57 protein-coding genes and 1 tRNA gene (2 of these 58 cut by a window edge) are annotated in these 55119 nt (G+C 67.8%); 25 read left to right on the forward strand and 33 right to left on the reverse strand.

The features are described from left to right. From GH664_RS12530 to GH664_RS12550, 5 genes are all read left to right on the forward strand, one after another. Window positions 1–49, forward strand: the final stretch of a protein-coding gene (locus GH664_RS12530) for a hypothetical protein (RefSeq protein WP_153168415.1). It extends 644 nt beyond the left edge of the window; only the last 49 of its 693 coding nucleotides appear in the window; its start codon lies beyond the left edge, outside the window; the stop codon is at window positions 47–49. Beyond that, window positions 46–489, forward strand: coding sequence for a hypothetical protein (locus GH664_RS12535; RefSeq protein WP_153168416.1), 444 nt, complete (start codon window positions 46–48; stop codon window positions 487–489). The genes GH664_RS12530 and GH664_RS12535 overlap by 4 nt, the downstream gene beginning before the upstream one ends. Next, window positions 486–1733: a hypothetical protein gene (locus GH664_RS12540; protein ID WP_228111490.1), complete on the forward strand. Its 1248-nt coding sequence runs from the start codon at window positions 486–488 to the stop codon at window positions 1731–1733. The genes GH664_RS12535 and GH664_RS12540 overlap by 4 nt, the downstream gene beginning before the upstream one ends. Next, window positions 1721–2419: a type II secretion system protein gene (locus GH664_RS12545; protein WP_153168417.1), complete on the forward strand. Its 699-nt coding sequence runs from the start codon at window positions 1721–1723 to the stop codon at window positions 2417–2419. Before GH664_RS12540 ends, GH664_RS12545 begins: the two co-directional genes overlap by 13 nt. Window positions 2420–2490: 71 nt before the next feature. After that, the gene (locus GH664_RS12550; RefSeq protein ID WP_153168418.1) at window positions 2491–3141 is read left to right on the forward strand and encodes a prepilin-type N-terminal cleavage/methylation domain-containing protein; all 651 of its coding nucleotides are present in this window, start codon (window positions 2491–2493) and stop codon (window positions 3139–3141) included. 12 nt (window positions 3142–3153) lie between these two features. On the opposite strand, the gene GH664_RS12555 is transcribed toward GH664_RS12550, so the two are convergent. After that, window positions 3154–5124 (reverse strand): cation:proton antiporter, encoded by a 1971-nt coding sequence (locus GH664_RS12555; protein ID WP_153168419.1) that lies wholly within the window; start codon window positions 5122–5124, stop codon window positions 3154–3156. A gap of 138 nt (window positions 5125–5262) precedes the next feature. On the opposite strand from GH664_RS12555, the gene GH664_RS12560 reads away from it, so the two are divergent. The 5 genes from GH664_RS12560 (at window position 5263) to GH664_RS12580 (ending at window position 9157) form a co-directional block, all read left to right on the forward strand. Further along, the gene (locus GH664_RS12560) at window positions 5263–6252 is read left to right on the forward strand and encodes an SIS domain-containing protein (RefSeq protein WP_153168420.1); all 990 of its coding nucleotides are present in this window, start codon (window positions 5263–5265) and stop codon (window positions 6250–6252) included. 62 nt (window positions 6253–6314) lie between these two features. Next, window positions 6315–6899, forward strand: a complete 585-nt coding sequence (gene lptC / locus GH664_RS12565; protein ID WP_153168421.1) for an LPS export ABC transporter periplasmic protein LptC — start codon at window positions 6315–6317, stop codon at window positions 6897–6899. Continuing rightward, window positions 6896–7483, forward strand: a complete 588-nt coding sequence (lptA, locus tag GH664_RS12570) for a lipopolysaccharide transport periplasmic protein LptA (RefSeq protein WP_153168422.1) — start codon at window positions 6896–6898, stop codon at window positions 7481–7483. Before lptC ends, lptA begins: the two co-directional genes overlap by 4 nt. 43 nt (window positions 7484–7526) lie before the next feature. Then, on the forward strand, window positions 7527–8303 hold the full coding sequence (locus tag GH664_RS12575) for an enoyl-CoA hydratase (RefSeq protein ID WP_153168423.1): 777 nt from the start codon (window positions 7527–7529) through the stop codon (window positions 8301–8303). A gap of 290 nt (window positions 8304–8593) precedes the next feature. After that, window positions 8594–9157 carry a phasin family protein gene (locus GH664_RS12580; protein ID WP_153168424.1) on the forward strand — a complete coding sequence of 188 codons (564 nt, stop codon included), beginning with the start codon at window positions 8594–8596 and terminating at the stop codon, window positions 9155–9157. A gap of 72 nt (window positions 9158–9229) precedes the next feature. Here the strand turns inward: GH664_RS12580 and GH664_RS12585 are convergent, their stop codons facing one another. From GH664_RS12585 to GH664_RS12670, 18 genes are all read right to left on the reverse strand, one after another. Continuing rightward, window positions 9230–10006: a 1-acyl-sn-glycerol-3-phosphate acyltransferase gene (locus GH664_RS12585; protein ID WP_153168425.1), complete on the reverse strand. Its 777-nt coding sequence runs from the start codon at window positions 10004–10006 to the stop codon at window positions 9230–9232. Between the two features lie 49 nt (window positions 10007–10055). Then, window positions 10056–10598, reverse strand: a complete 543-nt coding sequence (gene gmhB, locus GH664_RS12590) for a D-glycero-beta-D-manno-heptose 1,7-bisphosphate 7-phosphatase (RefSeq protein WP_153168426.1) — start codon at window positions 10596–10598, stop codon at window positions 10056–10058. A gap of 31 nt (window positions 10599–10629) precedes the next feature. Further along, window positions 10630–12723, reverse strand: a complete 2094-nt coding sequence (gene glyS / locus GH664_RS12595; protein ID WP_153168427.1) for a glycine--tRNA ligase subunit beta — start codon at window positions 12721–12723, stop codon at window positions 10630–10632. Beyond that, on the reverse strand, window positions 12723–13649 hold the full coding sequence (gene glyQ, locus GH664_RS12600; RefSeq protein ID WP_153168428.1) for a glycine--tRNA ligase subunit alpha: 927 nt from the start codon (window positions 13647–13649) through the stop codon (window positions 12723–12725). The genes glyS and glyQ overlap by 1 nt, the downstream gene beginning before the upstream one ends. Window positions 13650–13912: 263 nt before the next feature. Next, window positions 13913–14512 (reverse strand): putative Fe-S cluster assembly protein SufT, encoded by a 600-nt coding sequence (gene sufT / locus GH664_RS12605; protein WP_228111491.1) that lies wholly within the window; start codon window positions 14510–14512, stop codon window positions 13913–13915. An 18-nt stretch (window positions 14513–14530) separates the two neighbouring features. Beyond that, the gene (gene sufU, locus GH664_RS12610) at window positions 14531–14989 is read right to left on the reverse strand and encodes a Fe-S cluster assembly sulfur transfer protein SufU (protein ID WP_153168429.1); all 459 of its coding nucleotides are present in this window, start codon (window positions 14987–14989) and stop codon (window positions 14531–14533) included. Beyond that, entirely contained in the window at window positions 14986–16242 is a 1257-nt protein-coding gene (locus GH664_RS12615) for an aminotransferase class V-fold PLP-dependent enzyme (RefSeq protein ID WP_153168430.1), read from the reverse strand. Before GH664_RS12615 ends, sufU begins: the two co-directional genes overlap by 4 nt. After that, complete coding sequence (gene sufD / locus GH664_RS12620; protein WP_153168431.1) at window positions 16242–17600, reverse strand: Fe-S cluster assembly protein SufD; 1359 nt, start codon at window positions 17598–17600, stop codon at window positions 16242–16244. Before sufD ends, GH664_RS12615 begins: the two co-directional genes overlap by 1 nt. After that, window positions 17597–18373, reverse strand: a complete 777-nt coding sequence (sufC, locus tag GH664_RS12625) for a Fe-S cluster assembly ATPase SufC (RefSeq protein WP_153168432.1) — start codon at window positions 18371–18373, stop codon at window positions 17597–17599. The genes sufD and sufC overlap by 4 nt, the downstream gene beginning before the upstream one ends. A 35-nt stretch (window positions 18374–18408) precedes the next feature. After that, complete coding sequence (gene sufB, locus GH664_RS12630; protein ID WP_153168433.1) at window positions 18409–19857, reverse strand: Fe-S cluster assembly protein SufB; 1449 nt, start codon at window positions 19855–19857, stop codon at window positions 18409–18411. Continuing rightward, on the reverse strand, window positions 19854–20351 hold the full coding sequence (locus GH664_RS12635) for an SUF system Fe-S cluster assembly regulator (RefSeq protein ID WP_228111492.1): 498 nt from the start codon (window positions 20349–20351) through the stop codon (window positions 19854–19856). Before GH664_RS12635 ends, sufB begins: the two co-directional genes overlap by 4 nt. After that, window positions 20351–20548, reverse strand: coding sequence for a hypothetical protein (locus GH664_RS12640; protein ID WP_153168434.1), 198 nt, complete (start codon window positions 20546–20548; stop codon window positions 20351–20353). Before GH664_RS12640 ends, GH664_RS12635 begins: the two co-directional genes overlap by 1 nt. Window positions 20549–20855: 307 nt before the next feature. Then, the gene (gene lnt / locus GH664_RS12645) at window positions 20856–22349 is read right to left on the reverse strand and encodes an apolipoprotein N-acyltransferase (RefSeq protein ID WP_153168435.1); all 1494 of its coding nucleotides are present in this window, start codon (window positions 22347–22349) and stop codon (window positions 20856–20858) included. A 2-nt stretch (window positions 22350–22351) separates the two neighbouring features. Next, a complete protein-coding gene (locus tag GH664_RS12650) occupies window positions 22352–23197 on the reverse strand; it encodes an HlyC/CorC family transporter (protein WP_153168436.1) in 846 nt (281 codons plus the stop codon). A gap of 42 nt (window positions 23198–23239) precedes the next feature. After that, complete coding sequence (gene ybeY, locus GH664_RS12655) at window positions 23240–24046, reverse strand: rRNA maturation RNase YbeY (RefSeq protein WP_153168437.1); 807 nt, start codon at window positions 24044–24046, stop codon at window positions 23240–23242. Then, window positions 24039–25040: a PhoH family protein gene (locus GH664_RS12660; RefSeq protein ID WP_153168438.1), complete on the reverse strand. Its 1002-nt coding sequence runs from the start codon at window positions 25038–25040 to the stop codon at window positions 24039–24041. Before GH664_RS12660 ends, ybeY begins: the two co-directional genes overlap by 8 nt. Then, window positions 25041–26393 (reverse strand): tRNA (N6-isopentenyl adenosine(37)-C2)-methylthiotransferase MiaB, encoded by a 1353-nt coding sequence (gene miaB, locus GH664_RS12665; RefSeq protein ID WP_153168439.1) that lies wholly within the window; start codon window positions 26391–26393, stop codon window positions 25041–25043. It lies immediately after the preceding gene. A gap of 21 nt (window positions 26394–26414) precedes the next feature. Then, on the reverse strand, window positions 26415–26741 hold the full coding sequence (locus GH664_RS12670) for a hypothetical protein (protein ID WP_228111493.1): 327 nt from the start codon (window positions 26739–26741) through the stop codon (window positions 26415–26417). Window positions 26742–26966: 225 nt separating this feature from the next. Here GH664_RS12670 and GH664_RS12675 point away from each other — a divergent pair. From GH664_RS12675 to GH664_RS12690, 4 genes are all read left to right on the forward strand, one after another. Continuing rightward, window positions 26967–27043, forward strand: a tRNA-Met gene (locus tag GH664_RS12675). A 229-nt stretch (window positions 27044–27272) separates the two neighbouring features. Next, window positions 27273–27458 (forward strand): hypothetical protein, encoded by a 186-nt coding sequence (locus tag GH664_RS12680; RefSeq protein ID WP_153168440.1) that lies wholly within the window; start codon window positions 27273–27275, stop codon window positions 27456–27458. Continuing rightward, window positions 27455–27667 (forward strand): hypothetical protein, encoded by a 213-nt coding sequence (locus tag GH664_RS12685; RefSeq protein ID WP_153168441.1) that lies wholly within the window; start codon window positions 27455–27457, stop codon window positions 27665–27667. The genes GH664_RS12680 and GH664_RS12685 overlap by 4 nt, the downstream gene beginning before the upstream one ends. A 3-nt stretch (window positions 27668–27670) precedes the next feature. Continuing rightward, window positions 27671–27961 (forward strand): hypothetical protein, encoded by a 291-nt coding sequence (locus GH664_RS12690; RefSeq protein WP_153168442.1) that lies wholly within the window; start codon window positions 27671–27673, stop codon window positions 27959–27961. 55 nt (window positions 27962–28016) lie between these two features. Here GH664_RS12690 and GH664_RS12695 read toward each other — a convergent pair whose 3' ends face one another. The 9 genes from GH664_RS12695 to GH664_RS12735 all read right to left on the reverse strand — a co-directional run bounded on the left by GH664_RS12695 (window position 28017) and on the right by GH664_RS12735 (window position 42209). After that, on the reverse strand, window positions 28017–28379 hold the full coding sequence (locus GH664_RS12695) for a hypothetical protein (RefSeq protein WP_153168443.1): 363 nt from the start codon (window positions 28377–28379) through the stop codon (window positions 28017–28019). A gap of 385 nt (window positions 28380–28764) precedes the next feature. Further along, window positions 28765–31590 (reverse strand): ATP-binding protein, encoded by a 2826-nt coding sequence (locus GH664_RS12700; RefSeq protein ID WP_153168444.1) that lies wholly within the window; start codon window positions 31588–31590, stop codon window positions 28765–28767. Then, entirely contained in the window at window positions 31587–32654 is a 1068-nt protein-coding gene (locus tag GH664_RS12705; RefSeq protein ID WP_153168445.1) for a YhcG family protein, read from the reverse strand. Before GH664_RS12705 ends, GH664_RS12700 begins: the two co-directional genes overlap by 4 nt. A 24-nt stretch (window positions 32655–32678) precedes the next feature. Continuing rightward, on the reverse strand, window positions 32679–33191 hold the full coding sequence (locus tag GH664_RS12710; RefSeq protein ID WP_153168446.1) for a hypothetical protein: 513 nt from the start codon (window positions 33189–33191) through the stop codon (window positions 32679–32681). Further along, window positions 33188–34228, reverse strand: coding sequence for an ATP/GTP-binding protein (locus tag GH664_RS12715; RefSeq protein WP_153168447.1), 1041 nt, complete (start codon window positions 34226–34228; stop codon window positions 33188–33190). Before GH664_RS12715 ends, GH664_RS12710 begins: the two co-directional genes overlap by 4 nt. Window positions 34229–34239: 11 nt before the next feature. Continuing rightward, the gene (locus tag GH664_RS12720; protein WP_153168448.1) at window positions 34240–37140 is read right to left on the reverse strand and encodes a DUF1156 domain-containing protein; all 2901 of its coding nucleotides are present in this window, start codon (window positions 37138–37140) and stop codon (window positions 34240–34242) included. After that, window positions 37141–38193 carry a hypothetical protein gene (locus GH664_RS12725; RefSeq protein ID WP_153168449.1) on the reverse strand — a complete coding sequence of 351 codons (1053 nt, stop codon included), beginning with the start codon at window positions 38191–38193 and terminating at the stop codon, window positions 37141–37143. It abuts the gene before it with no gap. Continuing rightward, a complete protein-coding gene (locus GH664_RS12730) occupies window positions 38190–41720 on the reverse strand; it encodes a helicase-related protein (protein ID WP_153168450.1) in 3531 nt (1176 codons plus the stop codon). Before GH664_RS12730 ends, GH664_RS12725 begins: the two co-directional genes overlap by 4 nt. 306 nt (window positions 41721–42026) lie before the next feature. Continuing rightward, window positions 42027–42209, reverse strand: a complete 183-nt coding sequence (locus tag GH664_RS12735) for a hypothetical protein (protein ID WP_153168451.1) — start codon at window positions 42207–42209, stop codon at window positions 42027–42029. A gap of 114 nt (window positions 42210–42323) precedes the next feature. Between GH664_RS12735 and GH664_RS12740 the strand changes: the two genes are divergently transcribed. Then, window positions 42324–42674 carry an HNH endonuclease gene (locus tag GH664_RS12740; RefSeq protein ID WP_153168452.1) on the forward strand — a complete coding sequence of 117 codons (351 nt, stop codon included), beginning with the start codon at window positions 42324–42326 and terminating at the stop codon, window positions 42672–42674. Between the two features lie 21 nt (window positions 42675–42695). On the opposite strand, the gene GH664_RS12745 is transcribed toward GH664_RS12740, so the two are convergent. Next, a complete protein-coding gene (locus GH664_RS12745; RefSeq protein WP_153168453.1) occupies window positions 42696–43529 on the reverse strand; it encodes an aldo/keto reductase in 834 nt (277 codons plus the stop codon). Window positions 43530–43755: 226 nt separating this feature from the next. On the opposite strand from GH664_RS12745, the gene GH664_RS12750 reads away from it, so the two are divergent. Together GH664_RS12750 and GH664_RS12755 are read left to right on the forward strand one after the other, a co-directional pair. Beyond that, window positions 43756–44970, forward strand: coding sequence for a cytochrome P450 (locus tag GH664_RS12750; RefSeq protein WP_153168454.1), 1215 nt, complete (start codon window positions 43756–43758; stop codon window positions 44968–44970). Between the two features lie 84 nt (window positions 44971–45054). Next, entirely contained in the window at window positions 45055–46257 is a 1203-nt protein-coding gene (locus tag GH664_RS12755; protein ID WP_194270399.1) for a methyltransferase, read from the forward strand. 24 nt (window positions 46258–46281) lie between these two features. Here GH664_RS12755 and GH664_RS12760 read toward each other — a convergent pair whose 3' ends face one another. The 3 genes from GH664_RS12760 to GH664_RS12770 all read right to left on the reverse strand — a co-directional run bounded on the left by GH664_RS12760 (window position 46282) and on the right by GH664_RS12770 (window position 48382). After that, complete coding sequence (locus tag GH664_RS12760) at window positions 46282–46959, reverse strand: SOS response-associated peptidase (protein WP_153168455.1); 678 nt, start codon at window positions 46957–46959, stop codon at window positions 46282–46284. 47 nt (window positions 46960–47006) lie between these two features. Then, a complete protein-coding gene (locus GH664_RS12765) occupies window positions 47007–47882 on the reverse strand; it encodes a Sir2 family NAD-dependent protein deacetylase (protein WP_153168456.1) in 876 nt (291 codons plus the stop codon). Window positions 47883–47956: 74 nt separating this feature from the next. Beyond that, window positions 47957–48382 carry a VOC family protein gene (locus GH664_RS12770; RefSeq protein ID WP_153168457.1) on the reverse strand — a complete coding sequence of 142 codons (426 nt, stop codon included), beginning with the start codon at window positions 48380–48382 and terminating at the stop codon, window positions 47957–47959. A 330-nt stretch (window positions 48383–48712) separates the two neighbouring features. On the opposite strand from GH664_RS12770, the gene GH664_RS12775 reads away from it, so the two are divergent. Genes GH664_RS12775 through GH664_RS12810 form a run of 8 tightly spaced genes read left to right on the forward strand, consistent with a single transcriptional unit; the run spans window position 48713 to window position 54614 of the window. Continuing rightward, window positions 48713–49252, forward strand: coding sequence for a SoxR reducing system RseC family protein (locus tag GH664_RS12775; protein ID WP_153168458.1), 540 nt, complete (start codon window positions 48713–48715; stop codon window positions 49250–49252). A 3-nt stretch (window positions 49253–49255) separates the two neighbouring features. Further along, the gene (rsxA, locus tag GH664_RS12780) at window positions 49256–49834 is read left to right on the forward strand and encodes an electron transport complex subunit RsxA (RefSeq protein ID WP_153168459.1); all 579 of its coding nucleotides are present in this window, start codon (window positions 49256–49258) and stop codon (window positions 49832–49834) included. A 46-nt stretch (window positions 49835–49880) separates the two neighbouring features. Beyond that, window positions 49881–50420 (forward strand): RnfABCDGE type electron transport complex subunit B, encoded by a 540-nt coding sequence (locus GH664_RS12785; protein ID WP_153168460.1) that lies wholly within the window; start codon window positions 49881–49883, stop codon window positions 50418–50420. Between the two features lie 10 nt (window positions 50421–50430). Next, window positions 50431–51879 carry an electron transport complex subunit RsxC gene (gene rsxC, locus GH664_RS12790; protein ID WP_153168461.1) on the forward strand — a complete coding sequence of 483 codons (1449 nt, stop codon included), beginning with the start codon at window positions 50431–50433 and terminating at the stop codon, window positions 51877–51879. Further along, on the forward strand, window positions 51876–52970 hold the full coding sequence (locus GH664_RS12795; RefSeq protein ID WP_153168462.1) for an RnfABCDGE type electron transport complex subunit D: 1095 nt from the start codon (window positions 51876–51878) through the stop codon (window positions 52968–52970). Before rsxC ends, GH664_RS12795 begins: the two co-directional genes overlap by 4 nt. Further along, a complete protein-coding gene (gene rsxG, locus GH664_RS12800; protein ID WP_153168463.1) occupies window positions 52967–53599 on the forward strand; it encodes an electron transport complex subunit RsxG in 633 nt (210 codons plus the stop codon). Before GH664_RS12795 ends, rsxG begins: the two co-directional genes overlap by 4 nt. Further along, window positions 53596–54315, forward strand: coding sequence for an electron transport complex subunit E (locus GH664_RS12805; RefSeq protein WP_153168464.1), 720 nt, complete (start codon window positions 53596–53598; stop codon window positions 54313–54315). The genes rsxG and GH664_RS12805 overlap by 4 nt, the downstream gene beginning before the upstream one ends. 14 nt (window positions 54316–54329) lie before the next feature. Then, window positions 54330–54614: an RnfH family protein gene (locus GH664_RS12810; RefSeq protein WP_153168465.1), complete on the forward strand. Its 285-nt coding sequence runs from the start codon at window positions 54330–54332 to the stop codon at window positions 54612–54614. Between the two features lie 87 nt (window positions 54615–54701). Here the strand turns inward: GH664_RS12810 and GH664_RS12815 are convergent, their stop codons facing one another. Continuing rightward, a protein-coding gene (locus GH664_RS12815; protein WP_228111494.1) for an AarF/ABC1/UbiB kinase family protein crosses the window boundary here: on the reverse strand, window positions 54702–55119 show its final stretch. 896 nt of this gene lie beyond the right edge of the window; the window shows 418 of its 1314 coding nt (coding positions 897–1314); its start codon lies beyond the right edge, outside the window; it ends in the stop codon at window positions 54702–54704.

The following is a 55119-nucleotide window of genomic DNA, read 5'->3' on the forward strand; positions in this document are numbered from 1 at the left end:
CCAGGTCGATGCCCTGACCATCGTGCGCGCGGCGGAGGCAGCGCAGTGAAGCCCCGCCCGATCGCCGTTCCCGCCTTCGCGGCAGCCGCCTGCGCGGCTGTCAGCCTGCTTGCGCCCCCGGCGCAGGCCGATGCCTTCGGCCGCATGTTCCACACCCCGGCGCAGCGCGAGGCGCTCGAGCGGGAGCTCCCCTCCGAGCCACACGCCACGCCCGCGCCACCACCACCGGCGCCGCCGGCACCTTCGGCGCCGCTGCGCATCGACGGCATCCTGCGCCCGGGCGCGGGCCGCGACACGGTGTGGATCAACGGCGAGATGATGGCGGTACCGCCGGGACTTCACCTCCCACGCGGTGATCAGCGTGCGTTGATCCCGGAGGCCGATCCGCGCCAGCGCCTGAGGGTGGGCGACACCTGGCCCGCAGGCGCGACAGGCATCCATGCGGCCGCGTCCCATCCACAGCCGCCCACCGCGACGAAGGCACCATGATTCTTCGCCGCCACGAGTCGCAGATGCGTCCGCAGCAGGCTCGCCGCCTCCAGCGCGGCAGCGGCGTGATGGCGGTGCTGCTGATCGTCGCCCTGCTCGGCGCCGCCGGCCTCCTGGCGCAGGGCGACCTCGCCGCAATGGCGCGGACCCGCGCCCAGGCGCGGAGCATCCAGGCGCTGGCGCAGGCCCGCGCCGCGCTGATCGGCTACGCGGTCAGCTATGCGGAGAGCCATCCCGGCGAAGCCTACGGCTACCTGCCCTGCCCCGACGCCAGCAACACCGGCTCGACACCGCTCGGCGCCTGCGGCGCGCGCGACCTCGGCAGTCTCGGGCGCCTGCCCTACCGTACGCTGGGCCTCGCCGATCTGCGCGATGGCTGGGGGCAATGCCTGTGGTACGCCGTCGCCGGCAGCGTCAAGCACAACCCCAAGCCACTCGCGCTGAACTGGGACAGCCTGGGCCAGCTTCGCCCACTCACCCAGGAAGGTACTCCGCTGTCCGATGACGACCGAGTGGTGGCGGCAATCTTCGCACCCGGCACGCCGCTGCCGCGCCAGGCGCGGCCCGCGAGCAGCGGCCCGCGCTGCCCCGGCAGCGACAACGCTGCGGCGGACGCCCCTCAATTCCTGGATACCGCCTATGCAACGAGCTTCGCCGGCAAGCTCGATGTCGTCCAGGGCACGGCGGCAAGCACATCCAGCAACGACCTCATCGCCTGGATCACCGTGGACGACCTCTTCGGCGCCCTGCGCCGCCGCGCCGACTTCGCCCCCTATCTCGGCGCCGTGATCGCCACCGCTGCATCAGCGTTGGCGACACGACTGGGCGACACCGGGTTCATCGCGGATCGCACCACGCTCGTCGGCGCACTGCGCGTCGGCCCCTTGCCGCCCGCTGCAGAACTCGGCCTCACGGCAGACCACCGCGACGCGCACGACAACTGGCGCGACCATTTCCGTTTCGCCGCCTGCGCCGACGGCAGCGCCTGCATCGTCGTCGCCCGCAGCGACGCGGCAGGCACGGCTGCGTGCCGCGCAGCATTGCTGTTCGGCGGCGAACGCATCCGCAGCGGCAGCCAGCGCCAGCAGCGCCTCAGCGCTGCCGAGCGCGCGGACGCGGCGCAGTACTTCGAAAACGGCAATGCCGACAACCTGCTGGCGGGCGTGCCGGCCTTCACCGGCGCGCAAGATTTCGTGCCTTCGCCCGCCCTCGCAACCAGGGACATCGTCCGATGCCTGAACTGAAATCCGACTCGACACCGCGTCGGCGCAGCCGCCACGCCGGCTTCACGCTCGCCGAGCTGGCCGTCGTGCTGGTCATCCTCGGCCTTCTGACCGGCAGCATGCTGGTGCCGCTCGGCGCGCGACTGGAAGCGCGCGACCGCCAGCGCACCGCCGACATGCTGCGCGACATCGAGCAAGCGCTCACCGGCTTCGCCATCGTGCATGGCCGACTGCCGTGCCCGAGCACCGAACCCGACCCGGCCAGTCCGCAGTACGGCCTGGAAGATCCCGCCCCGTGCAACCTCTCGATCGAAGGCCGCCTGCCCTGGCGCACGCTCGGCATGCCCGCGCAGGACGCCTGGGGTTCGGCGCGCCAGAGTGCCGGCGACGACTGGGCCGGACACTGGCGCTACCGCGTCGATGCCGCCTTCGTCGCCGGTGCGGTAGGCGCCGGCACCACGCCGGTTTCCAACCTGCAGATCCGCGCCGACGACGGCAGCGCCATCACCACGCTGAGCAACTCGCAGGCGGTCGCGATCGTGCTGTCGACCGGCCCGAACCGCCGCCCCGACGGCCACAACGCCAGCTATTCCGCAAGCGCGCCGCTGTACGAGAGCGGTGAACCGTCGGCTGCGTTCGACGACCTGCTGGTGTGGATCGGCCGCCCGCTGCTGGTCGCGCGCCTGGCCCAGGCCGGGCGCCTGTGAAGCGGCACATCGCCATGGCGCGGCCCGCGTCCGCCCCGAACACCCCTTTTCCAACCAAGAGGAGTCGCTTCATGAATACGCGTCAGAACGGTTTCACCCTGGTCGAAATCGCCGTCGTGCTCGTCATCGTCGGGCTGCTGCTGGGCGGCGTGCTGAAGGGCCAGGAGCTGATCGACAGCGCGAAGGTCAAGAACCTGGCGCAGGATTTCCGTACCACGCCGATGCTGATCCACGCCTATCAGGACAAGTTCCGCGCCCTGCCCGGCGACGACCGTCGCGCTGTGGCGCACCTTTGCCCGTCCGGCGTGAGCGATTGCACGACGGCGGGCAATGGCGACGGCGTGCTCGGCGGCCGCTGGGACGACGACGATGGCAGCGAGGCGGCGCGCTTCTGGCAGCAGGTGCGCCTTGCCAACCTCGCCAGCGGCCCGACCGACACCGGTGATCCCGCCTACATCCCGCGCAATGCGGAAGGCGGCCGCATCGGCATCCAGCGCGGCGGCAGCGGCGCACCGCTCGGTCTCGCCGGCAGCCACGTCATCTGCTCGGCGAGCATCCGGGGCAAGCTCGCACGGCAACTGGACCTCGCGCTCGATGACGGCAACCCGGCAAGCGGCGCGCTGCGTGCTGGCTCCACCGGTGAGGACGGCGCCTTGACACTGATCTCGGACGCCAACCCGCTGGTCGACGGCAACAGCCACACGGTGTGCCTGAGCCTCTGAACGCCGGCGCCTTCAGCCGCCCTGCAGCAGGCGCTGCTCGGCGGCTTCCAGCCCCACCGGCAGCCCCAGCAGCACGAGCACATCGCCCTCCTCGATCGCACTGTCCGGCGCCGGTGTCGGCATGCGCACGCCGTGGCGGCGGATGGTGGTGACGATGACGCCCAACTCGTCGAACTGCAGGTCGCCGAGCACCTTGCCGATCGCACGCGCGCCAGGCGGAACCGTCACCGAATGCAGCCGCTGCTGGGCGGCATCAGGGCCGTCGGCCGCGTCGCTGGCGCCATGGAAGAAGCCGCGCATCAGCGAATAGCGCTGGTTGCGGATGTCGCGGATGCGGCGGATGACGCGGTTCAGCGGCACCCCGATCAGCGCCAGCGCATGCGAGGCGAGCATGATGCTGCCCTCGAAGGCTTCCGGCACCACCTCCGCGGCGCCGGCGTCGAGCAGCTTCTCCATGTCGCGCTCGTCGCCCGCACGCACGACGATGGGCACGCCCGGTCGCAGGGACTGCGCATGATGGATGACGCGCAGCGCCGCCTCCACCTCGGCGAAGGACACCACCAGCGCGCTGGCGCGCAGGATGCCGGCAGCGATCAGCGTCTCGCGCCGCGCCGCGTCGCCGAACACCACGGTGTCGCCCGCCGCGCCGGCCTCGCGCACGCGCTCCGGGTCGAGGTCCAGCGCCACGTAGCTGACGTTCTCCTGCTCCAGGAAGCGCGCCATGTACTGGCCACTACGCCCGTAACCGCAGATGATGATGTGCTTCTCGGTGCCAAGCGACGTGGCCGCCACCCGGGTCAGCTCCATCGAGCGCATCAGCCATTCCGACGCCACGAAGCGCAGCACCAGCTTGTCGCTGAACTGCACGATGAGTGGCGCCAGCAGCATCGACAGCACCAGCGCCGCCACCGCCACCTGCGCCAGGCCGTGCGGCATCAGGTTCTGGCCCATCACTTCGGACAGCAGCACAAAGCCGAACTCGCCGCCCGCGCACAGCCACAGGCCGGAGCGCATCGCGGTGCTGGGCGGCGAACCGAAGGCGCGCGACGCGCCGAACACCACTGCGAACTTGAACGCGAGCATCGCGATCACCAGGCCGATCACCGCCGGCAGGTTGAGCAGGATCTCGGCGGCGTCGAGCAGCATGCCGACGGTGACGAAGAACAGGCCCAGCAGCACGTCACGGAAAGGCTTGATGTCCTCCTCCACCTGGTAGCGGTACTCGGTCTCCGAGATCAGCATGCCGGCGAGGAAGGCGCCCAGCGCGAGCGACAGCCCGAAGAACTCCGACATCCACGCCAGACCCAGCGTCATCAGCAGCACGTTGAGCATGAATAGCTCGCTCGACTTGCGCCTGGCAACCAGCGTGAACCACCAGCGCATCCAGCGCTGGCCCAAGCCCAGCACCAGGGTCAGCAGCACGATCGCCTTGAGCGACGCCAGCCCGAGCGTGAACAGCAGATCCCCGGCGGGCTGAGACAGCGCGGGCAGCAGGATCAGCAGCGGCACCACCGCGAGGTCCTGGAACAGCAGCACGCCGATGATCTCGCGGCCGTGCTTGCTGTCGAGCTCCATGCGGTCGGCCAGCAGCTTGGAAAGGATGGCGGTGGACGACATCGCCAGCGTGCCGCCGAGGGCGAAGCCGGCGGCCAGACCCAGCCCCATCAGGCGGCCGAGCAGCATCACCAGCAGGACGGTGCCGAGCACCTGCATCGCGCCCAGGCCGAACACGATGCGCTTCATCGCCACCAGGCGCGCAAGCGAGAACTCCAGACCGATGGAGAACATCAGGAACACCACGCCGAACTCGCCCAGATGGCTGGCGCCGTGTGAGGTCTGCATCAGATTCAGCGCGTGCGGCCCGCCGATCGCGCCGACCAGCAGGTAACCCAGCACCGCGGGCAGGTTCATGCTGCGGAACAGGGTCACCAGCACAACCGCGGCCGCCAGCAGGAGGAGCACGAATTCGAGCGTGTTGAGCATCGGAGGGTCGGTGGGGCAGCGCCCGGGCGCCCCGGCCGGGGCCCCGTCTGATATACAATCGCAGCCTCACGTCGGCGCCTGCTGCAGAGTGGCGCCCTTATGTCTGCGTCCTTGCACAAGTGTAACCGCTTCGAGTCGATGACCCCAATGCAACCCGCCCAGGACAACCGCGCAATCGCGCTCGCACGCCGCGTCTTGCAGATCGAGGCCGCGGCGGTGTCGGCGCTGGCCGATCGCCTGGGCAGCGAGTTCGTCGAGGCCGTCGACATGATCCACAAGCGCAGCGGCCGCGTCATCGTCACCGGCATCGGCAAGTCCGGTCACATCGCGCGCAAGCTCGCGGCGACGCTGGCCAGCACCGGTACGCCGGCCTACTTCGTGCATGCCGCCGAAGCGGCCCATGGCGACCTCGGCATGATCACGCCGGCCGATGTCGTGATCGCGCTGTCGAATTCCGGCACCAGCGAGGAAGTGCTCACCATCGTGCCGCTGGTCAAGCGCCAGGGCGCGCGCCTGATCTCGATGACCGGCAACCCGGAGTCGCCGCTGGCGCGCGAGGCCGACGTGCATCTCGATGCAGCGGTCAGCGAGGAGGCCTGCCCACTCAACCTGGCGCCCACCGCGAGCACCACCGCCGCACTGGCGCTGGGCGACGCGCTGGCCGTGGCCCTGCTCGATGCGCGCGGCTTCGGCGCCGAGGATTTCGCCCGCTCGCACCCGGGCGGCGCACTGGGCCGGCGCCTGCTGACCCACGTCAGCGACATCATGCGCGACAAGGCGCGCGTGCCCGCCATTGCGCCCGACGCGCCGCTGACCCAGGCGCTGCTCGCGATGACGGGCGGCGGCATGGGCATGACGGCGATCGTCGACGCCACCGGCCGCCCGGTCGGCATCTTCACCGACGGCGACCTGCGCCGCGCCCTGGAAAAGGGCTGCGACGTGCGCAGCGCAAGGCTGGCATCGGTGATGAGCGCCAACCCGCGCACCATCGGTCCCGACGCGCTGGCCGCAGAGGCCGCCGAGATGATGGAGCGGCTGCGCATCAGCCAGTTGCTGGTGGTCGATGAGGCCGGCGCCCTGGTCGGCGCGCTGACCACCCACGACCTGATGCTCGCCAAGGTGATCTGATGCGCCGTTCCTTGCACATCCGCGCAGGCCGCCTTGCGGCCGGCCGCTGACGGAGCCACGGCATGCAGGGCGCCTATCGGCTGTACCCGCTCATCGCGCTGACGGTCATCGCCGGTGCTTCGGTGTGGCTCGACCGCGTCACCCGCGACGAGGAAGTGCACGTCAGCACCGAGCCGCAGACAGGGCCTGATTTTGCCGCGATCCACACCCGCATCATCGGCTACGCGAGTGATGGCAGCCAGCGCTACGAGTTGCTCGCCGAGCGCCTCGAGCACATCCCGGCGGACGACACCACCCGCCTCGAACAGCCGCAACTCACCGTGTATCAACCGCAGTCGGGCACCGAATTCCATGTCAGCTCCGACCGCGCCAAGGTGTCGCCGGGCGGCGAACAGGTCGACATGGCGGGCAACGTGAGCGCCCGCCGCAGCCGCGCGCCCGACATGCCCGAGCTGACGCTCAAGTCCGAGGCGCTCACCGTGTGGCCCGACCCGCAGCGCGCCCGCACCGACCAGCCGGTGGTGCTCACCCAGGGCCAGACCGTCGCCAACGCGCTCGGCATGGAATCCGACAATCTCTTCGGCACGCTGAACCTGACGGGCCAGGTCAAGGTGCACATGCCCCGTCGCCAGGATCGATCCTCATGAAATCCGCCATCGCCCCGACCCTGCTCGCATGCTGTCTTCTGCTCCTCGCGCTCGCGGCCGGTCCGGCTGCCGCAGAGCGCGCCGACCGCAGCAAACCCGTCGACATCGAGGCCGACCGCATGTCGGTGGACGACCGCAACAAGGTCCATGTATTCGAAGGTTCGGTGGTGCTGACCCAGGGTACGCTCGTCATCAAGGGCGACAAGCTCGTCGTCACGCAGGGGCCGGACGGCTTCCAGAAAGGTGTCGCCACGGTCTCGGGCAACAAGCTCGCCACCTTCCGCCAGAAGCGCGACGGCAGCAACGAGTACATCGACGGCGAGGCCGAGCGCATCGAGTACGACAGCCGCACCGAGCAGGCCAGGCTGTTCCGCCGCGCGCGCGTCACCAGCGGCGGCGACGAGGTGCGCGGCAACTACATCGAATATGATTCCATGAGCGAAAACTATTTCGCCACCAACGCACCGGGCGCTGGTTCCGCGCCCAGCGCAGCGCCCGCCGCGGGCGGCGACGCGCGCGTGCGCGCCGTCATCCAGCCCAAGGGCGAAAACAAGCTCGAGACCAAGCCCGAAGCCAGCCGCTAGGCCCGGCCTTCCGGGCACCCACCACGCAGAACGAGGAGAACGCATGACCTACGAACTCATCATCGCCGAGACGCGCGGCCGCGTCGGTCTCATCACGTTGAACCGTCCCAAGGCGCTGAATGCGCTCAACGACCAGGTGGTCAACGAGATCACCGATGCGCTGAACGGCTTCGAGGCCGACGACGGCATCGGCGCGATCGTCATCACCGGATCGGAGAAGGCCTTCGCCGCCGGCGCCGACATCGGCGCAATGGCGTCGTTCTCGTACATGGACGCCTACAAGAACGAGTACATCACCCGCAACTGGGAGCGCGTGAAGACCTGCCGCAAGCCGGTCATCGCCGCCGTCGCCGGCTTTGCGCTGGGCGGCGGCAGCGAGCTGGCGATGATGTGCGACATCATCATCGCCGCCGACACCGCGAAGTTCGGCCAGCCGGAAGTCAAGCTCGGCACCCTGCCCGGCGCCGGCGGCACGCAGCGCCTGCCGCGCGCGGTGGGCAAGGCCAAGGCGATGGAGCTGTGCCTGACCGGCCGCATGATGGACGCCACCGAAGCGGAGCGCGCCGGCCTGGTCGCGCGCGTGGTGCCGGCCGACAAGCTGCTCGAAGAAGCGATGGCCACCGCAGAAACGATCGCCGGCTACTCACTGCCCATCGTCATGATGATCAAGGAGTCGATCAATCGCGCCTTCGAGAGCAGCCTCAATGAAGGCCTGCTGTTCGAACGCCGGGTGTTCCACGCCTCCTTTGCCACCAACGACCAGAAGGAAGGCATGGCCGCCTTCGTCGAGAAGCGCAAGGCGAACTTCCGCCACGACTGAGCCAGCCCGGGCGCGGTGGCAGCCTGCAGCCACCGCGCCGCCTCATCGGTCGGCGCCGCACCGTCAAGCGGCCGCAACATCCTCATGCCAGACTGGACCTTGCACGGTTTCCTGCCGCACAGCGATTGACCCGCTCAATCAGATCCGATTGTGCAATGCAGCAAATTTTTATTGACATGTCGGACCCCGCCTCTATAATCCAGATCATGCTGCAACGCAACATCGCAGCTATGCTGTGATCTAAGCGCCGTGCCAAACCCATTCAGACAGTCATCACCGAGGAAATCCACATGACCAACTTCGCCACCCCCGAGCAGTTCGCCGCCGCCAACAAGGCCAACATCGAAAACCTGCTGACCCTGGCCAACTCGGCCTTCGCCAGCGCCGAGCGCCTGGCCGCCCTGAACCTGAACACCGCCCGTTCGATCCTGGAAGACGGCGTGGCCAACACCAAGGCCATGCTCGCCGCCAAGGACGTGCAGGAGCTGCTGAACCTGCAAGCCTCGCTGGCCCAGCCGATCGTCGAGAAGGCTGTCGCCTACGCCCGCAGCGTGTATGAGATCACCTCGCAGAGCCAGGAAGAGCTGTCGAAGATGTTCGAAGCTCAAGTGGCCGAGCTGAACAAGGGTGTCGCCACCGCGCTGGACAAGGCTGCCAAGTCGGCTCCCGCCGGTTCGGACGTCGCCGTCGCCGCCGTCAAGTCGGCCATCGCCGCCGCCAACAGCGCCTACGACAGCATGAGCAAGGCTGCCAAGCAGGTCGCCGAGATCGCCGAAGCCAACGTGGCTGCCGCGACCAACGCCACCGTGAAGGCCGTGAGCACCGCCTCCAAGGCCCCGAAGAAGGCTGCCTGATCGGTTCCTGCCGAAGTCAGCAAAAAGCCCGCTCGATGAGCGGGCTTTTTTTCGTCCGTCGTTCCTGCGTCCTCAGCGATCGCCGTTCTCTGCGTCGGGCTCGGCCTCGACCGGCTCGCCGAAGGGCTGGCCGGCGTAGTGGTGCGGGAAGAGGCGGCGCATCTCGCCCTCGATCCAGGCTTCGGCGCGGGTGTTGATCTCCTCCACCTTCACGCCCTTGACCTCGATCAGCGGGCCGATGCTGACCACGATCTCGCCGGGCCACTTCAGGAAGGCGTTGCGACGCCAGAACTCGCCCGCGTTGTGCGCCACCGGCACCACCGGCACGCCGGCTCGCTTGGCAAGGAAGGCGCCGCCCGGCTTGTAGCGCCGCATCGCGCCGGGCGCCACACGCGTGCCTTCGGGAAACACCACCACCCACAGCCCTTCCTTCAGGCGAGCCCTGCCCTGCTCGATGACCTGGGCGAGCGCATCCTTGCCCGCGCCGCGGTCGATGGCGATGCCCGGAATCTGCGCCAGCGCCCAGCCGAAGAAGGGCACGCGCAGCAGCTCGCGCTTGAGCACGTAGCACAGCGGCGGAAAGATCTGCTGCAGTGCGATCGTCTCCCATGCCGACTGGTGCTTGGACAACACCACCGCCGGCCCGGCGGGAATGTTTTCGGCACCGAGCACCCTGTAGCGGATGCCGAGCACATGGCGGATCACCCACATCATGATCGGCACCCAGGAGGTGATGATGCGGTGGCGCGTCATCGGCGGCAGCCAGAAGATCAGCATCGCCACCAGCGCGTAGGGCACGGTGATGACGGCGAGGAGGATGGCGAACAGCACGGAACGGATCAGGTGCACTACGGCGTGCTCCGGGGAAAAGCAGGAGGGAGAAGCCAGACTCCGGCCGTCAGGCCGTCAGGTCGGCCACCACCGCGGCCAGGTCGTCGAAGATCAGCGTGCCCGGCGGCAGGTTGGGGTCGTCGCGCGTCTTCATGCCCTTGCCGGTCAGCACCAGGTAGGGCGCGCAGCCCACCGCGACGCCGGCCTGCAGGTCGCGCAGGCTGTCGCCAACACAGGGCACGCCGGCCAGGTCGACGTTGAAGCGCTCGCCGATCTGTCGCAGCAACCCCGGTTTGGGCTTGCGGCAATCACAGGGGGAGTCGGCCGCATGCGGGCAGAAGAAGATGGCGTCGAGACGGCCGCCGACCTGGGCGAGGCTCTTCACCATCTTCTCGTTGATCGCGTTCAGCGTGTCCATGCCGAACAGGCCGCGCCCCACGCCCGACTGATTCGATGCCAACACCACGCGCCAGCCCCACTGGTTCAGGCGCGCGATCGCCTCCAGCGAGCCGGGGATGGGCTTCCACTCGTCCGGCGACTTGATGAACAGATCCGAATCGACGTTGATCACGCCATCGCGGTCGAGAATGATGAGCTTCTTCGTCGGCATGGTCCTTCCCCGCTGCGCTCGTGTCTGGCACTCAGGCCGACAAGCGCGAGATGTCGGCCACCTGGTTCATCAGGCCCGCAAGCTGCGCCAGCAGCGCGACGCGATTGGCGCGCGTGAGCGGCTCCTCGGCCATCACCATGACGTCCTCGAAGAACTGGTCCACCGCCGCACGCAGGCCGGCGAGCACACGCAGCGCATCGGTGTAGTCCTCGTTGGCGACATGCGAGCGCACCAGCGGCGCGACTTCGATCACCTGATGGAACAGCGCCTTCTCGGCAGCCTCCTGCAGCAGCGCGACGTCGGGCTCGCCCGGCATGCCCTCGGCCTTCTTCAGGATATTGACGATGCGCTTGTTCGCGGCGGCCAGCGCCTCGGCCTCCGGCAGCGCGCGGAAGGCCTCCACCGCGGCGAGCTTGGCCGACACCAGGTCGATACGCGCAGGCTTGAGCGCCAGCACGGCGTCGATCACCGCACCGTCACGCCCCGTCTCCCGCAGCAGGTTCTTCAGGCGTTCGAACATGAAGTCCTGCAACTGCGCGGCAAACCCGTCGGCCGTCAGCAGGCCGGGCTTGAAGCCGGCCGCGGACGTCTCGATCAGCTTCGGCAATTCGAGCGGCAGCGGCGTCTCCATCAGGATGCGCAGCACGCCCAGCGCCGCGCGGCGCAGCGCGAAGGGGTCCTTGTCGCCGGTGGGCACCATGCCGATGCCGAAGAAGCCGACCAGCGCGTCCAGCTTGTCGGCCAGCGCCACCGCGGCGGCGACGTTGCCGGCGGGCAGCGCATCGCCGGCGAAGCGCGGCTGGTAGTGGGCCTGGATGGCGTCGGCCACCACCTGCCCCTCTCCGTCGGCGAGCGCGTAGTAGCGCCCCATGATGCCCTGCAGCTCGGGGAACTCGCCCACCATGTCGGTGACGAGGTCGGCCTTGGCCAGGCGCGCGGCACGCTGGGCCGCGGCGACGTCGCCATGCAGTTGCGCAGCGATCGCACCGGCCAGCGCCTCGAGGCGCTCGACGCGCTCGAGCTGGCTGCCGAGCTTGTTGTGATAGACGACCGGGGCCAGGCGCGACAGGCGCGCCTCGAGCGTCTGCTTCTTGTCCTGCTCGAAGAAGAAGCGCGCGTCCGACAGGCGCGGACGCACCACGCGCGCGTTACCGGCGACGATGTTGGACGGGTCGGCGAGCTGCATGTTCGACACGATCAGGAAGCGGTTCAGCAGCTTGCCGGCGCCATCGAACAGCGGGAAATACTTCTGGTTGGCGCGCATCGTCAGGATCAGGCATTCCTGCGGCACGGCGAGGAACTCGGCCTCGAACTCGCCGACATACACCGTCGGGTGCTCGACCAGCGCGGCGACCTCGTCCAGCAGGTCGGCGTACTCGTCGAGCAGCGCACCCTGCTTCGCGGCCTCGGCCAGCAATTGGCGCTCGATGTCGGCACGGCGCTCGGCGAAGGAGGCGATCACCTTGCCTTCGGCGCGCAGCGTCTCCTCGTAGGCGTCGGCGGTGGCGAGGTCGATGTCGCCCCGGCTCATGAAGCGGTGGCCGCGGGTGGTGCGGCCGGAATCCAGATCCAGCACGCGGCCCGGCACCACGTCGGCGCCGTGCAGCAGCGTGAGCTTGTGCACCGGGCGCACGAAGGTGGCGTCGCCATCGCCCCAGCGCATCACCTTGGGGATGGGCAGCGCCTTGATCGCGTCGTGCACGATGCCCGACAACACCTCGGCCAGCTTCGCGCCCGGCACCACCGCGGTGTGAAACAGCGCTTCGGCCTTGCCGTCCATGCGGCGCTCGAAAGCCGCCACCGCGTCAGCGGCGATGCCCTTCGCTTCCATCTTCTTCAGCAGCGCCGGCGTCGGTTTGCCGTCGGCATCCAGCGCGACGGCCACCGGCATCAGCTTCTCGGTGACTTCCTTCGCGGCGCCCTCGGCGGCGACATGCGCCACCGTCACTGCGAGGCGGCGCGGGCTGGCGAAGGCACGGAAGGCCGCGTCGGCGGGTGCCAGGCCCCTGGCCTTCAGGCTTTCGGCAATTTTCGTGGCGAAGGTCTCGCCCAGACGCGGCAGGGCCTTCGGCGGCAGCTCTTCGGTGAGCAGTTCAACGAGCAGGGTTGCGGTCGCGCCGGTCATCACGCGGCCTCCTTGGTGGTGTTCCGCATCGGGAAGCCGAGGGCTTCGCGGGATTCAAAGTAGGCCTGCGCGACGGCGCGCGACAGGTTGCGGATGCGGCCGATGTAGGCGGCGCGCTCGGTCACCGAGATGGCGCCACGGGCGTCGAGCAGGTTGAAGGTGTGGGCGGCCTTGAGCACCATCTCGTAGGCGGGCAGCGGCAGCCCGACTTCCATCACGCGCTTCGCTTCGGACTCGTAGTTGGTGAACAGCGAGAACAGGAAGTCGACGTTGGAGTGCTCGAAGTTGAAGGTCGATTGCTCGACTTCGTTCTGGTGATAGACGTCGCCGTAGGTGACCTTGCGTCCGTCCGGCGCGATCGACCAGACGAGGTCATACACGTTCTCGACGCCCTGCAGGTACATCGCCAGGCGCTCGATGCCGTAGGTGATCTCGCCCAGCACCGGCTTGCAGTCGAGGCCGCCGACCTGCTGGAAGTAGGTGAACTGGGTGACTTCCATGCCGTTGAGCCACACTTCCCAGCCCAGGCCCCAGGCGCCCAGCGTGGGGTTTTCCCAGTCGTCCTCGACGAAGCGGATGTCGTGCGCGTTGGGGTCGATGCCGAGCGCGCGCAGCGAGTCGAGGTAGAGCTCCTGGATGTTCAGCGGCGAGGGCTTGAGCACCACCTGGAACTGGTAGTAGTGCTGCAGGCGGTTGGGGTTCTCGCCGTAGCGGCCATCCTTGGGCCGGCGCGAGGGCTGCACGTAGGCGGCGTTCCAGGGCTCGGGGCCGATCGCGCGCAGGAAGGTGGCGGTGTGGCTGGTGCCGGCGCCCACTTCGAGGTCGTAGGGTTGCAGCAGCACGCAGCCACGCTCGCCCCAGAAGTGCTGGAGCGTCAGGATGACTTGCTGGAAGGTGGGCTTCGAGTGGGCTGAGGTGTGGGCCATGGTGTCGGGCGGCGCTTGCCGCGCTGCGAACGCAAAGAGCCCGATTTTACTGGCAATTGACGCCTCGCGTATGCCCGACGGCCCAAAAGCGGCGAATGCTGGCCGGTGCCGGGAATCCGGTCAGGCGGTGGGGGATGCGCTCCGTCGGGCTGCGGAACTCGCCCTCGCTGCGCTCGGTGCTCGGACAGTCCTCGCCCGCTCCGCGCATCCCCCGCCGCCTGACCTCCTGCGTTGCGCGTTCCAGACGCCTCCAGCAAGCCGGCTCATAGCAGGCCCATCTCCAGCCGTGCACCCTCGCTCATCATTTCGCGGCTCCACGGCGGGTCCCACACCAGTTGCACGTCCACCTCCTCCACGCCGGGGATGGCCTCGAGCTTTTCCTTCGCCTCGTCGGCGATCATCATGCCCATGCCGCAACCGGGCGCGGTGAGGGTCATGCGCACGTCGATGCGGAAACGACCGCTCGGCAGCCGCGTCAGCTCGCAGCCATACACCAGGCCGAGATTGACGATGTCGATCGGAATCTCCGGGTCGTAGCAGGTGGCGAGCTGGTCCCATGCCGCCGCTTCGACCGCCTGCTGGCTGTAGCTGCCGTCCGCCGCCTGGGTGACGACCGCTGCCGCCGCCTCGGCTTCCAGCCCCAGCGCGTCGGCCTCGCTGCCGGCGATGCGGTACAGGTTGCCATCGACCATCACGGTGAAAGTGCCGCCCAGGCGCTGGGTGACCTGGGCGTACTCGCCGGCCTCCAGCGTCACCGGCGACCCCCAGGGCACCAGCACGGCAGGGCAGTCGCGCGTCAGACGCACTTCCAGGATCTCACCCATGGGCTTGTTCATCGTCGTTCCCTCGCTGCGCGCATTCATGTCGTGTTCGCTCCACGTTCATTCGGTCTTCGCCGTGCCGCCGCCTTCCAGCGCGTTGTGCAGCGTGTGCCAGGCGAGCGTGGCGCACTTCACCCGCGCGGGGAATTCCCGCACGCCGGCGAGCACCTCGAGCTTGCCGAAGTCGCGCCCTTCCGGCGGCACGTCGGTGAGCAGGGCGTGGAAGTCGCGGAACAGCGCCTCGACCTCCTCCACCGGCCGGCCCTTCACCGCTTCGGTCATCAACGACGCCGAGGCGGTCGAGATGGCGCAGCCGTGGCCGACGAAGCTGACGTCCTGCACCACGCCGTCGGCCACCTTCAGATAGACGGTGAGCTGGTCGCCGCACAGCGGGTTGTGGCCTTCGGCGACATGGTCGGCGTCGGCCATGGAATGGAAGTTACGCGGCTGGCGGTTGTGATCGAAGATCACTTCCTGGTACAGCTCGCGCAGATCGCCGAAGCCTTCGTGTCCGCTCATCGCCGGCCTCCGAACATGTCCTGCGCCTTGCGGATGGCCCGCACCAGCGCATCGACGTCCTCGTCGTTGTTGTACAGCGCGAAGGAGGCGCGCGCCGTGCCGGGGATGCCGTAGCGTGTCATCACCGGCATCGCGCAGTGGTGGCCGGCGCGGATGGCGACGCCGTCCGCGTCGAGGATGGTGCCGAGGTCGTGCGGATGGATGCCATCCACCACCAGCGACAGCACGCCGGCCTTGTGCGCGGCAGTGCCGATGATGCGCACGCCGGGCAGCGCCTGCACCGCCGCGGTGGCCCTGGCCAGCAGCGCGTGCTCGTGCGCGCCGATGCGCTCCAGGCCGATCTCCAGCACGTAGTCGATCGCGGTCGCCAGCGCCACCGCGCCGGCGATGTGGGGCGTGCCGGCCTCGAAGCGCTGCGGCGCGGGCGCGAAGGTGGAGCGCTCGAAGCTCACCGTCTCGATCATCGAACCGCCGCCCTGCCACGGCGGCATTGCCTGCAGCAGCTCGTGGCGCGCGTACAGCACGCCGATGCCGGTCGGGCCGTACAGCTTGTGTCCGGAGAAGGCGTAGAAGTCGCAGCCCAGCGCGCGCACGTCCACCGGCATGTGCGCCACGGCCTGCGCGCCATCGACCAGCACGCGCGCGCCTACCGCACGGGCGCGGCGGATCAGCGGCGCCACGTCATTCACCGTGCCGAGCGCGTTCGACACCTCGGTGATGGCCAGCAGGCGGGTGCGCGGACCGAGCAGCTCGTCGAAGGCGTCGAGCACCAGCTCGCCGGCGTCGTTGATCGGCACCACCTTCAGCACGGCGCCGGTCTGCTCGCAGACGAACTGCCACGGCACGATGTTGGAGTGGTGCTCCATCGCGGTGATCAGGATCTCGTCGCCGGGCTGCAGCGTGTTGCGCGCCCAGCTCTGCGCCACCAGGTTGATGGATTCGGTGGTGCCGCGGGTGAACACGATCTCTTCCACCCGCGCCGCGTTCAGGAAGCTGCGCACGCGCTCGCGCGCACCTTCGTAAAGATCCGTGGCGTGCTGCGACAGCCAATGCACGCCACGGTGGATGTTGGCGTTGGATTCGCGATAGAAGCGCCGCTCGGCCTCGATCACCACCTCGGGCTTCTGCGTGGTGGCGGCGTTGTCGAGGTAGGCCAGGCGCTTGCCGCGGACCGGGCGCGACAGGATGGGGAAGTCGGCCGCGTGCGCGGACAGGTCGACAGCCGCGCCGGCCGGCACTTCGTTCATGTTCATCACAAGGCCTCCATCAGTTCGCCGCCCGGCAGGCGGGCGCGGATCGCCGCCTGCGCGCGGCGCTTGAGCGGCGCCAGGCCGATGCGCTCCAGCACCTCGGCGGCGAAGGCATAGGTCAGCAGGTTGCGCGCGTGGGCTTCGTCCAGCCCGCGGGTGCGCAGGTAGAACAGGCTGTCCTCGTCGATCTGGCCCACGGTCGAGCCGTGCGCACACTTCACGTCGTCGGCATAGATCTCGAGCTCGGGCCGTGCGTCGGCTTCCGCCTGCGGCGACAGCAGCAGGTTGTCGGCGCGCTGCATCGCATCGGTTCGCACCGCGCCCGGCGCGACCAGGATGCGGCCGGCGAACACGCCGCGCCCGGCGCCGTCGAGCACACCGCGATAGAACTCGCGGCTGGTGCCACGCGGCTGCGCGTGGTCGATGCGGGTGTGATGGTCGACATGGCGCCGGCCATCGACATGGAACAGGCCGTTCAGCAGCGCCTCGCAGCCTTCGCCGTCGAAGCGGGTGGTGATGTCGTTGCGCGCCAGTTGCGCGCCGAAGGACAGCGAATGCGACGCGAACACCGAGCCGCGCGCCTGCACCGCGGCGATCTGCGCCACATGCACCGTGCTGCGGTCTTCCTCCTGCAGCTTCAGGTGGGTGATGCGTGCGTCCTGCGCAGCAGCGATGCGGGTGACGGCGTTGGTGAGCGCGCCGGCCGTGCCGGCTGCGGCGGCGCCCGCCTGGACATCGCCCGCGCCTTCCACGCCGACGTAATGCTCGACGATCGTGGCCTCGGCGCCGGCCTCGGCGACGATCAGGTTGCGCACCAGGCTCGCGCCCTCACGCACACCGCCGATGAACACCACATGCAGCGGCGCATCCAGCGCCACGCCGCGCGCCAGGCGCACGAAGGCGCCGTCGGTGGCGAGCGCGGCATTGAGCGCGACGGGGCTGGCGCCCTCCTCCACCGTGCCGAAGTACGCTTCGACCCAATCGGGATGCGTCGCGAGCACCTCGGCCAACGAACATATCTCCGCCCCCCCGGGCAACGCGCCGAGCTCGGACAGCGCAGGCGCATGGCGGCCATCGACGAACACCAGCCAGTGCCCGCCCGCGGCTTCCTCGCCGTCGCGCCGCAGGCGCTGCAGCACCGCTTCCGGCGCCAGCGGCGCAGCGGCCGGCGCGAACGAACGCTCCTCGAGCAGCGCGAGCGAGGTGTGGCGCCAGTTTTCCAGCCGGTTGCTCGGCCAGCCCTCGTCGGCGAAGCGCATGATGGCCTCTTCGCGCAGCGCGTCCAGCCACGGCACGCCGGCGCCGGGCAGCGCGTCGCGGCCGGCGTTGTAGCGTTGCAGCCAGTGCTCCAGCGTGCTCATGATGCCGCCCCCTGCGCCGCCGGCGTGGCTTGTGCCTCGTCGATCCAGCCGTAGCCGCGCTCTTCCAGCTCGTGCGCCAGCTCGCGCCCGCCCGAGCGCACGATGCGGCCACGCGACAGCACATGCACATGGTCGGGCACGATGTAGTCGAGCAGGCGCTGGTAGTGGGTGATGACGATCATCGAGCGCTCGGGCGAGCGCAGCCGGTTCACGCCGTCGGCCACGGTGCGCAGCGCGTCGATGTCGAGGCCGGAGTCGGTTTCGTCGAGGATCGCCAGGCGCGGCTCGAGCAGCGCCATCTGCAGCACCTCGTTGCGCTTCTTCTCGCCGCCGGAAAAGCCTTCGTTCACCGAGCGGTAGAGGAATTCCTCGCGCATGCCGACCGCCTTCATCTCCGCCTTCACGCGCTTGAGGAAGTCCATCGCGTCGTATTCCGGCTCGCCGCGGTGGCGCCGCACCGCGTTCACCGCGGCCTTCAGGAAGTAGGCGTTGGAGACGCCGGGGATCTCCACCGGGTACTGGAAGGCGAGGAACAGCCCGGCGCGCGCGCGCTCCTCGGTGGGCATGGCGAGCAGATCGACGCCGTCCCAGCTCACGCTGCCGTCCTCGACGGTGAAACTGTCGCGCCCGGCCAGCACCTGCGCCAGCGTGCTCTTGCCCGAGCCGTTGGGGCCCATGATGGCGTGCACCTCGCCGGTGCCGACGTGAAGATCGAGGCCGCGCAGGATGGGCTTGCCATCGACCGAGGCGTGAAGATTGCGGATATCGAGCATGATGTTTTCCCTGTCCTGTTTGCCTTGTGCCATCTTCAGCCGACGCTGCCTTCCAGGCTCACGCCCAGCAGTTTCTGCGCCTCCACGGCGAACTCCATCGGCAGTTCCTTGAAGACTTCCTTGCAGAAGCCGCTGACGATCATCGACACCGCGTCCTCGGCGGTGAGGCCGCGCTGCATCGCATAGAACAACTGGTCCTCGCCGATGCGCGAGGTGGTGGCCTCGTGCTCGACGCGCGCCGAGGGGTGGCGCACCTCGATCGTCGGGAAGGTGTGCGCGGCACAGCGCTCGCCGATCAACAGCGAATCGCACTGCGTGTAGTTGCGCGCCCCCGCCGCCTTCGGCGTCACCCGCACCAGGCCGCGGAAGGTGTTGCTGCCGCGGCCGGCGGAGATGCCCTTGGAGATGATGGTGCTCTTCGTGTTGCGCCCCATGTGGATCATCTTGGAGCCGGTGTCGGCCTGCTGGCGATGGTTGGTGAGCGCCACCGAATAGAACTCGCCCACCGAATCGTCGCCGCGCAGCAGCACGCTGGGGTATTTCCAGGTGATCGCCGAGCCGGTCTCGACCTGGGTCCAGGAGATGTGCGAACGCGCACCGCGACAATCGCCGCGCTTGGTGACGAAGTTGTAGATCCCGCCCTTGCCGTCCTTGTCGCCGGGGTACCAGTTCTGCACCGTCGAATACTTGATGGACGCACCTTCCAGCGCCACCAGCTCGACCACCGCGGCATGGAGCTGGTTCTCGTCGCGCATCGGCGCGGTACAGCCCTCGAGGTAGCTCACCGTGGCGCCCTCGTCGGCGATGATCAGCGTGCGCTCGAACTGCCCGGTGTCGCGCGCGTTGATACGGAAATAGGTCGACAGCTCCATCGGGCAGCGCACGCCCTTGGGGATGTAGACGAAGGAGCCGTCGGAGAACACCGCGGAATTCAGCGCGGCGTAGAAGTTGTCACCCTGCGGCACGACCGTGCCGAGGTACTGGCGCACCAGCTCGGGGCGCTCCTTCACCGCCTCGGAGAAGGAACAGAAGACGATGCCGTGCTCGCCGAGCTGCTTCTTGAAGGTGGTCGCCACCGACACCGAGTCGAACACCGCATCCACCGCCACGCCGGCCAGCCGCGCGCGTTCGTGCAGCGGCACGCCCAGCTTCTCGTAGGTGCGCAGCAACTCGGGATCGACTTCGTCGAGGCTCTTCGGCGCGTCGGCCTTACGCTTGGGCGCCGAGTAATAGACGATGTCCTGATAGTCGATCGGCGGAAAGCTCACCTGCGCCCAGCCGGGCGGCGTCATCGTCAGCCAGCGGCGGTAGGCCTCCAGCCGCCACTGCAGCAGCCACTCAGGCTCGCCCTTCTTTTCCGAGATGCGGCGGATGACCTCTTCCGACAGGCCCTTGGGCAGGGCGTCGGCCTCAAGCGCGGTGACGAAGCCGGCCGGATACTCGCGTTCGAGAAAGGCTTCGATCGGTTTGGTCGGGGCGTTCATCGTGCTGACTCCTGGTCGGGCGCAACGCGCCCCTTGATGGATTGGGGGCCGGTGATCGGGCGCGCATCGCTGCCCGCCACCATCGGCTGCGGGCTCACCATGTCGGCGAGGCTCACGTCCTCGAGCGCACGCCGCACCACGCCGTTGATGCGCTGCCAGTTGGCGCGGATGCGGCAATCGTGCTCGAAATCGCAGGAGCCGGCGCTGGCGCTGCACTCGGTGAGGCCGAAAGGCTGCTCCTCCAGCGCATCGACGATCTGCGCCACGCTGATCTGCACTGCCGGCCGCCCCAGCGCATAGCCGCCGTGCAGGCCGCGCACGCTGCGCACGAGGTCATGACGGCCGAGCGTCTTCAGCACCTTGCTGACGGTGGGCGCGCCCAGGCCGAGGGTGGCGGCGAGGTCGGTGGCGCTGAACAGGCGATCGGGAAAGTTCGCCATGTGCGTCAGCACCAGCGTGCCGTAGTCGGTGAGCTTGCTGATGCGCAGCATCATCAGGCCATCGCGTGCGGGCGCACGCAGCCGCTGGCGCTCAGCAGGCAGGCGAGCGGCACGGGGGTCGAAGCCGGTTCGTCGTCGGCATCGCCGATCCCGGCCCTGCGGTCGAGTTCGGCGGCGGCGCGCGCCGCGCCGTCCAGCCCGAAGTAACGGGCGGAAGTTTCAAGCAAGCGCCGGATCGTGTCGGGCTCCATGGCGGTCTCCTGCAGTGCGTCTGTGGATGGCTCGGGATAAACAGTACTCTTTTGGTACTGTTTAAGTCAACCCACACTCTCAATGGTTCCTGGAGGATCACTGGGTGCGAGTGTCAGTGGAGCAAGGATCGAGCAGAAGCAATCGAACGGGCTGGTCGCGGTCAAGCCCGCTCCTACAGCGAACTTCCGGCACCCACGCGGAGGGGCGGTCCCGGCCGAGATCGGGCGCCCGAAATCGCGGTCAAGCCCGCTCCTGCGGCAGGCTTCCGGCCCCTAGTCGTAGGAGCGGGCTTGACCGCGACCGCCCTCAGCCGCTGCGCCGCCGCAGCAGAAGCGCCGCCAGCACGAGCGCCGCGATCCCCAGCGCCGCCCGGTCGCCCCAATGGGCGTAGGGCGTCATGCCCTGGTAGCCGCGCACCTCGGCGCGCAGCACGCCGCGCTCGAACTCCGGCAGCACCGCGGCGACGCTGCCGTCGGGCTGCACCACCGCGGTCATGCCGGTGTTGGTGGCGCGCAGCATCGGCCGGCCGGTCTCGAGCGCGCGCACGCGGGCGATCTGCAGGTGCTGCGGCTGGGCCAGCGAATTGCCGTACCAGGCGAGGTTGGAGAGGTTCAGCAGCAGCGTGGCCTGCGGCAGCGCGCGGACCAGCTCGGCGCCGAAGAGGTCCTCGTAGCAGATGTTCAGCGCGATGCGCTGGCCACCGAGCGTCATCGGCGGCTGGTCCGGCGCGCCGCGCGTCTGGTCCGACATCGGGATATCCACCAGACGGTAGAACCAGCCGAACAGCGGCGGCGAGTATTCGCCGAAAGGCACCAGGTGCTGCTTGGCGTAGGTCTGCATCGGCCCGTCGCCCAGGCTGATCGCGGCGTTGTAGATGCGCAGGCCGTCGCTGGCCTCGCCAGCCGCATCGTCACGCTCGGTGCGGAACACACCCAGCACCAGGTCGCCGCCATGCTCGCGCACGAAACCGCGCAGCAGCTCCAGGTAACCCTCGGGCAGACGGTCCATCAGCGTCGGCAGCGTGGTCTCCGGTAGCACCACCAGTTGCGCTTCGGTGTCGCGTACCAGTTGCGCATTGGCGCGCAGCACATCGACGAAGTGCTCGGGGTTCCACTTCAGCGACTGCTCGAAATTGGTCTGCACCAGCGCCACCGACAGCGGCGGACCGACCGGCGCCGTCCACGCCACCGTGCGCAGCGCCGCACCGCCGCCGAGCAGCAGCGCACCCAGCGCCATTGCCGGCATGGCCGCACGCAGCCGATTCCACCGCACGAAAGCCAGCCCGGCAGCGAGGAAGGCCACCAGCCCGCCCACCCCGTAGACCCCGATCAGCGGCAGGAAGCCCGCCAGCGGACTGGGCGGCGTCTGCGTATAGCCGATGGCCAGCCACGGAAAGCCGGTGAACACCACGCCGCGCAACCATTCGGCCACCAGCCACAGCGCGGCGAACAGCCCCGCGCGGGCGAGCGCCCCGCCGCTGCGCAGCCGCACGAACAACGCCCCGGCCAGCGCCGGGTACAAGGCCAGATAGGCGCAGAACAGCGCGATCGCCAGTGCCGCCAGCGGCATCGGCATGCCGCCGTAGCGGTTGAGCGCCACGTACAGCCACGAGATCCCTGCCGCAAAGGCGCCGAAACCCCAGGCCAGGCCAAGCAGGAAGCCGTCGCCCACGCGCGCCGCGCGCTGCAACTGCCAGGCGAACACCGCCAGCGCCGGCAATGCGAGCACGAACAGCTCGAAGGGCGAGAACGCGAACACCGACGCGCCGCCCGCGAGCAGCGCCAGCAGGAAGGAACGCACGCTCAGCCGCCTGCGGCGTCGCCCGGCGGCAGGGGCTCGACCACCAGCGCCAGGATGCGGCGGCTGTCGGCGCGCAGCACGCGCACGCGCAGCCCCTCGATCTGGAGCGATTCGCCGCGCTGCGGCACGCGGCCGAAGTGGTGGATCACGTAGCCGCCGATGGTCTCGACGTCGTCGCTGTGCAGTTGCACGGCGAAGGCGTCATTGAAGGCGCCCAGCTCGGTCGTGCCCTTCACGCGGTAGCGGCTGCCCTGCAACAGGCGGATGTTGTCGTCGAGATCGACGCCGTCATATTCGTCCTCAATGTCGCCGACGATCTGCTCGAGCACGTCCTCGATCGTCACCAGGCCGGCGACGCCGCCGTACTCGTCGACGACGATGGCCATGTGGTTGCGGCTGACGCGGAACTCGCGCAGCAGCACGTTCAGGCGCTTGGTCTCGGGGATGAACACCGCCGGGCGCAGAGCCGCGCGCAGGTCGAACGGGCAGCCGACGAAATAGGGCAGCAGGTCCTTGGCGAGGAAGATGCCCAGCACGTCGTCCTTGCTCTCGCCCACCACCGGGAAGCGCGAATGGCCGGTATCGATGGCGAAATGCGCGATCTTGTCGATCGAGTCGCCGATGCGCACCACGTCCATCTGCGCGCGCGGCACCATCACGTCGCGCACCTGCATGTCGGACACCTGCAGTGCGCCTTCGATGATGGACAGCGCGTCGGTGTCGATCAGGTTGCGCTCGCACGCCGAATGCATCAGCGCGAGCAGGTCGTCACGGTCTGCCGGCTCACCGGAAATCATCGCCGACAGGCGGTCGAGCAGGGACGGTTTGCTTGTAGGGGAAGGTTCCATCAGCGTGTGTCGGTGCGCGCCGCCGTCAGCGCGCGCAAGTCGTCAGGCATAAGGGTCAGCATAGCCCAGGCGGCGCAGGATCTGCGTCTCCAAAGCCTCCATCCGCTCGGCCTCGGCATCCTCGAGGTGATCGTAGCCCTGCAGGTGCAACATGCCGTGCACCACCAGGTGGGCGAAGTGCGCTTCCAGCGTCTTGCCCTGCGCGGCCGCCTCGCGCACCACCACCGGCACGCACAGCACCAGGTCGCCGGTGAGCGGCGCGCCGGACTCGGCCACCGCCAGCATCTCGTCCTCGCCGTAGCTGAAGGTGAGCACGTTGGTGGCGTAATCCTTGCCGCGGAATTCGCGGTTGAGCCGCCGCCCCTCATCCTCGCCGACGAAGCGCACGTTGACTTCGGCATCGCCCTGCAGCGCGGCTTGCGCCCAGCGGCGGATGTGGTTCTTCTTCGGCGCGTTGGCCTTGTCGTCGCCCTCCACCGCGCGCTGCACCGACAAGGTCAGCACCGGCGGCAGCGTGCTGCGCGCCGGCTCGGGTTCGGGTTCAGGCTCGGGCGCCGGTTGCTGTTCCTCGTCGTCCACCGGCAGCAGGTCATGCAGCACGTCCAGGCGCAGGGTCACCACATTGCACGCGCCCGGTTGCAGGCTGATGACGGGCGTATCTTCCTCGCTGGCGGTTTCGGCCTCGATCTCGAGATCGCCCCACCCCTGGTCGGGAAAGCCCAGCAGCAGGCGACGGCCGCCGCTGAGTTCGATCTCGAGCCGCTCGGCCTTCACCCGCGTCGCCTTGCCCTCGGCATCGATGATGAGGATCTTCGGCCCGCCGTTGCGTGCCGCGTGCTGCTTAGGCATTTCCCTGCTCTCCCTGCGTCTCGGTGGCGGCCCGGGTCTTCGCCTCGCTTGCCGCCTTGTTGTCGTAAGCCTCGACGATGCGCGCCACCAGCGGGTGGCGCACCACGTCTTCCTTCTGGAATTCGGTAAACGCGATGCCGCGCACCTGCGCCAGCACCTCGCGCGCCTCGCGCAGGCCGCTGCGCTGGCCGCGCGGCAGATCGACCTGGGTGAGGTCGCCGGTGACCACCGCCTTGGCGCCGAAGCCAATGCGCGTCAGGAACATCTTCATCTGCTCGGGCGTGGTGTTCTGCGCCTCGTCGAGGATGATGAAGGCGTTGTTCAGCGTGCGCCCGCGCATGAAGGCGAGCGGCGCGATCTCGATCAGGCTGCGCTCGAAGAGCTTCGCCACACGGTCGAAGCCCATCAGGTCGTACAGCGCGTCGTACAGCGGGCGCAGGTAGGGGTCGACCTTCTGCGCCAGGTCGCCGGGCAAAAAGCCCAGGCGCTCACCGGCCTCCACCGCCGGGCGGGTGAGGATGATGCGCTCCACCAGGTCGCGCTCGAAGGCATCGACTGCGCTCGCCACCGCGAGGTAGGTCTTGCCGGTGCCGGCCGGGCCGATGCCGAAGGTGATGTCGTGATCCTGAATGTAGCGCAGGTACTCGACCTGACGCGGCGTGCGGCCGTGCAGCTCGGTGCGCCGTGTCAGCAGCACCGGCGCGGGCTGCGCGCCGGCGTCGCTATTGCCGCGGGTGGCGATCTCGATCAGCGCAAGCTGCACGTCATCCACCGACAGATCCTTGTCAGCGAGCTCATAGAAATGCTTCAGCGCCATCTCGCCGCGCAGCACCTGCGACGGATGGCCGTGCAGCGTGAAGTGCTCGCCGCGGCGGCTGATGGTGATGTCGAAGGCGTTCTCGACCTGACGCAGGTTCTCTTCCAGCGCACCGCACATCCGGGCCAGGCGCGGGTTGTCGGCCGGCTCGAAAAAGACTTCCAGGGTCTTCGCCATTCAGGATTCCCGGGTCAGGATTTCGCCGCGCAGGCTGTGCGGCAGGGCGGCGGTGATGCGCACGTCGATGAACTGGCCGATCAGGCGGTCGCGGTTGGGCGACGAGGCGGCGAAGTTCACCACGCGGTTGTTGTCGGTGCGGCCCATCATCTCAACCTCGGCGTGCTTCTTCGCCGCGCCTTCCACCAGGATGCGCTGCATGCTGCCCACCATCGCCTCGCTGTTGGCCTGGTACTGCTCGTCGATGCGCTTCTGCAGCCGTGCCAGCCAGGCGAGCTTGGTGTCCTGTGGCACCGGGTCTTCCAGGTCGGCCGCCGGCGTGCCGGGGCGCGAGCTGTAGACGAAGCTGAACGAGCCGTCGAAGCCGACCTCGTCGATCAGCTTCATCGTCTTGTCGAAGTCTTCCGCCGTCTCGCCGGGGAAGCCGACGATGAAGTCGGAGGTGAGCGACAGGTCGGGACGCGCCGCGCGCAGCCTGCGCACGACGGACTTGAACTCCAGCACCGAGTAGCCGCGCTTCATCGCCGCCAGCACGCGGTCCGAGCCCGACTGCACCGGCAGGTGCAGTTGCGACACCAGCTTGGGGAGCTTCGCGTAGCAGTCGATCAGGCGCTGCGTCATCTCGCGCGGATGCGAGGTCGTGTAGCGGATGCGCTCGATGCCGGGGATCTCCGCGACGCATTCGAGCAGGAAGGCGAAGTCGCCCTGCTCGCCATCCTCGCGCGTCAGCTCGCCGCGCCAGGCGTTCACGTTCTGGCCGAGCAGCGTCACTTCCTTCACGCCCTGCGCCGCCAGGCCGGCCACTTCGGCCAGCACGTCTTCCAGCGGGCGCGACACTTCCTCGCCGCGGGTGTAGGGCACGACGCAGAAGGTGCAGTATTTGGAGCAGCCTTCCATGATGGACACGAAGGCGCTGGCGCCCTCGACGCGCGCCGGCGGCATGGCGTCGAATTTCTCGATCTCGGGGAAGGAGATGTCCACCTGCGAGCGACCGGTCCTCTTGCGCGCCTCGATCAACGTCGGCAGGCGATGCAGCGTCTGCGGGCCAAACACCACATCCACAAAGGGCGCGCGCTTGACGATGGCCTCGCCTTCCTGGCTCGCCACGCAACCACCGACGCCGATGATGAGGTCGGGCTTGGCCTGCTTCAGCAGCCTCACTCGGCCGAGGTCGTGGAACACCCGCTCCTGCGCCTTCTCGCGCACCGAGCAGGTGTTGAACAGGATCACGTCCGCCTCTTCCGGCTTGTCGGTCTTGACCAGTTCTTCATTGGCACCGAGCACGTCCGCCATCTTGTCGGAGTCGTACTCGTTCATCTGGCACCCGAAGGTGCGGATGTAGAGCTTTTTCATCAGGAGGGAATCACGCTGGGATTACTGCTTGGGTTCGGGCGCGGCGATCTCATCGGGCGTGAGGATCCACACCCGGCTGACCTGCCCGTTGGCGTCGACGACCGCCCGCACGCGATACTCACCGCGCACCGCACCCTGCAGTTGCAGGCGGTTCTCGGGGTCGCGGATCTGCGCCCCCGGGCTGAGCTTGAACAGCTTGTCGCCCACCGCCACCGAACCATCGCCGGCGAAAACCATCTTCACCTTCTTCGCCTCGGGCGGAATCATCCGCGGCAGGCCCGCAAACGCGCTGCCCGCAAACATCACGGACAGGGAAGAAGCCGCCAGGATGGCAGCAAGAGAACGCATGGATCGCGAAAGAAGGCGGCGCAAGGCAGGCCCGGACGAACCGGCAGACGACATGGGAAGGGCCCGCATGATGGCCGATCACCACCCGGATGTCAATGCAAAATCCTTATAAATCAAGACTTACGCCACATGCACCGCGCTCCCGACCGCCCCGCTGCGCACGCCGCATGTGCTGGCGCCTGTTGACGCCCCCGTCACCAACCCGCTATATTCGCGCGCTCTGTTGGTGATGTAGCTCAGACGGTTAGAGCGATGGATTCATAACCCATAGGTCGGCGGTTCGATTCCGCCCATCACCACCAACAAATTCAGGGGCTTGCAGCGATGCGAGCCCCTTTTCTTTTTGGTCGGGCTATCACCGGGCTATCACCACGACGGAAAGTGTTAGCCCGCATCGCAGAGCCGACGCGTCCACGCATCGCGGCTCATCTGCGCCCACCGCCTGATCCAAGTAAGCATTCCAGCGTCGCCCGACCCGCCCGCAAAGCGCTTTTTGTGCTGGAATGGCGGCGCCATACCTTTGGTGCAGCGATGACCAACCCTGAGAACGGCAAACCGAAGATCTTGGACGTGCCGGCCTTCCTGCGAGATCCGCGACCGTCCGAGCGACTGCGCTGCCCGACGCTGCTTGTGGCATGGCGGCGGACGACGGGCGAGCCCTCGGTGCCAGAGCGCGAGGCTGGCGCTGCCGACGACTCCAACGAGGATCGAATGTGATCTCCGCGAGTGACCTGGTGCTGGCCGGGGCGGCGGCGGTCATCGTGCTCTTCGCCTTGTTTCGACTTCGGAAACGTCGGCGGAAGGTGGAGATCGAGATCCCACCGTTTCTGCGTGGCACGACGGATCCCCGCGACGACGCCGGCAGCCGCTTCAAGGGAAATTGGACGGAGGTCCATCCATTGCCAAAACGATTCATGGACGACTGATCCATGGCCCGCACGAAGGGCTCTCAAGAGAGTTTCACCCAGTTCGCCAACCTGATTGGGCAGGCGGACGGCCTGCCGATCACTGCCAGCGCCGGCCTGGGCGTCGATTTCGGGCTGCCTGATTTTCGCGGCAAGAAGGGGTTCTGGCGTGCGTACCCGTCTTGGCGTGTGCACGACTACACATCCAAGACATCGCCTGTCCTGATGCGTTCCGAGCGTAACCACGGCTTGCCTCGGGCTTTCATGCAGGACGCGTCCCTCGAGCATCAGCGCCAATGCAGGGAAAAGACCTAGATAAGAAGTACATCCCCGCCCACAACACCCACTTTCCCTATCTGGAAAGAAGCGGTTATGTGGCGTTATCCTCACGGATATGTTGCGTATAAAGCGCGACGAATCCGGTTAGCTCGTGGAATCCAGCGCCTTTTCCCAAAGGGATGTTTTGCTTTAGCCATCCCGCGTTTGCCGTCCAGATTCTTTGCCTGGCTACGAAGTGCCGGTCTATATTGGCACCGAACGCCACATCGCACATGCGGCAAAGCATTTCGGCTGTATACCTTTCCGCTTCGGTACATGATGCGGACAAGTAGGCGTGAAAATACCGGGGCTTCACGCTCCCTTTTTCGACGCGTACCCATTCAATGATCTGCAGGGCGAACTCCGGCCTCCAAAGCGTCAGTAACGTCGAAAAATGGAGTTTTTGTCGTTCCATCGGCGACTCGTTGGTTTTCTGAGCGTGATAGTGCTGGACGGGGCCGTCCAAGAGTGGGCGCAAGCCGCTTTCTGCAGAAACCGTCCACGTAAGCGCCTGACGGAGAGATGGATCGACTCCGTTGTGCGATGGGACAATGGAGTCGATCCGATGCCAAGTCTCGTCAAGACGGCGCTTCAACACGATCCCGCTGCATCACCGACGATGCATCCCAACAGGGTGCGCTGTGAACCGCAAAACGAAACCGGACGTTGTGATTATATCAATTTCGTATCCACTCTTCGCATTTCCTGACCCATCCGGCGGGCCATATGTGGGTTCAACCTGACTGCCGAATTGGGCTAGACGGCGCGCTCCCGGGCGTTGATCGTTTCAGAGATCCGGCTCAGTCAAATTCCGCGTTCTTGAACCTCAACACGTTGCAGTTCTCCCTCACGGCACGCTGCAACCCGTCCTCGAAGCCCGCATCGCTCTCTGCGTCGATCTCGATCGAGATCCGCACCTTCACGCCCGGCTTGGCGGTGAAGTTCAGCACCACCTCGTCGATGATGTCGGCGAACTGCCGCTTCGCCATGACGGGATCGAGGTCGATCGTCCCGAAGAAGTGTGTCCGGAGCGCTGTGGTGGCGGCGGCTGGGGCCGAGAGAGCGCGCGTGGCGCCGCCCGAGTCGGCAGCCTTTTGCGCACTGGGTGGCGTGCCAAGCGGATAGGTGGCCGCTCCAGCGCCCGCGGCCTCTTGCGCACGTTCGGCCGCGATGCGCTCAGCCTCGGCCTGTGCGAGCGACGGTTCGATCAGGATCAGCGCGGTGTCCAGAATGGGCGTCGTCCGCTTCGCGAAGCTGAAGCCCAGGTAGCGACCGTCCTCCTTACCTTGCGCAAAGCCGAAGAAATCCCGGCTCTCCGCACCCGCAGCAAGCGTGTTGTGGAACACCGCGTCGTCGCGCAGACGTGGCAGGTAAAGCTGCTGACAGGTCTGCTGCCAGACGTTGAGCGCATTGGCCTCGCCCGTGCAGTCCTTCCAGAACCACGTCTTCAGCACGTTGTGCAGGTGGATCGGCGCCCACTCGGTGATCAGCAGCTCGTTCTCGCGCAGCACGCGCTCGATCTCCTGGGTCAGGTTCTGCGCGCCAGAGTTGATCTGGAACGGTTCCCACTGCAGCTCCGAGAGCCCCTTGCCGCGCTCGGCGAACTGGGCCGGCGCCAGCATCCAGCGGTAGCTCTCCTTCACCATGCCGCGCAGGGCCTCGTTGGCGTCGTCCAGGCTGCGGCTTGCCTGCCGGGCTTGGTACTGGTCGAGGTTGAGCTTCATCTCCTTGATGTCGGCTACGATCGACTGCCAAGCCAGCACCGAGCGCACCTGATCCTTCAGGCGGCTCACGCTATCGGCGTCGGGGGCGAGGAAGATCAGGCGGTTCTGCTTGAAACGCGGCTGCTCGCCGCGGTGCTTGAGGATCTCGGTGGCGTAGCGGATGGCGGACTGGTCGCCGCTGCGGCTGTAGCCGGCTGTCGGCGGCAGCACCACCAGACGCAGCGCCCAGTCGTCGGGAATGTCAGCGCTGGCGGTGAACACATGCACGCCGCCGAACACGCCCTGCGCCAGCGTGCGCTGGACCCGGTCGCGTACCGCGGGGATCACGTCATCCTTGTCCTGGAATCGCCGTTTGCGGTCTTCCATCTCGCGGCGCAGGTTGGGTCGCGTATCGAACCAGAAGCGATTGTTGCCCGAGTTGAGGTAATGCAGGCGGTCGTTCAGGCGGCGCAGCGCGTCCTTGAACACGCCGATCTGCTGCCCCGGTTGCACGCATCCCAGCAATACCCGCTCGAGCTCGATGCCGCGCACCATCTGGCTGGACGTCGTTGGCGCGCTGCCCAAGAAGATCGTCCGCGCGGTGCGACGGCACGCCTGCACGCTGCCCAGGCGAGTATCCACGCTCTCCAGTTCGGTGGTCTCCGCGCGCTCGCCGTCGACGTCGCGTTCCAGCACCGGGTCCCAGCCCTGCGGCAGGTAGTAGATCGACTCGTTGCGGGTGTCGGCGTCGTACAGCGGCAGACTGCCCGGCATGATCAGCAGGTCGCCGTTGTTGTCCTTCCACAGCCGGTGGATGATCTTCGCCATCAGCTTCAGCACGCCGCGGGTGCGCTGGAAGTTGTCGAGCGAGGACCAGTCCTCGTAGAGGCGCACGAAGACCTCGGGGTGGATCGGGTAGGCATGCATCAGGCGCTCGAAGTAGCGCGCCTCCTGGGTCTCGTGCGGCAGGTCGGCAGCGTTGGCAATGTAGTAGTCGGCAAAGGCCCGGCATACCGCCTCGGCCCCCAGCTTGTCGCCGATGCTCGAGAAAAGCCGACGACGCACGATCTCGAAGGCCTCTTCGGACGACACCGGCTTCCACAGCGCCTGGACCCGCCCGAAGTAATGCGACAGGGCAGCCAACGCCTTCACGCCGCGCTGGCTGCCGGCTTCCTTGTCGGACTCGGGCAGCGAGGCCAGCAACACCGCCGTCGGCACGGCCTTGAGCGCCTCGGTGAGCGCCTGCAAGAAGCTCAGGTTGGAATCGAAGGAGCCACCCGACAGCGTCTTGCCTTCCTCGAACTGGCGGATGTAGGCCACCAGTTCGTCGATCAGGATCACGCACGGCGCGTAGCGGCCGAGCAGATCCGCCAGCACGCCCTTGCCCGGCGAGGTGCCGGACTCGTCCGCCTCGCGCACCATGGCGTAGCCCTCGGCGCCACCGAGTTGCCAAGCCAGCTCGCCCCAGAGCGTGTTCACCGCCAGCCCATCGCGCTTCATCGGCTGGTTGGGCGAGAGGCGGATGCCGTCGAGCACCGCGATGCGCGCCCGCGGCATCTCCACCACGCTGGCCGCGTTCAGGATCGACGGAATGCCGGGCATGTCCGAGGCCGACACTTCGCCTTTGGCAAGGTGATACACCGCCAGCATCGTGTGCGTCTTGCCGCCACCGAAGGCGGTCTGCAACTGGATCACCGGATCGCCACCACGCCCGGTCAGGCGATGGACCACCGAGTCGAGCAGCAGACGCATGCCTTCGGTGATGAAGGTGCGCTGGAAGAACAGCGACGGGTCCTGGTACTCAGCGGTTGCCGTACCCAGATGCACGCGCGACAGGTCGGCCGCGAACTCGGCCTGCTGGAAGGTGCCCTTGAGCACGTCCTCGTGCGGAACGGCGATCTCACGCCACGGCTTCAGACTCATTGCTCTTCTCCATCAGGTGCGGACACGGGCGGCAGGGCCCCCAGTGCGACCTGTTCGCGCGCCCGCTGCACCGAACGGTGCAACTGCTCGCGCAGCAGTTTCATGTCGGGAATCTTGTCCAGGTACTCGGCGACCCGGATGTTGGCGCTTCCCAGGTCGAGCAGCTCGACCTGCTCGGTGTCGGCCTGGGCGCACAGGATCAGGCCGATGGGCGACTCCTCGCCCGCGGCGCGGTCGTACTTGTCCAGCCAGCGCAGGTACAGCTCCATCTGACCCTTGTGGGCGGGCTGGAACTTCTCCAGCTTCAGCTCCACCGCCACCAGCCGGCGCAAGTGCCGGTGGTAGAACAACAGGTCGAGGTAGAAGTCGTCACCGCCCACGCTGATGCGTTTCTGGCGGGCGACGAAGGTGAAGCCCGCGCCCATCTCCAGCAGAAAGCGCTCCATGTCGCGCAGGATGGCGGCCTCCAGGTCGCGCTCACTGTAGCCGTCGGGCAGGCCGAGAAAGTCCAGCATGTAGGGGTCGCGGAACACCATGTCGGGCGTCATCTGGCCGCCGGCGCGCAGCTTGACGAGTTCGGTATCGACCAGAGCCTCGGGCTGCTTGGTCAGCGCCGTGCGCAGGTAGAGCTGGCTGCCGATGCGTTCCCGCAGGGTATGCACGCTCCAGCGCTCGATGCGGCACATCTCGGAGTAGAACTCGCGCTCCAGCGGCTTTTTCAGCGGCAGGATCTCGATGAAGTGGCTCCAGCTCAGGTGCGGCGATAGCGACGCCACCACCGCCTCGTCCGGGAACACCTCGGCAAATTGCACCATGCGGCGCAAGCTGCGCACGCCAAAGCTGCGACCGTACTCGCGGACCAATTGTGTCGACAGCGTCGACACAATCTGCTCGCCGTAGTCCGCACGCCCCTCCTTCAGAACCTCACGCCGGATACGCAGGCCCACATGCCAGTACAGCATCGTCGCCGCACTATTGGCAGTTTGTGCAACGTGCTGGCGGGCCTGTTCGATCAGGCCGCGCAGCTCGTTCAGCAAGGAGGCGTCGGTTCTCGGAGCAGTCATCGATTCAGTTCCTACGGCACGGACTCAGGAGACTACCCACGGCAACGTGGCGGCTGTGCCACTCCGGTCCATCACGATGGGATGCGCATCGATGGCCTTAAGCAGTGTGCGGAGCTTCAGCTGGAGTTTGTCCGGCTCGATCACGCGAGGGCGTAGTCGACTCCCTTTGACCGGCTGCTCGATGTGACAAACCACCCGCATACGTTGCGCCCTCACCATCCGGCGACCGAATGCGCGCTCAACCGGATCGTTGGCGCCGACACTCGCCGCAACCAAGCCCGCCAGCGTGTCCCGCACCTTGATCGCCACCTCATCGGCCAGATCCACCGCCTTGGTACGCGGATGCACCCGATAGTCCTTCACCTCGATCAGCCACGCGCTGCGATTCAACTCGCACAACAGATCGACCGCCTTGTTGTCCGTGAAGCAGCCCCGCTGGAACTGATTGCGATAGAAAGACCAGTCATCGTACTTACTAGCCTCCGCGCCGGGAGCGAAGGTGAAGGTCAACGCGCCTTCCGCAATGGTCGTGCTCACGCGCCCTCCCAGTTCATGAACCGATCCGACTGAGCGAGCTCTTCGTCGAGCATCACCAGGGTCTGGATGTCCTCGACCTGATCGCTTTGCTCCAACGCGACTTCGCCGTCCTTCGCCGCTAGCGCGAACCACCGCCTGGGTAGCTTCTGGTACTGCTTGTCGCCGAGCAGCATCTCCAGTTCCCGCAGTAGGAACAGCGAATGGCTGGCGACGAAGACCTGCACCCCGCTGGCAGCGACGGCCACGATGCTGGCCGCGATAATCTTGATCAGCTTCGGATTGAGGTTGGTTTCCGGCTCATCCCAGAACAGATAACCCTGCTCCAGCAACGTACCCGTACTGATCAGGCGCGCCAGCATTGCGATCTTGCGCAATCCCTCCGCGACCAGCGGCATTTCCATCCGGCCCTCTCCCGGCAGTTGAAGGTAGAAGCGCCCACTCGCCGCATCCACCTGCACCTTGCCGCCCATGGCCTGCTCCAGCGGTTCCAGCAGCGCTGCCGCGCGTTTCTCCCGGGGGCCTTTCAACGACGGATTGCCCAGCAAGGACACGGTGTCCCGCCAGGTCTCCTCGAACTCGAGGTGATAGTTGTCGTACAGCGGTACAAACCACGGGCACAGGGTCACCAGTTCACGGGTCGGCAGATAGGCCGGCGAGCGCTCAAGCCCCTTGGTCGGACGCTTCTTCAGCTCCACCTGCGACTTGGCGTTCGATGCAAAGCCACCAGCCACGCTCAACTGCGAATCGGTCATTCGAACACTGAATCCACAGCGGCCACGCCCCTGCCTCCGCTTCACGAGGCGTCCTAGGCTTTCGGGCCGAAAGACTCCCACCAGCTTTTCAGCATAGGCCCGCTCAAGTTGCGCGGCACTGAGGTCCTTGGCGTCCGACGGGACCTTAAGCAATGCATACAGAAGTTTCAGGACGTGCGTCTTTCCGAACCCGTTCTCACCGACGATGACATTCAGTCCAGACGCGAACTCCCACGTCGCGTCTGGTAGCGCGGTGAAATTCTGGACTTCCAGCGTCTTGATCATCCCAAGCCTCCCTAAATATCCAGACTACCCTGCGACCCCACATGTCCCGCCTCGCTCGCCCCGCGCTCCACGCCGCTCCACGCAGTGATTAGCTCGTTGTAGGCGCGGGCGTCTTCGGCCCAGCCCTTGCGCTCGCACAAGGTGTAGAGGCGGTAGGCCAGCGCGCGGATGGGTTCGGCGCGGGCGGGCATGCGGGCGAGCAGCGCGCCGGCGGCGGTTTCGCCGTCCTGGTTCAGTGCGCGGATCATCTGGTGCAGGGCTTCCCACACCGGCACGCGGGTGTCGGTTTCCGGGTTCCAGTCGCGCGGCATCTCGGCCCATTTCAAAAGGCGCAGGTCGCCCTTGCCGGATTCGACCACTCCGGCCTCCGTCAGGCCAGTGACGCTGGTGCCCTTGGCGCGGGCGAGCACGTCGGCCTCGCCATACTTGCCGGTGGCCCAGCCTTGGCCCTCGAACCAGTGCAGGCAGAACTGGGTGTCGTGGTCGAAGTCGTCCTCGGCGAGGAAGCGGTTGATGAGTTGCAGCGCGGTGCGCACGCTCATCGGCTTGCCGTCGGCTTCCAGCACCGCGGCGTACTGGCTGAAGATCGCCATGCCGGGGCCGATGATCGCCTGGGACAGATCGACCGGCGCCACCGGGCTGTTGATGCCGCCACGGGTCATGTCCATCAGCGCCTCAGGCAGCACGGCGTTGAGTTCGCGGATGAACTCGCGACGGCTGACGTTGGCGGCATCGGCGTCGCGCTTGCGGCAGACGAGGACGATGCTGGAGGCGAGCGCGTTGGTGCCGGAACCGATCATGCGGTTACCCAGCTCGGTACGCATCGGCCAAGTGCCGGTTAAGGCGAAGCCGGCACAGATCACCGCATCGAGGAAGGTTTCCCAACCGGTGCTGGAGGTACCGGCGTCGCCCTTGGTTTCCGCCTGCTTGAAGGCGTAGTAGATCGTCACCGGAAAGGCGGGATGCGCCTGCTCGGCCAGGTTATGGATGGCGCGGGTCATGCCGTCGAGGAAGAAGGCTTCGGCATCCTGCTTACCGCCATGGCGATAGGCTGTGGCGACCAACTCTTCGGCCTTGGGCACCGCCAGCGTAGCGTAAAGACTGGGAAATATCGGCTTCAGGCTCTTCCGTAGCCAGACGTAGAAGAAATCGGACAGGTCGGCGTAGCCGATGTTGTCGTAATACGGTGGATCCGTAGAAACGACCTTGAACCGGCTAATAAGTTGAGTTGCCGCATCGCTCTGGAGTGCGAAGCCGCCCGATCCACCGGGATGCCGCTCCACAACGCGCTCTACTGCACGAAGACCACTATCAAAACTCCCAGCCGTTTCGGCAAGAATGTTCGACTCCGCGTAGTCCCAAAGCATGGGCAACGCCTGCCGTGCGTAGACGTTTCGAACAGTCGCCTCACGCCCTCTGGCAGCCTGAGCCAAGTCCCAACCACATAAAGAAGAGTTGCGATCTGCGAGGCGGTCCACCGAGAGGGCTAGGAAGGTGCCCACGGCATGCGCATACGCCGTCGCGCCGAGTCCGCCGGCATCCAATGCGATACCATCGTCGTCCCCTCCCGTCGCCTGCGCATCCTGGCGGCACTTTTCGATGACCTCCTGCACCAGATCGGAAAAGGTCGTCAGCGCCACCAGTTGGCGGGGGGTGAAGAGGTCACCCCACTCTTTGAGACCGTAAGGCACGCAAGTGCCACCCGTGAGTCGGGCCGGCACATCACCCGATGGCTTCCATGTCGCCTTCGCCTGTCGAGCAATGGCTTCGTCCTCTTCAGTCGGGCTGAGATAAACACGCCCGCGCACGTCTTCGGCAATAACGGCCATCAGTCGTGCGCCCATGCGCCCAGCCTGTCCCTCGGCCTTGATGTAGTCGCCACCAATTGGCGTACCAGACAGCACGCACTGGAAATTCGCACCACGCCCGGCGGCCTTGGTGCCAGCTTTCGCGGCTTCAGTCAGCGGCCCGACCTTCACCGAGAACCGATAGGCATCCCGTTCGACCACCGGCTCGACATACGCCTCCTTGCCCGCCTTGCTCGAAAGCACGAAGGTGGAGGCCAGCGGCACCTCGGCATGGCTGAAAGCGGGGTTGGGGCTCTTCACCGTGCGCGCCCATAGCCAGGCAATCACGGTGAGCTTCTGGCCGAGCAACGGCTTGAGATCCGGACGCTCGGCGACCATCTCGGCGGTGACTTCGATTTTCGGGTACAGGTGGCCGATGCGCTTTTCCGCTTCTGCCCGCATCCAGGCGCCGTAGCGGCGCACGTCCTCGGCCAGCCCCTTGGCGCCGGACCAGTCCTCGGCCAGCTTGCCCTGCTTGTCGCCGGGGATGCGCGGCCCCACCGGCGCACGGCCCGCAAAGCGCGGCGGGATCTCGATCATCGCCTTATTGATCGTCACCGCGACCGGGTTGAGGTCGCTGGCGTAGCTCTCCAGTCCCAGGCGCTGCGCCTCCAGCGGCAGCGCGCCACCACCCGCAAACGGATCATGGAAGGCGGGCAGCTTTTCCGGGTTGAAGAGCTCGGCCGCCTGCGGATGGCCCTTGTTGAGCGCACAGGTCTCGCGCCAGCTGTTCCAGATCTCCGCGCGGGCGCGGGCGAGCACTTCCTCGTTGTTGGTGTTCTCCCACTGCACGAGGTCTTCGATGATCTTGAACAGGCGCTCGCGCTCGATGGCGGCCTTTTCCTTGTTCACCCCGCGCCCCAGGTGGCGCTCATAGCCGGGGTCATTGACCATCTGCGCAAAGATCACCGCCCGCGCCGCGGCCAGCGGCCGGCGCGCCCACCACAGGTGCAGCGTGCTGGGGTGGCCGTGGCGGATCGACTTCTCCCGCGCCGCGGCGACGTTGATGGCGTCGAGCGGGAGGGCGACTTCGATGAGTTTCTTGGGGGTTTTGATATTCGTCATTCAGTCGTCCCTTTCCCAGCCGACCTTGCCATCGCAATGGCTGCAGCCTGTTGAGTAGCTGTATTCCATGTCGCCGGTGTTCAAGTCGTTGCACCAACCGCACTGTTCAATGTGGTAAGAGATATCGAAGCAATTCGTGCAGAAGTAACCATCGCCACGCTTAACGACGGTGTGGTAGCCCTCGCAAGCGCCGCAGTTGGCAGGTTCCCAGCGAACATCTCCGTCAGCAATGGCGCTGTGCGCCGCAGCATGGTCGATCAACGCGTCCGCCAGATCTTCAGGCTTGATGGGCATATCGCAGTGCTTGCACGTCGCGTAACCCTCGTTGGCAATCACTATCGGTTTGCTGCAGTGCGGGCAATTGATCTCGACCTGGGTCTCGGTATGGTCGCAGACCACGCAATGAAGCGATGCGATCTGGCTGTCAAGATCCTTAGGCACGGCAGCCTTAAAGCCGCAGGCGCTACATGCTCGCGGCGTGTTGCCGGCCTTACGCACTTTGGCCAGTTCGGTCTTGAGCGCCTTGAACTTGGCGCTCAGGTACTTTCGGTGAGCCTTCATTGCGAGATCCGCGCGCGCGATTTCGCCGGCAAAGTCATGGAAGTAGCCGCCCCACCCACTCAACAAGCGGTGGAGGTGAAACCATGACCGACAATGCTCAGCGACGATCTGCGCTTTCGCCCCGTCGTCGCTCTCCATCTCGGGGTGGAAGAAGTGCACCATCTTGTTGCGATGGTTCGCCAGCGCACGAAAGCTGCCGTAGGCGTCATCCCCAATGTCCTCACCGACGACATCCCGAAGCCGCGCTCTTGCCTCTTCCAAGGTGATTGAGCTGAAGTCCCCCGCCATGAACTTAGCTAGATTGGCTTGTTCAGGCTTCGAGACGATCAACGACCAGTGCTCCTTCATCAGGCGTGCCTTGAGCAGCATTTCCACAGCCGCGCAGAAGTGGATGACGGAGTACTTGGGGTTCTTGTCGAACTCCGCGATGCCACGCAACAAGAAATCGAAGGCGTTTCGCGTCAGCGAGTCGAAGATGTCGTCCTGCATCATTTGACCGACTTCCCCCTAGCCAGCAGTTGGTCGAGATCGAGATTGATGCTGGTGACGGCCCAGTCCGGCTCCTGCGCGAACGGGCGGCGGATGTAGTACGGACCTTCGACGTCGTCGCAATCGACCAGCACGACCGCCAGGATGAACTTGTCGGCCTGATTGAGCCCGTAGAGGATCTCGTTGCGGGTGACGGTGATGGTGGTCGCGCCCTTGGCGCGCCCCTTGACCTCGATGTGGCGAGCAGGCGGCAGGCGGCCGTCGATCGGCCCCGGCAGGCTGGTGACGTCCCAGCCGCACTTCTGCGCGGACACGTCGATGACCTCATGACCGAGGGCGCGCTCGGCATCCATGACGGCCTGCATGGCGATGGCCTCGATGCGTGCGCGAGCGGCGGCGTCTGCGCTCCAGCCGGATTCACCACGACGTTGCAACAAAAGCCCCTGCGGGATGACCAGCGCGCCGCCAACCACCGTGGGCGTGCTGGAGATCACATGGCGCATAGCCTGCAGCTCGGCGGTGCGGGTCTGCAGCCGGGCGGAGAGCTCGTCGAGTGTGCGCAGGGCGTTGTCGTAGTTGAGGCGCGGCTGCTTGCCGGCGGCGACGTCGTCCTTGAGCTTGATCGAGCGGTCCTGCCAGTAGTTGATCTCCTTCACCAGCCGTTCGTGCACCGCAGCGAGGGTCTTGTCGACCTGCTGTACGCGGCGGCTCCGGACTTCCTCGAAATGCTCGGGCACCAGATGGGTGGATGCGTGAACGAGCGCCCGCTGTTCGAGCTGGTTGGCGTGGCCGGTGGCGACCCAGGGGGCGCCGAGCACGTCGCGGATGCGGGCGAGGTCGTCGTCGGCAATGGGCTCAAGGTCGAGGTGCGGCGCCCAGCCTGCATGGATGGCCTCGCCTGCAGGGTCGATCTCCACGAACTGCATGCGGCGCGAGACGATGCGGTTTTGGTCCGCGCCTTCCTTCACGGCGTGATCGACAATGAACATCAGCCGCGGAGTGACCCCGAGGTCGGCCGGATCGATCAGAACCGCGCCCTGCTTGAGCTTGTTGCGATGCTGTTCCAGCACGATGTCGGTGACGGCCTGCATCAGCGGATGGCCGGGGTGCAGGAGGCTCGCCATCTTGGCCTCGGCGCGGCCGGGCACGCGGACGTGGTCCTTCTCGAAGCAGACGCGCTCGTAGCGGCGCAGCACCGGCTCGTTGTAACGCCGGTCGCGGCCGGCGATCTGGCGGTCGCGTTCGCGGATGATGGCGGGTACATGAGTGATCTCGGCGCGGCCGGCTTCGCGCGGACGCAGTTCGCCCCCGAGCGACTGGAACGCCTGATTGAAGAAAGCGCGGATGAAATAGGGCTGCAGCTTGCGGGCTTCGGCCTTCTCCATCTCTTCCTTCACCGCGTAGAGGCGCTGCGGGTCCATGACCTCTTCACACAGCGCGTTGCGACGGATGATGTTCTGCAGGTGGTCGGTGTCGAGCGCGCCTTCGATCTTGCGGAAGAGCTCGGCCTTGCGGGCGGGGTCTTCGCCGTACTTGATGGCCTCGATGAGGAGTTCGCGCAGGCTCTTTTCCTCGAACACTTCGCCGAGGATGTCGAACACCCGCCCGCCCAGGGCCTTGCGTTCGACTTCCAGCTTGTCGAACAGGCGCTGGAAGACATCGCCTTCGCGGGTCTCGTTGGCGACCATGTTCCACAGGTGGCAGATCTCGGTCTGGCCGATACGGTGGATGCGGCCGAAGCGCTGCTCGATGCGGTTGGGGTTCCAGGGCAGGTCGTAATTGACCATGAGGTTGGCGTTTTGCAGGTTCACGCCTTCGCCGGCCGCGTCGGTGGCGATGAGCACGCGCACAACCGGGTCGTTGCGGAAAAGCTCCTGCACCTTGCGCCTGTCCTCGCGCTTGACGCCACCGTGGATGACCACCACCGCCTCTTCGCTACCCAGCACGCCGCGGATCTTCACGGCGAGGTAGTTCAGGGTGTCGCGGTGCTCGGTGAAGACGATGAGCTTGCGCTGACGGCCGTCGGCATCGCGCATCTCGGGCGTGTCCTGCAGCAGGCGCGAGAGCTCGTCCCACTTGCGGTCCTGGCCGGAATGCACCACTAGGCGGGCCTGCTCTTCCAGCCCTTCGAGGATGACGATCTCGGCCTGCAACTCGACGATGGTGCGCGCGGCGGTGGCCTGATCGACGACCGATTCTTCGAACTCCTCGTAGTCTTCCGGGGCGAGGTTGTCAGGGGCGTCCCAGATGTCTTCGCCGGCGCCGTTGGTGAACACGCTGTTGGCGAGCACTTCGCCGCGCTGGCGCAGCTTCTCTTCTTCGACCCGGCGTTGCAGCTTGGTCCGGCGACGGCGCAGCGACTGGTAGATCGCCTCGGGGCTGGAGGCGAGCCGACGCTGCAGCGCGGTGAGCGCGAAACCAACCGTGCCGCGGCGCGCGCCGTCTTCGAGTTGATCGGCGCGGTTCATCTCCGTCTTCACGTAGTCGGTGACCGCGCCGTACAGCGCGGCTTCGAGATCCGAGAGGCGGTAATTGACCGTATAGGCGTGGCGCTCGGGAAAAAGCTTCGTGCCGTCGAAGCGCAGCATCTCTTCCTTGACCATGCGGCGCATGAGGTCGGACACATCCACCTTGTGCGCGCCGTCGCGGAACTTGCCGTAGAAGCGATCGGAATCGAGCAGCGACAGGAAGAGCTGGAAATCCTCTTCCTTGCCGTTGTGCGGTGTCGCGGTCATCAGCAGGAAATGCCGGGTGATGCTGCCGAGCAGTTCGCCGAGCTGAAAGCGCTTGGTCTTGTTGATCTTGTTGCCGAAGTAGTTGGCCGAGAGCTTGTGCGCCTCATCGACCACCACCAGATCCCAGCGCGTGAGCTGCAGCTTCTGCAGCAGGTCGTCGTTGCGCGAGAGCTGATCGACCCGGGCCACCAGCAGGTCGGTGTCCTCGAACGGGTTGCCGCTGGCGCTGTTCTCGACGAGGTCGCGACCGAAGATGCGGAACTCCAGCCCGAACTTCTCGCGCATCTCGTCCTGCCACTGCTCCACAAGGCTGCCTGGGGCGACGATGAGCACGCGGCGGGCGTCGGCGCGCATCAGGAGCTCGCGGATGAACAGGCCCGCCATGATCGTCTTGCCCGCGCCGGGGTCGTCAGCCAGGACGTAGCGCAGCGGCTGACGCGGCAACATGGACTCGTAGACCGCGGTGATCTGGTGCGGCAGCGGTTCGACGTTGGAGGTATGCACCGCCATCATCGGGTCGAACAAATGCGCGAGGTTGATCCGCCACGCCTCTGCCGCGAGCTTGAACGCTTCGCCGGGCGCATCGAAGGCCCACGGGCGGCCTTCTTCGGCAACTGACAGGTTTGCCTCGTCGTTGCGGAACACCATGCGTTCGCCGAAGCGTCCGTCGGCCGTCTTGTAGACCACGGTGAGCGCGTCGGGGCCGACCGGCTCGGTGGCGACGACGCGCACGATCTGGCCCAGCTCGATACCAACCAGCGCGGTGTTCGGGGTGATCTGTTCGAGCTTGAGCATGGGGGGCGCGAGGGCGTGGTTGGGTGCGGGGGAGCGACCTGGCATTATACCGATCGCAAACATGACCCATTGCGAACCACGACGCAAAGCCGCTCTGGAACGTTCGCCCCAGCATCAGGCCGCTGCTGGGAGCTGATTTGCGCAGAGATCTACTCTTCGCAAATACGCTTCAGTGCAGCCTGATGCGGCTCGGGTTCATTGCCGCGCCTGGCGCGGGCTGCGAGCCCGCCGAGTCACACCACCGGCGGCACTCAATGCGCCCCTTCAGATCCGCGACCGGATAGAAGACCAAGGCGTTGCCCTGTTTCACTTTCTGCAGAAGGTCGTGTCGCTGCTGTCGGCCTCGGTATGCAGGTCAGCCTGCACGTCCTGGCGCGGCGCACGGCGAAGGAACTGGAAGATCGACAGGAACTCCGCGCCACCCTCCGCCCAGCCGCCAAACAAGACTGTCGATGGCCGCTGGCGTGAGCGTGACGTGCTGCGGGTCATCGCTCCTCGGGCTGTCACGCCGCGCGGGAACCCACGCTGCGTCCGCAGTTCTGAAGCATGGGATCAATCACGCGCAGACGACCGGGCCGGGCGCCAGGTCATCGGGCACATGTCATGACGGGCAGGATACGCAGGAAGCTGCTTGCGGCGGTGGAGCCGGGCCGGCCGGCGGACGAAGACGTCGTCTGCCCCTTGTGCGGCCGCCCCATCCCGGCGTCGCAGCGCGACGAGCATCATCTGCGCCCGAAATCCGAGGGCGGGCGCGAGACGACGACGCTGCACCGCATCTGCCACCGCCAGATCCATGCGCTGCTTACCGAGCGCGAGCTGGCGGCAGCGTATTTCACCATCGACGCCCTGCTCGCCCATCCCGAGCTGGCAAGATTCCTGCGCTGGGTGAAGCACAAGCCGGACGACTTCTTCGAGCGGACGCGCAAGAGCGCGCGGCTGCGCGCCCGGCACTGAACACACGCACATGCCCGGCGCCTACAGCATCTCCAGCGGCCGCGGCCCGCGCGGCGGCGGGAACAGGCGGTCGAGCTCGACCAGCGTGGCGGCGTCCAGCGCAAGCCGAAGCGCACCGAAGTTCTCCTCCACCCGGCGCACGTCCGAGGCCTTGGGAATGACGATCACGCCTGGTTGCTGCAGCAGCCACGCCAGCGCCACCTGGGCCGGCGTCGCCTGCAGGCTGCGCGCCAGTTCGACGAGCTTCGGTTGTGCCAGCAGGCGCGCCTGCTCCAGCGGCGAATAGGCCATCAGCGGCACGTTGCGCGCGGCGCACCAGGGCTGCAGGTCCCACTCGATGCCGCGCCGGCTGAGGTTGTACAGGACCTGATCGACCGCGAAGCCATCGCCGCCCGGCACCGCGCAGAGTTCCTGCATGTCCTGCACGTCCAGGTTGCTGATGCCCCAGCGGCGGATCTTGCCCGCCGCCTGCAGGCGCTCGAAGGCTTCCACTGTGTCATCGAACGGGATGTCGCCGCGCCAGTGCAGCAGGTAGAGATCCAGGCAGTCGACGCCGAGGCGCTTCAGGCTGCGCTCGCACGCGGCCGGCATGGTGCGGCGCCCGGCATTGAACGGATACACCTTGCTGACGAGGAAGACCTGCTCGCGCCGGCCGCGGATCGCCTCGCCCACCAGCTCCTCCGAGGCGCCGTCGCCGTACATCTCGGCGGTATCGATCAGCGTCATGCCCAGCTCGATGCCTCGCTGCAGCGCCGCGAGCTCGGTGGCGCGGCGGGCGCGCGTCTCGCCCATCATCCAGGTGCCCATGCCCAGTGCGGGGACCTGCGTCCCATCGGGCAGCGCGATGCTCTTCATGGCGACTTCACTCCTCTACTTCCGTCCTTGGCCCGCCATTATTGGCCAACGCAGGCCGCAACGCGCTGCCCGGCCGGACATGCCGCCCATCAGCAAAAAGCAATGGACACGACCTTGCCGCTCCTCTCGCGGCAGGTCTTGACCCTCATCAAGGCCAACCCGCCCATACCCGATCAAATTACTCGACTTTGATCGGCGGCACGCCCGCCCACGCAGGGACGGCAACATGGACAGCGCAAAACCCCGGGACCCGGCCGCAGCCGGGCATCGACCGCAACCCGACTGGGACGCCCGCGCGCCGGCCGTGCTCGCCGACCAGATTCGCGCCTACGACGACCTGCGCCAGCGCTGCCCGGTGGCGCACAGCGAGTACCTGAACTGGTCGCTGTTCCGCCATGCAGACGTGATGCGGGCGCTCACCGACCACCAGACCTTCAGCAACGCGGTGTCGAGCTACCCGTCCGTGCCCAACGGCATGGACCCACCCGCGCACACGCCGTATCGCAAGCTGATCGAGCCGTATTTCGGCCCGGGGCGGATGGCCGAGTTCGAGCCGGTGTGCCGCCGCATCGTCGCCGAGCTGATGCGCGGCCTGCCGGACGACGGCGAGATCGAGCTGATGGGAGGGTTCGCCGAGGACTTCGCGCTGCAGGCGCAATGCGCCTTCATGGGCTGGCCGGCAACGCTGCACGAACCGCTGCGCCAATGGACGCACAGGAACCGCGCCGCCACGCTGGCGGGCGAGCGCGACGCCACGGCGGCGGTGGCGCTCGAATTCGACGGCTACATCCGCGCCCAACTCGAGCTGCGGCGCGCGGCGGGCGAGCAGGCCACCGACGACGTCACCACCCGATTGCTGCGCGAAGAAGTGGAGGGCCGCCTGCTGAGCGACGAGGAGATCGTCAGCATCGTGCGCAACTGGACGGTGGGCGAGCTCTCCACCATGGCCTCCAGCATCGGCATCCTGGCCCAGTACCTGGCCGAGCGGCCGGCGCTGCAGGACCGCCTGCGGCGCAACCCGGCGCTGCTGGCCACCGCCATCGACGAGATCCTGCGCATCCATGCACCGCTCATCGCCAACCGTCGCATCACCACCCGCGACCTCGACATCGGCGGCCGACAACTGGAGGCCGGCGCGCGCATCACGCTGATGTGGGCCTCGGCCAACCGTGACGAGCGCGTGTTCGGCGACCCCGACGAATTCCGCCTCGACCGCGACCCGGCGCTCAACCTGCTGTACGGCGCGGGCATCCACGTCTGCCCGGGTGCGCCACTGGCCCGGCTGGAGCTGCGCATCGTCATGGAAGCGCTGCTCGACCAGACGCGGCGCATCGCCACCGTCGAAGGCAGGCCGCCGGTGCGGGCGAGCTACCCGACCAGCGGCTACACCTCGGTGCCGCTGTGGATCGAGAAAACCACCGGGCCCGTAGCCGGCGACTGAGACCTGCGCTGCAGGCGACAGCGGCGGCCGCGCCCGCGGGGTCGCCGCCGCCTCGTCTACAATCGGGCGACACAACCGCCGCCGATGCGTGCCGATGACCCGATCGTGACCCACCTCGCGCGCTTTTCCGCGCTGCAAGCGCTGCTCGCCAGCCACGAGGCGCTGTGGCGGCCGTCACCCTTCCATGTGCGCTGGCCAGCCTGGCGCCTGCACCGTCCCGCGCTCGCCGCCGCGGTCGACGCGCTGGACGCCGCCACCGTCGAGGCGCTGCATGCCGACGAGGCCGCCGGCCGCGCCTGGCTCACACCCCGCCTGCCGGTGCTGGCCGAACTCGACGCGCTGGGCGCCTTCGCGCCGCTGCCTGCACGCCCGCTGCCGCCTTGCGACGCGCATTTCGACTGGGCCATCCCCGGCCGCAAGCGGGCGCAGATCGAAGCCTTCGCCGCGCACGGCGCGCCGCCCGCCGCGCCGCTGCTGGAGTGGTGCGCCGGCAAGGGGCACCTCGGCCGCCGGCTGGCGCTGGCGCATGGCGTGGCGGTCAGCTCGCTGGAGATCGACCCCGAACTGTGCGCCGCCGGCGAAACCCTGGCCGCACGCGCGGGCATTGGCCAGACGATGCTGCACGCCGACGCGCTCGAGTCCGGCTCGCAGGCACATCTGCACGGGCGCGAAGTGGTGGCGCTGCATGCCTGCGGCGAGCTGCACCGCACGCTGGTGCGCAGCGCCGGCAGCAGCGGCGCGGCGGGCTTTCGGATCGCGCCGTGCTGCTATCACCTCGGCGCGGCCGACGGCTACCGGCCGCTGAGCACCGAAGCCGCGCTGCCGCTGCACGCCGACACGCTGCGCCTGGCCGTCACCGAGACAGTGACGGCGCCGCAGCAGGTGCGCCGCCGATTGCTGCGCGACCAGGCCTGGAAACTGGGCTTCGTCGCGCTGCGCCAGGCGCTCCAGCCCGACGGCGACGGCGCTCCACGCCCTTTCCGGCCGGTGCCCGCCGCCTGGCTGAAGGGCGATTTCGCCGATTTCTGCCGCGCACTGGCGCAGCGCGAGAACCTTTGCCTGCCCGCGGGGGTGGACTGGGCGCACTGGCAGGCGCAGGGCGAACAGCGACGGCTCGAAGTGCGCCGCCACGAGCTGGTGCGCCATGCCTTTCGCCGCGCGCTGGAAGCCTGGCTGGTGCTGGATCTCGCGCTCGGACTGCAGGAGCGCGGCTTCGACGTCGACCTGGGTCGCTTCTGCGAGCGCACGCTGACCCCGCGCAACCTGCTGCTGCTGGCACGGCGCTGAGGCAGGTCGCGTGCAGGCAGCGTTTCAGGCGTCGGATTGCGGCGCGATGAGCGCCTCGCTGTCGTTGCGCACGCTGCCCACCGCCTTCGACACCGGGTGCACCGCCAGGGCCTCGTCCGGTGCGGCAGTAATGAGAGGCGGCAAGCGCTCGAGCGGCGTCGTCGCATCCAGCCAGGTCGCGTAGGCCTGCGGCGCGAGGATCACCGGCATGCGCTCGTGCAGCTCGCGCATGCGGCCCGCAGCGTCGGTGGTGACGATGGTGAAGGAGTCGACGACTTCGCCATCCTCGGGCCGCGTCCAGCGCTCCCACAGGCCGGCGAGGCCGAACAGGGCGTCGTTGGCGGCGTGGATGAAGTAAGGCTGCGTGCCGCCCGCCACCGCCTTCCATTCATAGAAGCCATTCACCGGCACGATGCAGCGCCGCCTGCGGTAGGCGGCGCGGAAGGACGGCCTGTCGGCGAGCGACTCGCCGCGGGCGTTGATCAGCTTGGTGGCGATGCGCTCGTCCTTCGCCCACGACGGCACCAGCCCCCAGCGCAGCAGGTGGAACACGCGCTCACCGGTCGGACGCTGGCGCAGCACCGGCAGCCACTGCATGGGGGCAGCGTTGAAGCGCGGCGTGAAGTCCAGCTCCTCGATGCGGGCGTCGAACTGCTCGCGCAGGCGGGAGACGGGTCCGTAGAGGGCGTAGCGTCCGCACATGGGTGACTCCTCCTTGCCGCAAGCGGCGGCTTCGATGGGGCCCGCCTTCAGCCGCCGTCGGCCGGGTTGCACGGGTCCAGGCCCAGCACCGCGCCGAAGCCGCGCATCGCCTCGGTCGCGCCCATCGCCAGGGACACGTCGCGCTCGCTGCTCACCGCGGGCTCACCCGGGTTGATGCGCACGAGCGGTGCGCGCTGGCCCTCGCCGAACAGGCGCACCGAGGGAATCGCCGTACCGGCGCCGAGCTCGATGACCAGCAGTCGATCCACCCCTCGGCGCCAAGCCTCGAAGCGGGCGTGCTGGGCCGAGGTGCGCGACTCGATCCAGCCCCAGTCACCGAACATCAGGATGTTGGGCCGCGCCAGCCCGCCGCAGTGCGGGCAGCGCGGCGGCGCGTTGAGCAGCGCGCAGGCGTCGTCGTCGACCTGCGGGCAGAAGTCGTCGGCCGGCCAGATCGCCTCGCGGCAGGGCTGCAGGCACTGCAGGTGGTGGATGGAGCCGTGGCATTCGACGACGCGCTCCATGTCGAATCCGGCCTTCTGGAACTGGCCATCCACATTGGACGTGAACACGAAGGCCCCCTGCGGCAGCCGCGCGGCGATGCGCCGCAGGATGCCGAAGGCCGGCCCCGGCACCGTGTCGCGATAGCGCTGCAGCCGGTGGCCGTAGAAGCCCCAGGCCAGCCGTGGATGGGCGACGAAGGCGTCCGGGCAGGCGATCTCGGTGAAGTCCATGCGCGCGCGGCCCAGCGCCGGATAGGCCCGCCACAGGCCCGCGCTGCCGCGGAAATCGGGCAGGCCGGAATCGACCCCGAGGCCGGCGCCCGCGGTGATCAGCAGCCCGTCCGCCTGCGCGATGAGGCGGGCACAGCGCTCGAAATGCGGGCCGGATCCTGCCGGATCTTGCGCGGGGGACTGGGACATGCGTTGCGTAAGGTCTCGTCAGGTTGAGAAGGCAGAGTCACCTGCAGCCCGGATCGGTGCCATCGCCGTCGGGATCACCCCGCGTCCGGTGGCAGCCACTGCAGATTCCACACCACCTCCCACAGATGGCCATCGGGATCCTGGAAATAGCCGGCGTAGCCGCCCCAGAACGTGTCCTGCGCCCGCTTCACGATCCGCGCCCCAGCCTGCGCCGCCTGCAGCATCACCGCATCGACTTCACCGCGCGACGCGACATTGTGCCCCAGCGAGATCGCGGTGCACGCCGGAACGGAGGCCAGCCCGGTGTCGTGGGCGAGGCTGGCACGCGGCCACAACGCCAGCTTCACCCCGGCCTGGAGGTCGAAGAAGGCGACCGCGCCCTGCTCGAATTCGGTGCCAATGATGCCATCGCTCGCCAGTCCGAGCCCGTCGCGGTAAAAATGCAGCGCCCGCTCGAGATCGTCGACGCCCAGGGTGATGACGCTGATGCGCGCTTTCATGATGCCTCCAGGCCGAAGCCGGGAATCCCGGATCATTCAATCTAGCTCCGAAATCGACACACGACGATCGTGTCGCGGGGGCCCGGCGGCTCCGATCCGCATGTGCCGCACTTGAGGGTCGGTGTCGGCGACGAAAACCAGGCGCAGCGGGCGGCGATCAAAAAAATTGCTGCAAATGCACATCGACCAATTCACGCTCGCTGCTCTTTATCGGCGGGGAAATCAGCCAACCATTGACATTGCTCAAATCGGAATCAGGGTGCACCGCAGCAAACTGTCACCAACAGCAAATACTGATGCAGCACGCTCAACGAGATGGACCGCCGCCCGATGCAGGAATCCGCTTCCCAAGCCTGTGCGCCCGCGGGCGAACAGGAAAGCATCGTGCGCGTCGTCGCCGTGGAAGCGGATTGCGCCTGGCTCGAACCCGAGCAGGGCACGAGCTGCGGCGGCTGCGCCTCGGCGGCGGCCTGCGGCGCGAAAGGCATCGGCACGCTCGCCAGCCGGCTCGAGGCGCGGCGCTTCGCCATCGGCCGCGCGTCGGCCCGCGGCGCAGGCTTCGATCTGCCCGACCTGCGCGTGGGTGACCGGCTCGTCGTCGCCATCGACGATCGCTCGCTGCTCCAGGCCGCGGGCCTCGCCTACGCGCTGCCGCTGGCAGCGGCGCTGACGGCCGCGATCGTCGCGCAGGAAATGAGCGGCAGCGACGGCATGGCGCTGCTCGCTGCGGTCGCGGGCCTGGCGGCGGGCTTCGGCGTCATGAAACGTGCCGCTGCGCGCATGGCGGCGCGGGGCGCCCTGCAATCGAGAGCCGTGCGGCGGGCCGACGCCGTGCACGCCCTCACCCGCATCCATCGCCCGGGGAGCTGAACCATGCGCGAATACCTGTTGCTGCTGGTCAGCGCCGCACTGGTCAATAACGTCATCCTCGCCCGCTTTCTCGGCCTGTGCTCGTTCATGGGCGTCACCACCCGGGTCGACACGGCGCTCGGCATGGGCATGGCGACGACCTTCGTCATCACCGTGTCGTCGATGGCGGACTGGGCGGTCGAGGCCTGGCTGCTGCAGCCTTACGGGCTGGGCTACCTGCGCACGGTGACCTTCATCCTGGTCATCGCCGCCGCGGTGCAATTCACCGAAATGTCGGTCAGGAAGCTGTCGCCGGCGCTGTTCCAGACGCTGGGCATCTACCTGCCGCTGATCACCACCAACTGCGCGGTGCTCGGCGTGGCGCTGCTGCTGGTCGAAGGCCGCATGAGCTTCGTGCACAGCACCTTGTTCGCGCTGTTCTCGTCGCTCGGCTACACCCTGGTGATGGCGATCTTCGCCGGCCTGCGCGAGCGCCTGGCGCTGGCCGACGCGCCGCGGCTGTTCGACGGCCCGCCGCTCGGCTTCATCACCGCGAGCCTGCTGGCGCTGGCCTTCATGGGCTTTTCCGGCATCGGCGCCTGACGCCGGTCCGCCCGGCGCGTGCCTTAACCGCCAACGGAGAGAAAAAATGATCGTCGCCATCGTCAGCCTGATGGGCATCGGATTGGCCCTCGGCGCCCTGCTCGGCGCCGCTTCGAAATGGCTCGCCGTCGAGGAGAACCCGATCGAGGCCGAACTGCAGGCCATGCTGCCCGGCTCGCAATGCGGCCAGTGCGGCTACGTGGGCTGCGCACAGGCCGCCGCCGCACTGGCGCGCGGCGAGGCGCCGGTGACGCTGTGCCCGCCCGGCGGCCGCGCCGTCGCCGAAGCGCTGGCGAAGAAGCTGGGCGTGAAGGCCGACCTGTCGGCGCACGAGGAAAAGGTGCCGCAATACGCCTGCATCCGCCCCGACCTGTGCTTCGGCTGCACCCGCTGCATGGCGGAGTGCAACGTCGACGCCATCATCGGCGCCACCAAGCAGATGCACGACGTCATCGCCGACCTGTGCCACGGCTGCGGCAAGTGCGCCCTGGTGTGCCCGACGCAGGGCATCGAGATGCGCCCGGTGCCGGCCACCGTGTCGTCCTGGCACTGGCCCAAGCCGCGCCGCGCGGCATCCGCGCACTGAGGAGGCGGCGATGAAGATCTTCGACATCGCGGGCGGCGTGCATCCCGTCTACCGCAAGGAACTGGCGAGCGAGCAGCCGATCCGCGCGCTGCCGCTGCCGCCCCGCCTGTACATCCCGCTGCAGCAGCACGTCGGCGCGTTGTCGGTGCCCATCGTGGCGGTGGGCAGCCATGTCGGCAAAGGCCAGGTCCTGTGCGTGCGCCAGGGGACGCTATCGGCGACCCAGCACGCGCCGACCTCGGGCACCATCGTCGCCATCGAGTCGATCACCGCGCCGCATGCCTCGGGCCTCGCGCAGGAAACCATCGTCATCGAGGCGGACGGGCGCGACGCCTGGGCGGAGCTGCCCGCGCTGATCGACGATCCGCTGGCGGCCGATCCGCAGCAGATCATCGACCGCGTCGCCGGATCGGGCATCGTCGGCCTGGGCGGCGCGATCTTCCCGGCCGCGGTCAAGCTCGGCATGGGCAAGCAGTACAAGCTCGACACGCTGCTGCTGAACGGCGCCGAATGCGAGCCCTACCTGACCTGCGACGACCGGGTGATGCGCGAACATGCCGACGAGGTGATCGACGGCGCGCGCATCATGGCGCACGCCCTCGGCGTGAAGCGCATCCTGATCGGCGTCGAAAGCAACAAGCCGCAGGCCATCGCCGCGCTGCAACGCGCCGCCGGCGCCGATGCCGGGATCACCGTGGTGCCGGTGCCGGTGCGCTACCCGGTGGGCTACGCGCAGCACCTGACGCGCATCGTCACCGGCCGCGAGACGCCCGCCGAGCACCGCAACGCGGAGGTCGGCGTGGTGACGCACAACGTCGCCACCGCGCACGCCGTGCATCATGCGGTGCGCTACGGCCGGCCGCTGATCGCGCGCGTCGTCACCGTCACCGGCGGCGCCATCCGCCAGCCTTCCAACCTCGAGGTGCCGGTCGGCGCGCCGGTGTCGGCCCTGGTCGATGCCTGCGGCGGCTTCTCGTGCGAGCCCAGGCAGCTCGTGCTCGGCGGGCCGATGATGGGCCAGCCGCTGCCCAGCCTCAAGGTGCCCATCGTCAAGGGCAGCGCCGGCATCCTGGCGCTGTCGGCGGACGAGGTGGTCGAAGCCCGCGAGCGGCCGTGCATCCGCTGCGGCAGTTGCGTCAGCGTGTGCCCCTGCGGCCTGTCGCCGATGGACATGGCGGCGCTGATCCGCAAGGACAAGCTCGACGCGGCGGCAAAGCTGTTCGTGGGCGACTGCATCGGCTGCGGCAGTTGCTCCTGGGCGTGCCCGTCCCACATCCCGCTGGTGCAGTACTTCAACTACGCCAACGGCGTGCTTGCCGAGCAGGAGCGCCAGCGACGCAAGAACGAACGCGTGCGCACGCTCGCCGAGGCCCATGCGCTGCGAGTGGAGAGCCTGGAGCGCGCGAAGAAGGAGGCGCGCGCCGCCAAGCTCGGCGAAAAGACGGAGACGCCGGCATGACGAACTTCGACACCGCGAAATGCGCGCCCTACGCCCATGCCAGCAACAGCGTCGGCCGCACCATGGGGCTGGTGATGCTGGCGCTGGTACCGGCGACGCTGTTCGACTTCTGGCTGTTCGGCTGGCCGGCGATCTTCCTGTTCGCGATCACGGTGGGCGCCTGCGTCGGCATCGAGGCGCTATGCCTGCGCCTGGCCGGCAAGGAGGTCGGCTTCCATCTCGCCGACGGCTCTGCCGTGCTCACCGGCTGGCTGCTGGCGATGAGCCTGCCGCCCTGGGCGCCGTGGTGGACGGGCGCCGTCGGCGCGCTGATCGCCATCGGCATCACCAAGCAGGCCTACGGCGGCCTCGGCCAGAACCTGTTCAACCCGGCGATGGTCGCGCGCGTCGCGCTGCTCGTCTCGTTCCCCGTCGTGATGACGACCTGGGTGGCGCCGCCAGCGCTGTTCTCGCCGGGCGCGCCCGGCTTCGCCGACGGGCTGGCGATCACGCTCGGCGCCGGCGTGCCCGACGCGATGACCTCGGCCACGCCACTGGGCCACGTCAAGACCGAGTTGTCGCGCGGCGTGTCGGTGCTGCAGTCGGCCCTGCACCTGCCCGACCTGTCCGACCGCGCGCTCGGCCTGCGTGCAGGCAGCCTGGGCGAGACCTCCGCGCTGCTGATCCTCGCCGGCGGGCTGCTGCTGATCGCGCTGCGCGTCATCTCGTGGCACATCCCGCTGGCGCTGATCGCCGGCCTGGTGCTGCCGGCGGCGCTGGCGCACCAGCTCGATCCGGCGCGCCACGCCGGCGCGCTGTTCCACCTGCTGTCGGGCGCGACCTTCCTCGGCGCGTTCTTCATCGCCACCGACTACGTCACTTCGCCGACGACGGCGGCCGGCAAGCTGGTTTTCGGCGCCGGCTGCGGCCTGCTCACCTGGATCATCCGCAGCTACGCCGGCTACCCCGAGGGGATGGCCTTCGCGGTGCTGCTGATGAACGCGCTGACGCCGATCATCGACCAATACACCCGGCCGCGGGTGTTCGGCCGTGCGCGCAGCGGCCAGCCGCTGGTATTCGCCGGAAAGGTGGACGAAGGAGGCCAGCCATGACGGCCGCAACCGGAAACCGCAGCGTGACGCGCCATGCGCTGATCCTCGGCAGCTTCTGCCTGGGCTTCGGCGTCGTGCTCGCGCTGACCGAGAGGCTTGCCGCCGCCGACATCGCCGCGCGCGCGACGGAAGACCGCCTCGCCTCGCTCGCCCAGGTGCTGCCGGCCGCGCTCTACGACAACAACCCGCTGCAGGGCACCCTCGCCGTGCGTGCGGCCGACGGCAACGAAACGACGGTGTACCGCGCGCGCAAGGGCGACACCGTGACCGGGCTGGCGTACGAGATCCGCGGCAGCGGCTATGCGGGCGAAATCCGCCTGATGATGGGCGTCGACGCCCAGGGCCGGATCCTCGGCGTGCGCGTGCTGGCGCACAAGGAAACGCCGGGCCTGGGCGACAAGATCGAGGTCAAGAAGGGCGACTGGATCACCCGCTTCACCGGCCTGTCGCTGGACGCGCCACCCGCCGAGCGCTGGAAGGTGCGCAAGGACGGCGGCGATTTCGACCAGTTCACCGGCGCGACGATCACGCCGCGCGGCGTCGTCGCCGCGGTGCACCGCGGCCTCGCGTTCTTCGCCGCCAACAAGGACAGCCTGCTGACGGCAGCGTCCGGGGAGATGAAGCCATGACCGCCACCACCACGCCCCTGCCGCAGGTCGCCACGACCGCCCCAGCCGCAGATTACGGGCGCATCGTCCGCGACGGCCTGTGGGACAACAACGGCGTGCTGGCGATGCTGCTCGGCATGTGCCCGAGCATGGCGATGACCACCAGCGCCACCAACGGCCTGGGCATGGGGCTGGCGACGGCGGTGGTGATGGCGGCCTCCAGCCTGCTGGTGGCGGTGTTCCGGCGGCGCATCACGCAGCAGGTGCGCATCCCGGTATACATCCTGATCATCGCCGCGATGGTGACCCTGGTCGACCTGGCGATGAACGCCTGGATGCACGAACTGTACAAGGTGCTGGGCCTGTTCATTCCGCTGATCGTGTCCAACTGCCTGCCGCTGGCGCGGCTGGAAGCCTTCGCCGCGAAGGAGCCGGTGCTGCCGTCGCTGGTGGACGGCATCGCCATGGGGCTCGGCTTCGCCCTCGCGCTGACGGCGATCGGCGCGGTGCGCGAGATCCTCGGCTCGGGCACGCTGTTCGCCGACGCCTCGCTGCTGCTCGGGCCGTCGTTCCGCTTCATGGAACTGCACCTGCTGCCGGCCAGCAGCAACGTGCTGATGATGATCCTGCCGCCCGGCGGCTTCCTCGTCACCGGCCTGCTGGTGGTCGGCAAGCGCATGCTGGACCTCAGGGCCGGCAAGGCGATCCGGATGGGTGGCGCGCACAGCGCAGCGTGAGGGGAGGAACGGCCATGAAGATCTCCATCGCCTACGCCGTGCCCGGCCGCCAGGTGCTGCAGGCGGCCGACGTGCCCGAGGGCACGACGATCCGCGGCGCGATCGAAGCCTCGGGCATCCTCGAGCAGTTGCCGGCCTTCTCCTTCGAGCAGCAGAAGGTGGGCATCTTCGGCAAGGTGAAGCCGCTCGACACGGTGCTTGCCGCCGGCGACCGCGTCGAGCTCTACCACCCGGTCACCATCGATCCGAAGGCGATCCCGAAGAAGAAGCCGGCGGCGAAGGATGCGGCCGGCGAGTGAGGCACGCCGGCTGAGGGGCACGACGCCAAGGTCGCCACGCCCAGCTTGAGGCTGCCATCGGCCAGGGCTCCGGCGCGCGCCCCGGGTTCAGGCGTGCTGCAGGAACAGCGTACGGATGTCCACCCGCGCCCCCAGTCGCGCTGCCAGCAGGTACAGCCCGCCGATCTTGCGGTGCAGGAACAGCGCATCGATCGGCGGCGTGTGCCAGAAGTCGCGGTCGTAGCCCAGGCGCATGCCGGCATCGCGCATGCGTGCGGCCAGCGAAGAGCGCCCGAAGTCGTACGCGCCCTGCTGGCGCAGCGGCTCGCAGGCCAGCAGGAAGATGTCCAGCACCATGCGCCGGTGATCGGCGCGGATGCCCTGCTGGAAGTAGCCCAGCTCGGCCGCGGCCGTGTCGAGCGCGGCGAGGTCCTGCCGCATGCCGCCCGCCAGCAGGCGGCGGTAGGCCTCGACGCGGTCCGCCGCATAGATCCGGGTGGCGCCGAAGTCGAGCAGCGCCAGGCGC

Origin of the sequence: Thauera sp. 2A1 (assembly GCF_009469595.2) — a bacterium.
Taxonomy (GTDB): Bacteria; Pseudomonadota; Gammaproteobacteria; order Burkholderiales; family Rhodocyclaceae; genus Thauera.

What these genes read in the sequence shown, in the direction of transcription:
- GH664_RS12540 (WP_228111490.1), top strand. Translation starts at nt 486, where the DNA reads ATGATTCTTCGCCGCCACGAGTCGCAGATGCGTCCGCAGCAGGCTCGC.
- GH664_RS12545 (WP_153168417.1), top strand. Translation starts at nt 1,721, where the DNA reads ATGCCTGAACTGAAATCCGACTCGACACCGCGTCGGCGCAGCCGCCAC.
- GH664_RS12550 (WP_153168418.1), top strand. Translation starts at nt 2,491, where the DNA reads ATGAATACGCGTCAGAACGGTTTCACCCTGGTCGAAATCGCCGTCGTG.
- GH664_RS12555 (WP_153168419.1), bottom strand. Translation starts at nt 5,124, where the DNA reads ATGCTCAACACGCTCGAATTCGTGCTCCTCCTGCTGGCGGCCGCGGTT.
- GH664_RS12560 (WP_153168420.1), top strand. Translation starts at nt 5,263, where the DNA reads ATGACCCCAATGCAACCCGCCCAGGACAACCGCGCAATCGCGCTCGCA.
- lptC (WP_153168421.1), top strand. Translation starts at nt 6,315, where the DNA reads ATGCAGGGCGCCTATCGGCTGTACCCGCTCATCGCGCTGACGGTCATC.
- lptA (WP_153168422.1), top strand. Translation starts at nt 6,896, where the DNA reads ATGAAATCCGCCATCGCCCCGACCCTGCTCGCATGCTGTCTTCTGCTC.
- GH664_RS12575 (WP_153168423.1), top strand. Translation starts at nt 7,527, where the DNA reads ATGACCTACGAACTCATCATCGCCGAGACGCGCGGCCGCGTCGGTCTC.
- GH664_RS12580 (WP_153168424.1), top strand. Translation starts at nt 8,594, where the DNA reads ATGACCAACTTCGCCACCCCCGAGCAGTTCGCCGCCGCCAACAAGGCC.
- gmhB (WP_153168426.1), bottom strand. Translation starts at nt 10,598, where the DNA reads ATGCCGACGAAGAAGCTCATCATTCTCGACCGCGATGGCGTGATCAAC.
- glyS (WP_153168427.1), bottom strand. Translation starts at nt 12,723, where the DNA reads ATGACCGGCGCGACCGCAACCCTGCTCGTTGAACTGCTCACCGAAGAG.
- glyQ (WP_153168428.1), bottom strand. Translation starts at nt 13,649, where the DNA reads ATGGCCCACACCTCAGCCCACTCGAAGCCCACCTTCCAGCAAGTCATC.
- sufT (WP_228111491.1), bottom strand. Translation starts at nt 14,512, where the DNA reads ATGAATGCGCGCAGCGAGGGAACGACGATGAACAAGCCCATGGGTGAG.
- sufU (WP_153168429.1), bottom strand. Translation starts at nt 14,989, where the DNA reads ATGAGCGGACACGAAGGCTTCGGCGATCTGCGCGAGCTGTACCAGGAA.
- GH664_RS12615 (WP_153168430.1), bottom strand. Translation starts at nt 16,242, where the DNA reads ATGAACATGAACGAAGTGCCGGCCGGCGCGGCTGTCGACCTGTCCGCG.
- sufD (WP_153168431.1), bottom strand. Translation starts at nt 17,600, where the DNA reads ATGAGCACGCTGGAGCACTGGCTGCAACGCTACAACGCCGGCCGCGAC.
- sufC (WP_153168432.1), bottom strand. Translation starts at nt 18,373, where the DNA reads ATGCTCGATATCCGCAATCTTCACGCCTCGGTCGATGGCAAGCCCATC.
- sufB (WP_153168433.1), bottom strand. Translation starts at nt 19,857, where the DNA reads ATGAACGCCCCGACCAAACCGATCGAAGCCTTTCTCGAACGCGAGTAT.
- GH664_RS12635 (WP_228111492.1), bottom strand. Translation starts at nt 20,351, where the DNA reads ATGATGCTGCGCATCAGCAAGCTCACCGACTACGGCACGCTGGTGCTG.
- GH664_RS12640 (WP_153168434.1), bottom strand. Translation starts at nt 20,548, where the DNA reads ATGGAGCCCGACACGATCCGGCGCTTGCTTGAAACTTCCGCCCGTTAC.
- GH664_RS12650 (WP_153168436.1), bottom strand. Translation starts at nt 23,197, where the DNA reads ATGGAACCTTCCCCTACAAGCAAACCGTCCCTGCTCGACCGCCTGTCG.
- ybeY (WP_153168437.1), bottom strand. Translation starts at nt 24,046, where the DNA reads ATGCCTAAGCAGCACGCGGCACGCAACGGCGGGCCGAAGATCCTCATC.
- GH664_RS12660 (WP_153168438.1), bottom strand. Translation starts at nt 25,040, where the DNA reads ATGGCGAAGACCCTGGAAGTCTTTTTCGAGCCGGCCGACAACCCGCGC.
- miaB (WP_153168439.1), bottom strand. Translation starts at nt 26,393, where the DNA reads ATGAAAAAGCTCTACATCCGCACCTTCGGGTGCCAGATGAACGAGTAC.
- GH664_RS12670 (WP_228111493.1), bottom strand. Translation starts at nt 26,741, where the DNA reads ATGCGTTCTCTTGCTGCCATCCTGGCGGCTTCTTCCCTGTCCGTGATG.
- GH664_RS12680 (WP_153168440.1), top strand. Translation starts at nt 27,273, where the DNA reads ATGACCAACCCTGAGAACGGCAAACCGAAGATCTTGGACGTGCCGGCC.
- GH664_RS12690 (WP_153168442.1), top strand. Translation starts at nt 27,671, where the DNA reads ATGGCCCGCACGAAGGGCTCTCAAGAGAGTTTCACCCAGTTCGCCAAC.
- GH664_RS12695 (WP_153168443.1), bottom strand. Translation starts at nt 28,379, where the DNA reads ATGGAACGACAAAAACTCCATTTTTCGACGTTACTGACGCTTTGGAGG.
- GH664_RS12700 (WP_153168444.1), bottom strand. Translation starts at nt 31,590, where the DNA reads ATGAGTCTGAAGCCGTGGCGTGAGATCGCCGTTCCGCACGAGGACGTG.
- GH664_RS12705 (WP_153168445.1), bottom strand. Translation starts at nt 32,654, where the DNA reads ATGACTGCTCCGAGAACCGACGCCTCCTTGCTGAACGAGCTGCGCGGC.
- GH664_RS12715 (WP_153168447.1), bottom strand. Translation starts at nt 34,228, where the DNA reads ATGATCAAGACGCTGGAAGTCCAGAATTTCACCGCGCTACCAGACGCG.
- GH664_RS12720 (WP_153168448.1), bottom strand. Translation starts at nt 37,140, where the DNA reads ATGACGAATATCAAAACCCCCAAGAAACTCATCGAAGTCGCCCTCCCG.
- GH664_RS12725 (WP_153168449.1), bottom strand. Translation starts at nt 38,193, where the DNA reads ATGATGCAGGACGACATCTTCGACTCGCTGACGCGAAACGCCTTCGAT.
- GH664_RS12730 (WP_153168450.1), bottom strand. Translation starts at nt 41,720, where the DNA reads ATGCTCAAGCTCGAACAGATCACCCCGAACACCGCGCTGGTTGGTATC.
- GH664_RS12735 (WP_153168451.1), bottom strand. Translation starts at nt 42,209, where the DNA reads ATGACCCGCAGCACGTCACGCTCACGCCAGCGGCCATCGACAGTCTTG.
- GH664_RS12740 (WP_153168452.1), top strand. Translation starts at nt 42,324, where the DNA reads ATGACGGGCAGGATACGCAGGAAGCTGCTTGCGGCGGTGGAGCCGGGC.
- GH664_RS12745 (WP_153168453.1), bottom strand. Translation starts at nt 43,529, where the DNA reads ATGAAGAGCATCGCGCTGCCCGATGGGACGCAGGTCCCCGCACTGGGC.
- GH664_RS12750 (WP_153168454.1), top strand. Translation starts at nt 43,756, where the DNA reads ATGGACAGCGCAAAACCCCGGGACCCGGCCGCAGCCGGGCATCGACCG.
- GH664_RS12755 (WP_194270399.1), top strand. Translation starts at nt 45,055, where the DNA reads ATGCGTGCCGATGACCCGATCGTGACCCACCTCGCGCGCTTTTCCGCG.
- GH664_RS12760 (WP_153168455.1), bottom strand. Translation starts at nt 46,959, where the DNA reads ATGTGCGGACGCTACGCCCTCTACGGACCCGTCTCCCGCCTGCGCGAG.
- GH664_RS12765 (WP_153168456.1), bottom strand. Translation starts at nt 47,882, where the DNA reads ATGTCCCAGTCCCCCGCGCAAGATCCGGCAGGATCCGGCCCGCATTTC.
- GH664_RS12770 (WP_153168457.1), bottom strand. Translation starts at nt 48,382, where the DNA reads ATGAAAGCGCGCATCAGCGTCATCACCCTGGGCGTCGACGATCTCGAG.
- GH664_RS12775 (WP_153168458.1), top strand. Translation starts at nt 48,713, where the DNA reads ATGCAGGAATCCGCTTCCCAAGCCTGTGCGCCCGCGGGCGAACAGGAA.
- rsxA (WP_153168459.1), top strand. Translation starts at nt 49,256, where the DNA reads ATGCGCGAATACCTGTTGCTGCTGGTCAGCGCCGCACTGGTCAATAAC.
- GH664_RS12785 (WP_153168460.1), top strand. Translation starts at nt 49,881, where the DNA reads ATGATCGTCGCCATCGTCAGCCTGATGGGCATCGGATTGGCCCTCGGC.
- rsxC (WP_153168461.1), top strand. Translation starts at nt 50,431, where the DNA reads ATGAAGATCTTCGACATCGCGGGCGGCGTGCATCCCGTCTACCGCAAG.
- GH664_RS12795 (WP_153168462.1), top strand. Translation starts at nt 51,876, where the DNA reads ATGACGAACTTCGACACCGCGAAATGCGCGCCCTACGCCCATGCCAGC.
- rsxG (WP_153168463.1), top strand. Translation starts at nt 52,967, where the DNA reads ATGACGGCCGCAACCGGAAACCGCAGCGTGACGCGCCATGCGCTGATC.
- GH664_RS12805 (WP_153168464.1), top strand. Translation starts at nt 53,596, where the DNA reads ATGACCGCCACCACCACGCCCCTGCCGCAGGTCGCCACGACCGCCCCA.
- GH664_RS12810 (WP_153168465.1), top strand. Translation starts at nt 54,330, where the DNA reads ATGAAGATCTCCATCGCCTACGCCGTGCCCGGCCGCCAGGTGCTGCAG.